Source organism: Streptomyces sp. BRA346 (assembly GCF_052851135.1).
This window is the reverse complement of sequence record NZ_JAIWIH010000024.1, coordinates 1-57,262: the sequence shown is the minus strand read 5'-3', so window position 1 is coordinate 57,262 and position 57,262 is coordinate 1. Positions and strand designations below refer to the sequence as shown.

The 57,262-nt window shown below is 70.1% G+C and carries 50 protein-coding genes and 6 pseudogenes (1 of these 56 cut by a window edge); 27 read left to right on the top strand and 29 right to left on the bottom strand.

Features of this window, described 5'->3' with window-relative positions:
• A protein-coding gene (locus LCH29_RS26920) for an NAD(P)/FAD-dependent oxidoreductase (protein WP_446464306.1) crosses the window boundary here: on the bottom strand, positions 1–501 show its start. Its footprint begins 894 nt before the window's first position; the window shows 501 of its 1,395 coding nt (coding positions 1–501); it begins with the start codon at positions 499–501; its stop codon lies beyond the left edge, outside the window.
• Positions 491–736, bottom strand: coding sequence for a ferredoxin (locus LCH29_RS26915; RefSeq protein ID WP_446464305.1), 246 nt, complete (start codon positions 734–736; stop codon positions 491–493). The genes LCH29_RS26920 and LCH29_RS26915 overlap by 11 nt, the downstream gene beginning before the upstream one ends.
• 336 nt (positions 737–1,072) lie before the next feature.
• On the opposite strand from LCH29_RS26915, the gene LCH29_RS26910 reads away from it, so the two are divergent.
• The 10 genes from LCH29_RS26910 to LCH29_RS26865 all read left to right on the top strand — a co-directional run bounded on the left by LCH29_RS26910 (position 1,073) and on the right by LCH29_RS26865 (position 14,860).
• Positions 1,073–2,323 (top strand): acyltransferase family protein, encoded by a 1,251-nt coding sequence (locus LCH29_RS26910; RefSeq protein ID WP_446464304.1) that lies wholly within the window; start codon positions 1,073–1,075, stop codon positions 2,321–2,323.
• Positions 2,324–2,521: 198 nt separating this feature from the next.
• On the top strand, positions 2,522–4,744 hold the full coding sequence (locus LCH29_RS26905) for a family 2 encapsulin nanocompartment cargo protein terpene cyclase (protein WP_446464303.1): 2,223 nt from the start codon (positions 2,522–2,524) through the stop codon (positions 4,742–4,744).
• Between the two features lie 132 nt (positions 4,745–4,876).
• Complete coding sequence (locus tag LCH29_RS26900; RefSeq protein WP_446464302.1) at positions 4,877–5,125, top strand: hypothetical protein; 249 nt, start codon at positions 4,877–4,879, stop codon at positions 5,123–5,125.
• Positions 5,122–6,615, top strand: coding sequence for a sodium:solute symporter family protein (locus tag LCH29_RS26895; RefSeq protein ID WP_446464301.1), 1,494 nt, complete (start codon positions 5,122–5,124; stop codon positions 6,613–6,615). Before LCH29_RS26900 ends, LCH29_RS26895 begins: the two co-directional genes overlap by 4 nt.
• 966 nt (positions 6,616–7,581) lie before the next feature.
• Positions 7,582–9,030 (top strand): amidase, encoded by a 1,449-nt coding sequence (locus LCH29_RS26890; protein WP_446464300.1) that lies wholly within the window; start codon positions 7,582–7,584, stop codon positions 9,028–9,030.
• Positions 9,031–9,140: 110 nt separating this feature from the next.
• Positions 9,141–10,322 (top strand): PucR family transcriptional regulator, encoded by a 1,182-nt coding sequence (locus tag LCH29_RS26885; protein ID WP_446464299.1) that lies wholly within the window; start codon positions 9,141–9,143, stop codon positions 10,320–10,322.
• 567 nt (positions 10,323–10,889) lie between these two features.
• On the top strand, positions 10,890–12,134 hold the full coding sequence (locus LCH29_RS26880) for an NAD(P)/FAD-dependent oxidoreductase (protein WP_446464298.1): 1,245 nt from the start codon (positions 10,890–10,892) through the stop codon (positions 12,132–12,134).
• An 86-nt stretch (positions 12,135–12,220) separates the two neighbouring features.
• Positions 12,221–12,679 carry an SRPBCC family protein gene (locus tag LCH29_RS26875; protein WP_446464297.1) on the top strand — a complete coding sequence of 153 codons (459 nt, stop codon included), beginning with the start codon at positions 12,221–12,223 and terminating at the stop codon, positions 12,677–12,679.
• A gap of 129 nt (positions 12,680–12,808) precedes the next feature.
• Positions 12,809–13,630: an IclR family transcriptional regulator gene (locus LCH29_RS26870; RefSeq protein WP_446464296.1), complete on the top strand. Its 822-nt coding sequence runs from the start codon at positions 12,809–12,811 to the stop codon at positions 13,628–13,630.
• A 108-nt stretch (positions 13,631–13,738) separates the two neighbouring features.
• Positions 13,739–14,860 (top strand): PP2C family protein-serine/threonine phosphatase, encoded by a 1,122-nt coding sequence (locus LCH29_RS26865; protein ID WP_446464295.1) that lies wholly within the window; start codon positions 13,739–13,741, stop codon positions 14,858–14,860.
• 73 nt (positions 14,861–14,933) lie between these two features.
• Here the strand turns inward: LCH29_RS26865 and LCH29_RS26860 are convergent.
• A pseudogene (locus LCH29_RS26860) lies at positions 14,934–15,623 on the bottom strand (LysR substrate-binding domain-containing protein); the annotation flags it as partial.
• Positions 15,624–15,735: 112 nt separating this feature from the next.
• Between LCH29_RS26860 and LCH29_RS26855 the strand changes: the two are divergent.
• Positions 15,736–16,110 (top strand): hypothetical protein, encoded by a 375-nt coding sequence (locus LCH29_RS26855; RefSeq protein WP_446464294.1) that lies wholly within the window; start codon positions 15,736–15,738, stop codon positions 16,108–16,110.
• 185 nt (positions 16,111–16,295) lie between these two features.
• On the opposite strand, the gene LCH29_RS26850 is transcribed toward LCH29_RS26855, so the two are convergent.
• Positions 16,296–16,631, bottom strand: coding sequence for a hypothetical protein (locus LCH29_RS26850; protein WP_446464293.1), 336 nt, complete (start codon positions 16,629–16,631; stop codon positions 16,296–16,298).
• Positions 16,632–16,787: 156 nt separating this feature from the next.
• On the opposite strand from LCH29_RS26850, the gene LCH29_RS26845 reads away from it, so the two are divergent.
• The 5 genes from LCH29_RS26845 (at position 16,788) to LCH29_RS26825 (ending at position 20,860) form a co-directional block, all read left to right on the top strand.
• Complete coding sequence (locus tag LCH29_RS26845; RefSeq protein WP_446464292.1) at positions 16,788–17,105, top strand: hypothetical protein; 318 nt, start codon at positions 16,788–16,790, stop codon at positions 17,103–17,105.
• A 190-nt stretch (positions 17,106–17,295) separates the two neighbouring features.
• Positions 17,296–18,543, top strand: coding sequence for a hypothetical protein (locus tag LCH29_RS26840; RefSeq protein WP_446464291.1), 1,248 nt, complete (start codon positions 17,296–17,298; stop codon positions 18,541–18,543).
• A gap of 156 nt (positions 18,544–18,699) precedes the next feature.
• Entirely contained in the window at positions 18,700–19,149 is a 450-nt protein-coding gene (locus LCH29_RS26835; protein ID WP_446464290.1) for a hypothetical protein, read from the top strand.
• Positions 19,146–20,534 (top strand): hypothetical protein, encoded by a 1,389-nt coding sequence (locus LCH29_RS26830; protein WP_446464289.1) that lies wholly within the window; start codon positions 19,146–19,148, stop codon positions 20,532–20,534. The genes LCH29_RS26835 and LCH29_RS26830 overlap by 4 nt, the downstream gene beginning before the upstream one ends.
• Positions 20,534–20,860, top strand: a complete 327-nt coding sequence (locus LCH29_RS26825; protein WP_446464288.1) for a hypothetical protein — start codon at positions 20,534–20,536, stop codon at positions 20,858–20,860. Before LCH29_RS26830 ends, LCH29_RS26825 begins: the two co-directional genes overlap by 1 nt.
• Positions 20,861–20,922: 62 nt before the next feature.
• Here the strand turns inward: LCH29_RS26825 and LCH29_RS26820 are convergent, their stop codons facing one another.
• Entirely contained in the window at positions 20,923–21,225 is a 303-nt protein-coding gene (locus tag LCH29_RS26820) for a hypothetical protein (protein WP_446464287.1), read from the bottom strand.
• A 272-nt stretch (positions 21,226–21,497) separates the two neighbouring features.
• Here LCH29_RS26820 and LCH29_RS26815 point away from each other — a divergent pair.
• Positions 21,498–21,809 (top strand): annotated as a pseudogene (locus LCH29_RS26815) (ABC transporter permease); the annotation flags it as partial.
• Between the two features lie 46 nt (positions 21,810–21,855).
• Positions 21,856–23,094 (top strand): cytochrome P450, encoded by a 1,239-nt coding sequence (locus LCH29_RS26810; protein WP_446464286.1) that lies wholly within the window; start codon positions 21,856–21,858, stop codon positions 23,092–23,094.
• A 167-nt stretch (positions 23,095–23,261) separates the two neighbouring features.
• Here the strand turns inward: LCH29_RS26810 and LCH29_RS26805 are convergent, their stop codons facing one another.
• The 3 genes from LCH29_RS26805 to LCH29_RS26795 all read right to left on the bottom strand — a co-directional run bounded on the left by LCH29_RS26805 (position 23,262) and on the right by LCH29_RS26795 (position 27,564).
• On the bottom strand, positions 23,262–26,390 hold the full coding sequence (locus LCH29_RS26805; RefSeq protein ID WP_446464285.1) for an ATP-binding protein: 3,129 nt from the start codon (positions 26,388–26,390) through the stop codon (positions 23,262–23,264).
• Between the two features lie 127 nt (positions 26,391–26,517).
• A complete protein-coding gene (locus tag LCH29_RS26800) occupies positions 26,518–26,649 on the bottom strand; it encodes a hypothetical protein (protein ID WP_446464284.1) in 132 nt (43 codons plus the stop codon).
• Between the two features lie 300 nt (positions 26,650–26,949).
• Positions 26,950–27,564: a dihydrofolate reductase family protein gene (locus LCH29_RS26795; protein WP_446464283.1), complete on the bottom strand. Its 615-nt coding sequence runs from the start codon at positions 27,562–27,564 to the stop codon at positions 26,950–26,952.
• A 176-nt stretch (positions 27,565–27,740) separates the two neighbouring features.
• On the opposite strand from LCH29_RS26795, the gene corA reads away from it, so the two are divergent.
• A complete protein-coding gene (gene corA / locus LCH29_RS26790; protein WP_446464282.1) occupies positions 27,741–28,835 on the top strand; it encodes a magnesium/cobalt transporter CorA in 1,095 nt (364 codons plus the stop codon).
• 252 nt (positions 28,836–29,087) lie between these two features.
• Here corA and LCH29_RS26785 read toward each other — a convergent pair whose 3' ends face one another.
• Positions 29,088–29,747 (bottom strand): TetR-like C-terminal domain-containing protein, encoded by a 660-nt coding sequence (locus tag LCH29_RS26785; protein ID WP_446464281.1) that lies wholly within the window; start codon positions 29,745–29,747, stop codon positions 29,088–29,090.
• Between the two features lie 67 nt (positions 29,748–29,814).
• On the opposite strand from LCH29_RS26785, the gene LCH29_RS26780 reads away from it, so the two are divergent.
• Positions 29,815–31,239, top strand: a complete 1,425-nt coding sequence (locus LCH29_RS26780) for an MFS transporter (protein ID WP_446464280.1) — start codon at positions 29,815–29,817, stop codon at positions 31,237–31,239.
• 12 nt (positions 31,240–31,251) lie between these two features.
• Here the strand turns inward: LCH29_RS26780 and LCH29_RS26775 are convergent, their stop codons facing one another.
• The 5 genes from LCH29_RS26775 to LCH29_RS26755 form a co-directional block, all read right to left on the bottom strand.
• Positions 31,252–32,235 (bottom strand): cyclase family protein, encoded by a 984-nt coding sequence (locus LCH29_RS26775; RefSeq protein ID WP_446464279.1) that lies wholly within the window; start codon positions 32,233–32,235, stop codon positions 31,252–31,254.
• 37 nt (positions 32,236–32,272) lie between these two features.
• Entirely contained in the window at positions 32,273–33,022 is a 750-nt protein-coding gene (locus LCH29_RS26770) for an IclR family transcriptional regulator (protein WP_446464278.1), read from the bottom strand.
• 106 nt (positions 33,023–33,128) lie between these two features.
• On the bottom strand, positions 33,129–33,425 hold the full coding sequence (locus tag LCH29_RS26765; RefSeq protein ID WP_446464277.1) for a hypothetical protein: 297 nt from the start codon (positions 33,423–33,425) through the stop codon (positions 33,129–33,131).
• 35 nt (positions 33,426–33,460) lie between these two features.
• Complete coding sequence (locus LCH29_RS26760; protein ID WP_446464276.1) at positions 33,461–34,795, bottom strand: TRAP transporter large permease subunit; 1,335 nt, start codon at positions 34,793–34,795, stop codon at positions 33,461–33,463.
• Positions 34,792–36,369 carry an RraA family protein gene (locus tag LCH29_RS26755; protein ID WP_446464337.1) on the bottom strand — a complete coding sequence of 526 codons (1,578 nt, stop codon included), beginning with the start codon at positions 36,367–36,369 and terminating at the stop codon, positions 34,792–34,794. The genes LCH29_RS26760 and LCH29_RS26755 overlap by 4 nt, the downstream gene beginning before the upstream one ends.
• 147 nt (positions 36,370–36,516) lie before the next feature.
• On the opposite strand from LCH29_RS26755, the pseudogene LCH29_RS26750 reads away from it, so the two are divergent.
• The 3 genes and pseudogenes from LCH29_RS26750 to LCH29_RS26740 all read left to right on the top strand — a co-directional run.
• Positions 36,517–36,792 (top strand): annotated as a pseudogene (locus LCH29_RS26750) (hypothetical protein); the annotation flags it as partial.
• Between the two features lie 5 nt (positions 36,793–36,797).
• Complete coding sequence (locus tag LCH29_RS26745; RefSeq protein WP_446464275.1) at positions 36,798–37,097, top strand: hypothetical protein; 300 nt, start codon at positions 36,798–36,800, stop codon at positions 37,095–37,097.
• Entirely contained in the window at positions 37,046–37,462 is a 417-nt protein-coding gene (locus tag LCH29_RS26740) for an EamA family transporter (protein WP_446464274.1), read from the top strand. Before LCH29_RS26745 ends, LCH29_RS26740 begins: the two co-directional genes overlap by 52 nt.
• Positions 37,463–37,478: 16 nt before the next feature.
• On the opposite strand, the gene LCH29_RS26735 is transcribed toward LCH29_RS26740, so the two are convergent.
• The 5 genes and pseudogenes from LCH29_RS26735 to LCH29_RS26715 all read right to left on the bottom strand — a co-directional run.
• Positions 37,479–38,894, bottom strand: coding sequence for an ATP-binding protein (locus LCH29_RS26735; RefSeq protein WP_446464273.1), 1,416 nt, complete (start codon positions 38,892–38,894; stop codon positions 37,479–37,481).
• A gap of 208 nt (positions 38,895–39,102) precedes the next feature.
• A complete protein-coding gene (locus tag LCH29_RS26730; protein ID WP_446464272.1) occupies positions 39,103–39,444 on the bottom strand; it encodes a hypothetical protein in 342 nt (113 codons plus the stop codon).
• A 118-nt stretch (positions 39,445–39,562) separates the two neighbouring features.
• A complete protein-coding gene (locus LCH29_RS26725; RefSeq protein ID WP_446464271.1) occupies positions 39,563–39,763 on the bottom strand; it encodes a dehydrogenase in 201 nt (66 codons plus the stop codon).
• A gap of 911 nt (positions 39,764–40,674) precedes the next feature.
• Complete coding sequence (locus LCH29_RS26720; RefSeq protein ID WP_446464270.1) at positions 40,675–41,454, bottom strand: TRADD-N-associated membrane domain-containing protein; 780 nt, start codon at positions 41,452–41,454, stop codon at positions 40,675–40,677.
• A gap of 455 nt (positions 41,455–41,909) precedes the next feature.
• Positions 41,910–42,334, bottom strand: a pseudogene (locus tag LCH29_RS26715) (transposase); the annotation flags it as partial.
• A 792-nt stretch (positions 42,335–43,126) separates the two neighbouring features.
• On the opposite strand from LCH29_RS26715, the gene LCH29_RS26710 reads away from it, so the two are divergent.
• The 3 genes and pseudogenes from LCH29_RS26710 to LCH29_RS26700 form a co-directional block, all read left to right on the top strand.
• On the top strand, positions 43,127–44,227 hold the full coding sequence (locus LCH29_RS26710; RefSeq protein WP_446464269.1) for a sigma factor-like helix-turn-helix DNA-binding protein: 1,101 nt from the start codon (positions 43,127–43,129) through the stop codon (positions 44,225–44,227).
• Positions 44,188–44,826, top strand: coding sequence for a hypothetical protein (locus LCH29_RS26705; RefSeq protein ID WP_446464339.1), 639 nt, complete (start codon positions 44,188–44,190; stop codon positions 44,824–44,826). The genes LCH29_RS26710 and LCH29_RS26705 overlap by 40 nt, the downstream gene beginning before the upstream one ends.
• A gap of 116 nt (positions 44,827–44,942) precedes the next feature.
• Positions 44,943–45,416, top strand: a pseudogene (locus LCH29_RS26700) (tyrosine-type recombinase/integrase); the annotation flags it as partial.
• A gap of 543 nt (positions 45,417–45,959) precedes the next feature.
• Here the strand turns inward: LCH29_RS26700 and LCH29_RS26695 are convergent.
• From LCH29_RS26695 to LCH29_RS26685, 3 genes are all read right to left on the bottom strand, one after another.
• Positions 45,960–46,145, bottom strand: a complete 186-nt coding sequence (locus LCH29_RS26695; RefSeq protein ID WP_383157161.1) for a hypothetical protein — start codon at positions 46,143–46,145, stop codon at positions 45,960–45,962.
• Between the two features lie 90 nt (positions 46,146–46,235).
• Positions 46,236–46,835 carry a hypothetical protein gene (locus LCH29_RS26690; RefSeq protein ID WP_383157159.1) on the bottom strand — a complete coding sequence of 200 codons (600 nt, stop codon included), beginning with the start codon at positions 46,833–46,835 and terminating at the stop codon, positions 46,236–46,238.
• Positions 46,836–47,010: 175 nt separating this feature from the next.
• Positions 47,011–48,168, bottom strand: a complete 1,158-nt coding sequence (locus tag LCH29_RS26685; RefSeq protein WP_446464268.1) for a hypothetical protein — start codon at positions 48,166–48,168, stop codon at positions 47,011–47,013.
• 154 nt (positions 48,169–48,322) lie between these two features.
• Here LCH29_RS26685 and LCH29_RS26680 point away from each other — a divergent pair, with 154 nt between their 5' ends.
• Complete coding sequence (locus tag LCH29_RS26680; protein ID WP_446464267.1) at positions 48,323–49,594, top strand: hypothetical protein; 1,272 nt, start codon at positions 48,323–48,325, stop codon at positions 49,592–49,594.
• A gap of 72 nt (positions 49,595–49,666) precedes the next feature.
• Here the strand turns inward: LCH29_RS26680 and LCH29_RS26675 are convergent, their stop codons facing one another.
• The 7 genes and pseudogenes from LCH29_RS26675 to LCH29_RS26645 all read right to left on the bottom strand — a co-directional run.
• A complete protein-coding gene (locus LCH29_RS26675) occupies positions 49,667–51,157 on the bottom strand; it encodes an HNH endonuclease (protein WP_446464266.1) in 1,491 nt (496 codons plus the stop codon).
• A 543-nt stretch (positions 51,158–51,700) separates the two neighbouring features.
• Entirely contained in the window at positions 51,701–52,591 is an 891-nt protein-coding gene (locus tag LCH29_RS26670) for an RNA polymerase sigma factor (protein ID WP_446464265.1), read from the bottom strand.
• 328 nt (positions 52,592–52,919) lie between these two features.
• Positions 52,920–53,063, bottom strand: a complete 144-nt coding sequence (locus tag LCH29_RS26665) for a hypothetical protein (RefSeq protein WP_446464264.1) — start codon at positions 53,061–53,063, stop codon at positions 52,920–52,922.
• Between the two features lie 64 nt (positions 53,064–53,127).
• Positions 53,128–54,486, bottom strand: coding sequence for a hypothetical protein (locus LCH29_RS26660; RefSeq protein WP_446464263.1), 1,359 nt, complete (start codon positions 54,484–54,486; stop codon positions 53,128–53,130).
• A gap of 58 nt (positions 54,487–54,544) precedes the next feature.
• Positions 54,545–55,696, bottom strand: coding sequence for a DUF3800 domain-containing protein (locus LCH29_RS26655; protein WP_446464262.1), 1,152 nt, complete (start codon positions 55,694–55,696; stop codon positions 54,545–54,547).
• 229 nt (positions 55,697–55,925) lie between these two features.
• A complete protein-coding gene (locus tag LCH29_RS26650; RefSeq protein ID WP_446464261.1) occupies positions 55,926–56,654 on the bottom strand; it encodes a hypothetical protein in 729 nt (242 codons plus the stop codon).
• 341 nt (positions 56,655–56,995) lie between these two features.
• Positions 56,996–57,262 (bottom strand): annotated as a pseudogene (locus LCH29_RS26645) (hypothetical protein); the annotation flags it as partial.

The window sequence follows — 57,262 nt, the reverse complement described above, 5'->3', positions numbered from 1 at the left end:
CGAGCCGGTGAAGCCCGCGCCGATCACCAGCACCCGGCGCGGTGCGGCCGACAGACGGCGGTGCAGCGCGGCCGCGTCCTCGCGGGTACGGAGCACGAAGACGCCGTCCAGCTCGGCTTCCAGGGGGTGCGGCCAGGGCCGGGCGCGCACCCCGGTGGTGATCAGGAGCCGGTCGTAGCCGACCTCGTCGCCGTCGGCCAGCCGCACCCGACGGGTCGTCATGTCCAGCCCGGTGGCGGCGACGCCGAGCCGCCACCGCGCGTACACCTCGCGGCGCCGGGGCAGCGCGGTGTGGTCGGCGGGGGACCTGCCCAGCAGTACCTGCTTGGACAGCGGCGGCCGGTCGTACGGCTCGTGGGGCTCGTCGCCGATGATCGTGAGCGACCCGGAGAACCCCTCCTCGCGCAGCGTCTCGGCGGCCCGCAGCCCGGCCAGCGAGGCGCCCACGATCACGATGCGCCCCTCGCGCCGCAGCGTGTGCGGCGCGCCGTCAGCGGACACCGGACAGGTCCTCGTCGTCGGCCGGGCCGTCGATCAGGTCGTCGTCCAGGCCCTCGACCAGGATGGCCTGGACCGGGCAGGCCGCCGCCGCGCGCGCCACGTTCTCCCGCTGGGTGTCGTCCGCGTGCGGAGTGTAGAGCAGCGCCTCCTCACCGTGGAGGGTGAAGACGTCGGGGGCGAGGAACGCGCACTGGGCGTAGCCCTGGCAGCGGTTGAGATCGACGACAAGCCTCATCGGCCCTGCCCTTCGCACGCGTCAGGTCGCCGGGTCACCCCCTCCAGGGGCCAGCATGGGCGAGGCGGCCGGGGCCCGCGCGCACAGCCGGGCCAATGGGGCGACGGGGACGAGTCGCGCTCCGGCTCACGGCGGCGCGACGCGGCGGCGGCTGCGGGGGCGCAGTGTGCCAGTGGGGGCGGGGGCGTGAACCGTCGTTGCGCAAGAGCTGAGTCATTCCGCCCGTGGCCCCGTGGCCGCTACTACCGTGCGTGGAATGTTCCACTCCGCAGCCCTCTCCTCAACCCCACAAAGAGGCGGGATCGCCGCTGTCGGTTCCACGGGGTGGCGTATGTGATGAACCTCTCGTCCTTACGTCGTGCGCAACGCGCCCCCGCCCCCGCACCCGTCCCCCCACCCGACTCCTCGTCCGTCCCCTCGACCTCCGCAGCAGCCCCCAAGCAGCGTGACGCGTTCTTCGACAACGCCAAGTACCTGGCCATCGTGCTGGTCGCGATGGGACATTCCTGGGAACCGCTGCGGGACGGCAGCAGAGCGGCGTCCGCCCTCTACATGTTCGTCTACGCCTTCCACATGCCGGCGTTCATCCTCATCTCCGGCTACTTCTCGCGGAACTTCGACCTCCGGCCGGACCGGCTGAAGCGCCTGCTCACCGGCGTCGCCGTCCCGTACGTGATCTTCGAGTCGGTGTACAGCCTCCTCAAGGGCTGGGCGGGCGACGACCCCTCGTACCCGATCAGCCTGCTCGACCCCTGGTACCTGACCTGGTTCCTGATCGCGCTCTTCGTGTGGCGGGTCACCACCCCGGTGTGGCGGATCGCGCGCCATCCGGTCCCGCTCGCGCTCGCGATCGCCGCGCTCGCCTCGTGCTCGCCCGACATCGGCGACGATCTCGACCTCCAGCGCGTGCTCCAGTTCCTGCCCTTCTTCGTGGCGGGGCTGCACATGCGGCCGGAGCACTTCCGGATGGTGCGGCGGCGGGAGGTGCGGATGGCGGCCCTGCCCGTGGCGGCCGCCGCGCTGGTCTTCGCGTACTGGGCGGCGCCGCGCATGAACGCCGGGTGGTTCTACCACCGGGACAGCGCCCAGGAGATGGGGGCGCCGTGGTGGAGCGGCATCGTGATGACGTTCGCCCTCTTCGGCTGCTCCATGGTGCTCACCGCGTGCTTCTTCGCCTGGGTGCCCGGGCGGACGATGTGGTTCACCGCGCTCGGCGCCGGGACGCTGTACGGGTACCTGCTGCACGGCCTGCTCATAAAGGGCTCCCACTTCGCGGGCTGGTACGAACCGTCCTGGCTGCACACCCCGGCGGGCGCGATCGTGGTCACGGTCATCGCCGCGGTGGTGGTGACCGCGCTGTGCTCCCCGCTCGTGCAGCGGATGTTGCGGTTCGCGATGGAGCCGCGGATGGAGTGGGCCTTCCGGTCCGGGGCGGCCGAAACGGCGGCCACCGGGCCCGGGGCTGCCACGGACCCCGCCGGGTCGGGGTCCGCCGTGGCCGGATCCGGGTCCGGGACCGTCGTGGCGCGGTCCACCGCGACACCACGGGCGGTCGTCCCGGCCCAGGCCACGAGACCGCCGGGCTAGCGTGCGCCCGACCTGCCGTCTCCGGCCCCGCCGCGGCCGTACCGCCGTGGCGGGGCCGGAAACGATCGCACGTTCATGTGACTAATGCGTCTGTCGGATAGGTCGTCAGGGCCCTGGGTAGGGCCGAGCCGACCAGCCCGCGGGGGCCTGCTTCCGGCCGCGCGGGCAACCGTCGTACGGAGAGGTGCCGGCCCGCCAGTGACACAGCCCTTTCAACTCCCCGACTTCTACATGCCGTACCCGGCGCGGCTGAATCCCCACGTCCGGGAGGCGCGGGAGCACTCCACCCGATGGGCCCGCGAGCGGGGAATGCTCGAAGGCTCCGGGATCTGGGAGCAGGAGGATCTCGACGCCCACGACTACGCCCTGCTGTGCGCCTACACCCACCCCGACTGCTCCGCCGCGGAACTGGCCCTGATCACGGACTGGTACGTGTGGGTGTTCTTCTTCGACGACCACTTCCTGGAGCGGTTCAAGCGCTCCCAGGACCGCGCGGGCGGCAAGGCGTACCTGGACCGGCTGCCGCTGTTCATGCCGATGGATCCGGCGGCGGCCGGGATGCCGGAGCCGGAGAACCCGGTCGAGGCGGGGCTGAAGGACCTGTGGGCGCGGACGGTGCCCGCGATGTCGCCGGACTGGCGGGCCCGGTTCCGGGAGTCCACGGAGAACCTGCTCAACGAGTCGCTCTGGGAGCTGTCCAACATCAACGCGGGCCGGACACCCAATCCGGTGGAGTACATCGAGATGCGCCGCAAGGTCGGCGGCGCCCCGTGGTCGGCGGGGCTCGTGGAGCACGCGGTGGGGGCCGAGGTGCCCGCGGTGATCGCGGAGTCGCGGCCGCTGCGCGTGCTGCGGGACGCGTTCGCGGACGCGGTGCACCTGCGCAACGACCTGTTCTCGTACCAGCGGGAGATCGAGGAGGAGGGCGAGCGGAGCAACGGGGTGCTGGTCCTGGAGACGTTCCTCGGCTGCACCACCCAGCAGGCGGCGGACGCCGTCAACGACCTGCTCACCTCGCGGCTCCAGCAGTTCGAGAACACCACGTTCACCGAGCTGGCCCCGCTCTTCGCCGAGCACGGCCTGGACGCGGCGGCTTGCGCGGACGTCATGGCGTACGTCAAGGGGCTCCAGGACTGGCAGTCGGGCGGCCATGAGTGGCACATGCGGTCCAGCCGCTACATGAACGGCGGGGGAGCCGGGAGCGAGCCCGCCTGGTCGCCGTTCTCGGTGAGCGGCCTGGGCGTGTCGGCCGCCGACATACGGCTCACCACCGGCCGGGCGGAGCGGGCCCGGGCGCGCGGTTTCAGCCATGTGCCGCATCAGCGGGTCGGGCCGTCCCGGCTGCCGGACTTCTTCATGCCGTTCACCGCCCGGCTCAGCCCGCATCTGGACCGGGCGCGCCGCAATCTGGTCGAGTGGTCGCACCGGATGGGCATCTTCGGGCCCCAGCCCGGCGTGCCCGACTCGGACGTCTGGAACGAGCGCCGACTGCGCGCCGCCGACCTTCCGCTGTGCGCGGCGGGCATCCACCCCGAGGCGTCCCCCGACGAGCTGGACCTGACGTCGGGCTGGCTCGCCTGGGGGACCTACGCGGACGACTACTACCCGCGGGTCTTCGGCCGGAAGCGGGACCTCACCGGCGCCAAGGCGTGCAACGAGCGGCTCAAGACGTTCATGCCGGTCGACGCGGGCCCCATCCCCGTCCCGGCGGGCGGGCTGGAGCGTGCCCTCGCCGACCTGTGGGAGCGGACCGCAGGGCCGATGGAGGAGGGCGCGCGCCGCGCGTTCCGCCGGACCGTCGACGACATGCTCGACAGCTGGCTGTGGGAGCTGGCCAACCAGGCGCAGCACCGGATCCCCGACCCGGTCGACTACATCGAGATGCGCCGCCACACCTTCGGCTCCGGCCTCACCATGAGCCTGTGCCGACTCGCGTACGGGAGGCGCGTTCCGCCCGAGATCTACGACAGCGGGCCGGTCCGTTCGCTGGAGAGCGCAGCCATGGACTACGCCACGCTGCTCAACGACGTCTTCTCGTACCAGAAGGAGATCGAGTTCGAGGGCGAGGTCCACAACGGCGTCCTGGTCGTGCAGAACTTCTTCGACTGCGACTACCCGACCGGGGTGGCCATCGTGCACGACCTGATGACCTCGCGGATGCGGCAGTTCCAGCACGTCGCGGCCCATGAGTTCCCGGTCCTGTACGAGGACTTCGGGCTGTCGGCGGAGGGCCGGGCGGCCCTGGAGGGCTACGTGTGCGACCTCCAGAACTGGATGACCGGCATCCTGACCTGGCACCGGGAGGTCGCCCGGTACCGGGAGGAGGAGCTGCGGTACGAGGCCGGGGCGCCGCGGGCCCTGTTCGGGCCGACGGGGCTGGGGACGTCGGCCGCGCGGCTTCCGGTGGGCGCGGGCCGGTAGGGGCGTCTTGTCGAGCTCCGCCTTGTCCCCGCGGACAAGGCGGGGCCGCCGCATGTTGGCCGCCGGTGACGATGCCGGACCCGTGGCGGGTCTGTTGAATGCCGCGCAGTCCCCTCGCGCCCTGGAGGTACCGTGTCGCGGCGCAAACTGCTCGTCCTTCTCCCCGTGGTCCCGGCGCTGGCCCTGCTCGCGTCGGTGTGGCTGCCGTTCGTCAACGCCGAGCGGCTGTGGTTCGGCATGCCCTCGCTGTACGTCTGGGTCGGCGGCTGGGTGCTCACGCTCACCCCGGCGCTGGCCGCCGTCGAGTGGGGGCTGTTCCGGCACGATGAGCGCGTGGCGGCGAGTGCGGCGGCGGGTCCGGCAGCGGGTGAGGCACAGTGAGCGTCGTCCTCGCCGTATCGCTGCTGGGCATGTGCGCCCTCGCCCTCTGCGGCTTCCTCGGCCGGACCGGGCGCTCCACCGACCTCGCCGAATGGGCCGTCGGGCGCCGCAACTTCGGCACCGCCGCCATGTGGTTCCTCCAGGCGGGCGAGGTGTTCACCACCTTCAGCTTCCTCGGGGTAGCGGGGGTCGCGTTCACCGGCGGCAACGCCGCCACGTACGCCGTCGTCTACCTGGCGCTCGCCTTCCTGCTGCTCTACTTCGTCCAGCCGAGGCTGTGGCGGCTGGGCAAGGAACGCGGCTACCTCACCCAGGCCGACTACTTCAGCGACCGCTACCGCAGCCCGTTGTTCGGCAAGGTCGTCGCCGTCATCGGGCTGATCTTCCTGCTCCCCTACATCCAGCTCCAGCTCACCGGGCTCGGCATGGTCGTCGGTCTGGTGACCGGCAGTACGGCGTCGGGGCGGCTGAGCATGGTGCTGGCCTCGGTGCTGACGGCCGCCTTCGTGCTGTGGTCCGGCATCCGCGGGCTGAAGAACAGCGCCTACTTCAAGGACGTCCTGACGATCGGCGTCATGGCCGTGCTCGCCGTCGTCGTCCCGCTGACTTACGTCGGCGGCGGCGTGGGCGAGGTGTTCCGGCGGGTCCACGAGGTGCAGCCGCAGATGCTGACCGTGCACGGCGGTGCGCAGGACCAGGTGTGGTGGACGACGAGTGTGCTGGTCTCGGCGATCGCGGGCGGAATGATGGCGACGCCGCACCACTGGCCGCCGCTCATGGCCGCGGGCAGCCCGCGGGCGATCCGTACGAACAACATCTTCATGCCGGTGTACCAGGTCGCGCTGATGATCCCGATCATGGTCGGGCTCACGGGGGTGGTCGCGAAGGTCGACGGCGACGGTGACGGGGTGCTGCTCACCCTCGCCCAGGGCGCCCTGCCGGAGTGGGCCACCGGGCTCGTCGTGGTCGCCGCGGCGGCCTCCGCGATGGTTCCGGCCGGGGCGATGTGCATCGGCATCTCCACCCTGGTCGCCCAGAACCTGCTGCCCCCGGGCCGGGAGTCGGCCCGCATGCGGGTCAACCACAGCGTCGTCGTCCTGGCCATCGGCCTGGCCCTCACCCTCGGCATCCTGCGCCCCGGCCTCCTGGCCGACCTGCAACTCCTCACGGTGAGCGGCTTCATCCAGCTCGTCCCCGGCCTGCTCGCCGTCCTCGGCGCCCGCCGTCTGCTCACGGCGCGGGCCGCCCTGGCGGGGCTCGCGGCGGGCGAGGCCGTGGTGACGTGGCTGACGCTGGCCGAGGTGGATGTGCGGCACGTGAACGCCGGGCTGGTGGGGCTGGGGGTGAACGTGGCGGTGGCGCTGCTGGTGCAGCTGCTGTTCCCCCGCCCCGCCCCTGCCCCTCACCGGGCCTCCGCCGCCCCGGACCCCGGCCCGCGCACGGCCACGGCCACCGCCGCGGGACGGTCCGACGAATCGCCCCGCGGATAGCGCCCACCGTGCCGCGATGAGGTCCACCTGCCACCGGAACGGTCTCCTGCCGCCCGCGCGGGCACCACGCGCCCGCGGCGGCCGGGAGCGCCGTTCGCCCCCGCGCCGCCCAGGGCTTTGCCGCGGCCGAGCCTCGGCCGCTGGCCCCGTCGCCGCCCAGGGCTTTGCCGCGCCCGAGCCTCGGCCGCTGGCCCCGTCGCCGTGCCCTGCGGGTGGCCGTTGTTCCCCACCCCGCCCGTCCCGAACCGGGGGCTCTGCCCCCGGGCCCCGTGGTGGCTGCGCCTCGGCCGCTGGCCGGTGGTGCTCGCGGGCTGGCCCCGGGGCCGCACGGTGGCCGCGCCTCTGCGGCCGCTTGGCGTGCCCAGGCCGAGGCCGGGCCCGACGTCTGGCGCCGCGGCCGTCGCTCCCCGACCCGCCCCTTCCCGAACCGGGGGGCTCTGCCCCCCCCGACCCCGGGCCGTGCGGCGGGCGGTTGCCGCCGCGGCCGTGCCCTGCGGGTGGCTGTTGTTCCCCAGCCCGCCCCGTCCCGAACCGGGGGCTCTGCCCCCGGGCCCCGTGGTGGCTGCGCCTCGGCCGCTGGCCGGTGGTGCTCGCGGGCTGTTGGTCCCGGGGCCGCCCGGTGGCCGCGCCTCTGCGGCCGCTTGGCGTGCCCAGGCCGAGGCCGGGCCCGACGTCTGGCGCCGCGGCCGTCGCTCCCCGACCCGACCCGCTCCGCCCCTTCCCGAACCCGGACGTTTCCCCGTGCGCTGGCGTCGCGGGCCGTCTACGTCCCGGGGCGGAGGGGCTGCCCTCGGGACCCGCCGTGGCCGGGTCTTGGCCGCTGCCCCAAGATGCTGTGGTCGAGGCGGAGCGCACGACGCAACGGCGGCCGCCTTCCGGGCCTCGTCCGGGGTCCAGGGGCGGAGCCCCTGGGTTCGGGAAGGGGCGGGGTGGGGACAATCCGACGAGCTACGAGAGCGAGCAACCGTGACGGACCACGACGACGAGCTGTGCTACAAGACCGCGCGCGAGCTGAACGCCCTGCTGCGGGGGCGTGAGGTGTCGGCGCGGGAGGTGCTCCAAGCACATCTCGAGCGGATCGAGCGGGTCAACCCCGACGTCAACGCCATCGTCACCCTCGTCGCGGACCGCGCGCTCGACGCCGCCGCCGCGGCCGACGAGCGGATCGTGGCGGCAGGGGCGAACGGGGGCGACGGGGTGGGGGTGCTGCACGGGCTGCCCATCGCGCACAAGGACACCCACAACACCGCGGGCATCCGCACCAGCCACGGTTCGCCGCTGGTCGACGGCATACCCGACCAGGACGACCTGATCATCGAGCGCATCCGGGACGCCGGGGCGATCACGCTGGGCAAGACGAACGTGCCCGAGTTCGCCGCCGGTTCGCACACCTTCAACCCGATCTTCGGCGCCACCCACAATCCGTACGCCCTCGACCGCAGCGCGGGCGGCAGCAGCGGGGGCGCGGCCGCCGCGCTGGCCAGCGGCATGGTCCCGATCGCGGACGGCAGCGACACCGGCGGGTCGCTGCGCAATCCGGCCTCGTTCAACAACGTGGTGGGGCTGCGCCCGTCGCCGGGGCGCGTCCCGACCTGGCCCGCGTCGAACGCGTGGACCACGCTCTCGGTCAAGGGCCCGATGGCCCGTACCGTCGCGGACACCGCCCTGCTGCTGTCCGCGATGGCGGGCCCCACCCCGCGGTCGCCGATCGCGCTGGAGGAGCCGGGCGCCCGGTTCGCCCGGCCGCTGGACCGGGATCTGACCGGGCTGCGGGTGGCCTGGTCGCCGGACCTGGGCGGGCTGGTGCCGGTCGAGCCGGAGGTGGCGGCGGTCGTGGAGGCGTCGGCGGGGGTCTTCGAGGACCTCGGGTGCGTGGTGGAGCGGGCGTGCCCGGACCTGTCGGAGGGCGAGGAGGTGTTCCGTACGCAGCGGGCCGCGCTGTTCGAGGTCGCGTTCGGCCCGCTCATGGACCGCCACCCGGAGGGCCTGAAGCGGACGATCCGGGAGAACGCGGAGGCGGGGCGCCGCCTCACCGGGCCCGAGGTGGCCCGGGCGGAGGTGCTGCACACCGCGCTCTTCCACCGCGTCCGCGCCTTCTTCGAGGCTTACGACGTGCTGCTGCTCCCGGTCAGCCAGGTGCCGCCGTTCGACATCGGCATCGAGTACCCGACCGAGGTGGCGGGGGTGGCGATGGGGGACTACCTGGAGTGGATGCGTTCCGCGTACCTGGTCACGTCGACGGGCAGCCCCGCACTGTCCGTCCCGGCGGGGTTCACCCCCGGCGGGCTGCCGGTGGGGCTCCAGATCGTCGGACCGCACCGGGCGGACTTCGCCGTCCTCCAGATCGGCCACGCCTTCGAGCAGGCCACCGGGTACGGGCGGCGCCGCCCGGAGGCGATCGGGGCGATCGGATAGCCAGGCCCGTAACGGCACAACCAGGGACGATCCCCGCGTCAGCGCATCGATACGGCCCGGTCCGGGTAGTGGCCCCCGGAACCGTCGGCGCGCTCATGAGCGGAGGAGCCATGTACGACGACTCCCCGGACGGCCTCCTCGCCCTGGCCAACAGCATCGCCGGGCTCGTCGGCGCGCCGGTCACCATCGAGGACGACGCCTCCGAGTTGATCACCTACTCGCCCGGCCAGGAGTACTCGGACGACGCCCGCGTCGCGACGATCCTCAGCCGCCGGGTGCCCGACCGGTACCGGCCGCTGCTGCGCAACGACCGGCTGGACGTGCGGCTGGCGGGCTCGTCCGTCCCGCTCTACGCGGACTTCCGGGCGTCCGGGGCGCCCGATGTGCTGCCGCGGGCGATCATGCCGATCCGGGTGGACGACCTGTCCGTGGGGTCCATCTGGGCGATCGTGCCGACCGCGCCCTCCCGGGAGCAGCGGGCGGCGCTGGAGGAGGCGGCCGCGCTGGCCGCCCCGGTGCTGGCCCGGCAGATCGCCCGGCGGCGCGGGGAGGAGGCGCGGCGGGCCGCGGCCGTACGCGCCCTGCTGGGCGGCGGGCCGGGGGCGGTCGAGGCCGCCGCCGCACTGCCGCTGGCGCCCGGCCCGCTGGCCGTCGTCGCGCTGCGGCCGGTGGTCGCGGCCCCGTCCGGCGAGCCGCTGCGGCGCGCGCTCGCCGGGCTGGACGGGCTCGCCGGGCCGACGCAGAACACGATCCACGCGGAGGCCGACGGCGCGGGCTACGCCGTGCTGCCGGTACGCGACGAACGGCGGCTGGCGCGCGTCGTCCGCGAACTCCAGGACCGGTCCGGGCTGGTGGCCGGGGTGGGCCGTACCGTCCCCGGCCCCGACGCGCTGGACCGCTCCCGGGCCGACGCCGACCTGGTCGTCCGGCTCCTCACCCGGCTGGGCGGCGCGGGCGGCGCGGCCGCCCACATCCGCGATGTCCACCTCGACGCGCTGCTCATGCAGACGGTGGACCTGGCGGACGAGTCCGGGCACGACCCGCTGGGCGCGATCGCCGAGCTGGAGCGTTACGACCGCGAGCGCGGCACGGAACTGCTCGACAGCCTGGCCCGCTACCTCGCCGCCGGTGAGGACGCCCGGCTGGCCGCCCGCCAGCTGCACATCCACCCCAACACCCTGCGCTACCGCCTGCGGCGCGCACACGAGATCGCGGGCCTCGACCTCACCGACCCGGCCGCCAAGTTCGAAATCCAGCTGCGCCTGCGCCTACGAGCCCTGCGCCTGCCGTAGGTGGCGCCGGGCCCGTACGCGTCCTCCGGCCCGCCGCCGACTTCCGGCGCGGCCCTGGCGGCCGACGCCCCGCGCGGGCATGCTCGCGCCGAGTGGCCACGCGCCGGGGGCGCCCCCCGCCGGGACGGCTCAGACCCCGCCGGGACGGCCCTCCGCCAGGGGCGGCCTCCTGCCGGGACGGCCCTGCCCGCGCCCGGGGGCGGGCTGCATCGGAACAGTCCTCCGCCCGGGGATGCCCCTGCTGAGACGGCGCTGCTCGCGCAGGAGGGGCGGCCCGGCACCGGGGCCCTGCCCGCGCCCGGGGTGGACCCCGCCGGGACGGCCCTCCGCCAGGGGATGCCCCCGCCGGGACGGCCCGGCCTGCGCCCAGGGCGGCCCGGCACCGGGAGGCCGGACCGGCACCACCGCCCGCCCGGCCCGCGCCGGTGGCTTGTGCCGCGCGACAACACCCGCCCCCGCGCAATCGGCCCCCAGGACAGTGCGGCGCGCGCCCCCGCCCGCCCATGATGCGTACGCAGCACGCGACACCGGGGAACCCGGGGAATCCAGGGGAAGGGGAACGCCACCGTGTCCACACCACGCAGCGCCGTCGTCGTCGGTGCCGGAATCGTCGGGCTCGCCACCGCGTGGGCGCTCCAGAGCCGGGGTGTCGAGGTCACGGTGGCCGAGCGGCGGCGGCCGGCGGCCGGGGCGTCGTGGGGGAACGCGGGGTGGCTGACGCCGGCGCTCGCCTTGCCGCTGCCCGAGCCCGCCGCGCTGCGGTACGGGGTGCGCAGCCTGGTCACGCCGACCTCGCCCGTCTACATCCCGCCGCGGGCCGATCCGCGGCTGGCGCGCTTCCTGCTGTCGTTCACCCGGCACTGCACCCCGCGTCGCTGGCGGGTGCTGGCCACCACGTTCGCCGCGCTGAACCGGCACGCGCTCGCCGCGTACGACGAGCTCGCGGCGGGCGGTGTCGAGGAGCCGACCGTCCCGGTGGACCCGATGCTGCTCGCCTTCGGTACGGCGGCCGAGCGGGCGGGGATGGTGGAGGAGCTGGAGCACGCGCGGGCGGCGGGCTACGAGATTCCGTACGAGACGATCGACGGCGACCGTGCCCGCTCCCTGGAGCCGGTGCTCAGCGACGCGGTCGGCGCGGGCATCGCGCTGCACGGGCAGCGGCGGCTGAACCCCGGGAACTTCGTGCGGGCGCTGGCGGACGCGGTGCGGGAGCGCGGCGGGAAGGTCGTGGAGCAGGCCGACGTATCGGGCATCCGCGACCTGGGCACGGGCGTCGCGGTCGGCACGTCGCAGGGCGATCTGCGCGCGGACGTCGCCGTCGTCTCCACCGGGACCTGGCTGAACCGGCTGGTCCGCCCGTTCGGGGTGCGGGTGCCCGTCCAGTCCGGGCGCGGGTACAGCTTCAGCGTGCCCGCCGCGGGCGCACCGGCGCGCCCGACCTATCTGGCCGGGCAGAAGGTGGTGTGCACCCCGCTGGGCGACGGCCGGGTGCGGGTCGCCGGGATGATGGAACTGGCGCCTCCGGAGCGGCCGGTCGATCCGCGCCGCATCCAGGCGATCATCGCCGCGGCCCGTCCGCTGCTGCGGGACGTCGACTGGGACGGCCGCCGGGACGAGTGGGTCGGCTCGCGCCCGTGCACCGCCGACGGGCTGCCGCTGGTCGGCCCGACCGCCTCGCCGCGGGTGTACGTGAACGGCGGCCACGGCATGTGGGGCGTGGCCCTCGGCCCCCTCACCGGACGGCTGCTCGCCGACGCCATCACCACCGGCACCGCCCCCGCCGAACTGGCCGCGCTGCATCCCCTGCGCTGACTGCGCTGACCGCGCTGAGTGCGCTGACGTTTTACGGGCGCGGGCCCGGTTACCCGGTGCGGTGACAGCGTCGAAAGGAGTCACCGATGAGCACCGTGCGGGAGACCGTCGAGGTTGAGGTTCCGCTGCACACGGCCTACAACCAGTGGACGCAGTTCACCGAGTTCCCGCGGTTCATGGAAGGCGTGGACCAGGTGACCCAGGTGGACGACCGACACAACCACTGGTCGACTTCCATTGCCGGTGTGCACCGCGAATTCGACACCGAGATCGTCGATCAGCTCCCCGACGAGCGCATCGCCTGGCGTACGACCTCGGGCGACGTGCAGCAGCAGGGCCTGGTGACCTTCCGGTCCCTGGACGACACCCACACCGAGGTCAACCTGGCCATGGTCTTCGAACCGACCGGCATGGCGGAGAAGGCCGCGGACATGACCGGGACGCTCGACCGCCGGATCAAGGGCGATCTGCACCGGTTCAAGGACTTCATCGAGCACCGGGGCCAGGAAGAGGGCGGCTGGCGCGGCCGGATCAGCCCCGGCTGACCGCCTTCGCTCCGGACCGAGGGCGTCGGCCGACTATCCGGGTCGGCCGACGCCCTCGCGCGTGCCCTGGCGCGTCCCGGCCGCTGAGAGGCCCTTGCCCGGCCGCCGTACCGGGCGCAAGCTGGTCATATGGGTACTCCAGGAGGCCCTACGCTCATCACCTCCGTGCAGCGAGCCTTCCGCCTGATGGAGGCCGTGGGCGCACACGAGGGCGGTGCGCCGGCGAAACAGCTGGCGCGGGAGGCGGGGCTGCCGCTGGCCACCGCGTACCACCTGCTGCGGACCCTCGTCCACGACGGCTATGTGCACCGGCTGCCCGACGGCGGCTTCGTCGTCGGCGACAAGCTGCACACGCTCCAGGTCGGCAGCCGCGGGCAGGCGCTGCTCAACCGGGTGCGGCCGACGCTGGCCGGGCTGCGGGACGAGCTGTCGGCGGCCGCGTATCTGACCTTCTACGAGGACGGCGAGATCCGGGTCGCGGAGATCGTCGACAGCCCCCGGGCGCCCCGGGTGGATCTGTGGGTGGGGTTCGAGGACGCCGGGCACGCCACCGCGCTCGGCAAGTGCGTGCTGCGCGAGCTGGGCGACGAGGCCCGCAGCGACTATCTGTCCCGGCACCCGCTCGTCGACCTCACGCCCCGCACCGTCACCCGCCCCGCCGAGCTGCTGCGGCGGCTGGACGCCTCGGCCGCCGGTGAGCCGGTCATCGACCTGGAGGAGTACGCGCTGGGCACGGTCTGCTTCGCGGTGCCCGTGTACAGCGGGGACCGGCTCGGATCGCTCGGGGTGTCGCTCCAGGCCGGTCGGGCGGGCCTGGCAGGTCGGTCCGGTCGGTCCGGTCGGTCCGGTCAGGCCGGGCAGGGAGACCGGGCCGCGCGGCTGGAGGAGGTACGCGAGCTGCTGCTGCCGACGGCCGACCGCGTGACCAGGAGCCTTTCGCTCACTATCTGAAATTCCGGCCCTTGTCGCTCTCCGCGAAGCGCTGGTTCTCTGGATGAAACGGACATCACGCCGTATCCGAACGAACCCGGCGAGCGAGAGAGAGCAGTCGACCCGGACATGATCCAGGCCCGTACCCATCTGGACCAGCCCTATCCCCCCGCGCCGTTCGCGGCCGGAGTGCCCGTACTCATCCTGGGCGCGGTCGCGGCCATCGCCTTCGTCACCGGAGACGGGACGAGCTGGCTGCCGCTGCTCGCCGTCGGACCCGCGCTGGCCGCCGCCGTGTGCCGCCCGTGGGCGGTGCTGCGGATCGGGTTCCTCGCCGTCGCGCTGGGCGCGGGGCTCGGCGCGTGGCAGGCCGCGCCGGTCCACGGGCAGGCGGTCGTGCTGTCGACGCTCATCGCGGTGACCCTGGCGAGCTGCCTGGCCAGCGTGTTGCGCAGGCGCCGGGAACGGGTGCTGGCCGCGGTCCGCTCGGTCGCCGAGGCCGCGCAGAACGCGCTGCTCCGGCCGGTGCCCGCGAGGGTCGGACAGTTCCAGGTCGCGGTCCGCTACAGCGCTGCCGCGGCGGAGGCCCGGGTGGGCGGCGACCTGTACGCGCTGGTGTCCACCCCGTACGGGGTCCGGCTGATCGTCGGCGATGTGCGCGGCAAGGGGCTGCCCGCCGTGTCCACCGCCGCGCTGGTGCTCGGCGTGTTCCGGGAGGCCGCGTACGACGAACCGGACCTGCTGGACGTCGTCGGCCGCATCGAGCGCAGCCTCGCCCGTAACCTCGCCCCGGACGACTTCGTCACCGCCGTCGTCGCCGGATACCCCGCCGACGGGCGCATGGAGATCGTCAACTGCGGCCACGCGCCGCCGCTGCTGATCGGCCCGGCCGGTGCGGTCGTGCCCGTCGAGCCGGTGCGCCCGGCGCCGCCGCTGGGCCTGGCCTCGCTGGGCGGGGAGGCGCCGAGCCTGGAGGTGGTGCCGTTCGCCGACGGCGACCAGATGCTGCTGTACACCGACGGGGTCATCGAGGCGCGCGACCACGGCAGGGCGTACTTCCCGCTGGCCGAGCGGGTGCCCGGGCACGTCTCCGACGAGCCGTCCCGGACCCTGGCCGGGCTGCACGACGAACTGCTGGCGCACGTCGGCGGGCGGCTGCACGACGACGCGGCGCTCCTGCTGCTGCGCAAGCCCGCCCCGGGCCGGGTGGAACCGGCGGTCGACGCGGCCACCGACACCACGGGCGTCTGAGCGTCCGAGCGGCGGCCCGCTCCAGCCGCGGAGGCCCGCTCCAGCCGAAGTCGGCGATCAGTTCATGGAAGAGATCGTGCACGGCATGGGCGGGCTCCGACAGCGGTTGATGGTCGGACGTACACAGGGAGAGCTTGACCGGGATGGTGGGATTCACGATCCGGCGCACCACCAGGTTCTGCACGTCGAGGATCGCGCGCGCCGCCGACCACGGCAGCACCGTCGCCCCCAGGTCCGCGCCGACCGCGCTGACCAGCGTCAGGACGGACTCGACCTCGCCGATCACCCGCGGCTGGAGTGACGCCTGCTGGAACGCGGCGTCCACGACCTGACGGATGGTGTGGATCCGGCTGGGCAGCAGCAGTTCCACGTCCGCCAGCTCCTCCAGCGGGACGTCCGCGCCCCCGCCCGGCTCCGTCGTCCTGCCCGGCGCCGCGATCAGGAACAGGTCCTCGGTGCGCAGCGGCAGCGCGAGCGCCGCGCCCATGCTGTACGGGGCAAGACCCACCGAGACGCTGCCCGCGGGAGCCCGCCCGGACACGTCGACGGCGGCCTGCGCCAGTTCGACCTGGCGCAGGATGAGCTGGGCGTGCCGGTACAGCGCCCGGCCCGCCTCGGTCGGTGCCACGCCGCGCTTGCTGCGGATCAGCAGCTGCTGTTTGAAGTGCGACTCCAGGTAGGAGAGCTGCTGGCTGAGGGCGGGCTGCGCGATGTGCAGGATGTCGGCCGCGCGCGTGATGCTCCCGGCGTCGACGATCTTCACGAACGAGTAAGGGGTTGGTCATCGACGCCACGGCGCGGCGGCGGCGCAGACCGGGGGCATCTGAGTACCCGGGCTCATGCGCCCCGCCCCGCCTCCGGGTTGGCTGGAGCCCATGGCTGAGAGCACTGTGTGCGAGAACGCGCCGTGTCACGACGTGTGGTGTGACGACGTTCGGTGCGGTGTCGCGCCGCCCGAGCGGGAGCGCGGCCCGGACGACCGGGTCTCCTGGCAGTGGATCGCACCGCTGGTCTCCACGCTCGTCACCCCCTTCCTGGCCTTCTGGGCCCTCGTATTCATCCCCTTGTTCACCCCCGGCTCCGTGGTCTTCCGCTGCGCCCTCGCCCTCCCGCTGGGTCTGCTGATCGCGGCCTGGGCCATACCCCGGCGGCGGCGCCACATCGGCCGCCGCGTGCTCTACGCCGTCCTCGCCCCGGCATCGGTGTTCGTCCTGTACCTGAGCTGCGCCCGGCCGATGCCGAACCCGTGAGGGCGGCCCGCACCCGCCCCGTTGCGCTTCCGGACACGGATTGCGATCATCCGGTTACGGTTCTCGGCGCGATGACCGGGCTCTTCGAGGGGTTCGCTACCAGGCCGTCCTGCCCGGGCTCGGTATCTACGACGGTGCCGATCAGATCCGGCAGAAGCTGCGCCACTGGTCGGCCGACACCCGGCTCACCCCGGACGAGTGGTGGTCGTGTACGTCGCCGGGCACGGCCTCGTCCACGCCGGGACCGGGACTATCTGCTGCGCTGGGACTCGCAGGACGACGACCCGGCCACCACTGCCCTGGCCACCGAAGACCTGGTGCGCACCCTGTGCCAGGGCGAGCTGCGCCATCTGCTGATCGTGCTGGACACCTGCGGTGGCGGCGCGGGCAGCGCGGATGCCGCCGGGCCGGCGCTCCAGCCGATCGCGTACCGGCACGGCGGCGGCGCGGCCTCGACCGGGCTGCGGTTCCTGGCGTTCGGCCCGTGGCCAGCGCGCCGAACTGGCCAGCGGCCTGGTCACGGGCCTGGCCCCGTTCCTGCCCAACGCCGGTTACCGCGAGGAGCTGCCGCCCCTCGGTACCGACCTCGAAGTGCAGCGCAGGGTCGCCGTACGCCGTGCAGCGCGCCCTGAACGCCCTCAGCCACTCGGCCTTCTTCGCCGGGCTCAGCGAGCCTCATGATCGTCAGCGCCCGGCAGGTCCGCCGCTACGTCACTGACCCCGACCTCCGCGCCCGCGTCCAGGACCGCCTCGCCCGCGCCGTGACTGACGGCACCGAGGCCATCGTCGCCCACTCCCTGGGCACCGTCGTCTACGAAACCCTCTGTGCCCAGCCGAGTGGCCCGACCTGCACCTCATCACCCTCGGCTCCCAGCTCGCCATCCTCCGCCTGGTCCTCGACCGCCTCCTGCACCAGCCCCCGGGCCCACGACGTCCGCCCGTACCTGACGGCCCGCGAAACCGGCGCCGCCGTCGCCGAGGCACTGGCCGTGTAGCGCGGCTTCGCGTGGCTCCCGGCACGAAGTGTTCTGACACCGCCACTCGGATACCGCCGTTCCGCCGACAGCCGCCCGGGTGGATTCCGGGCGGCCCGGTGGCGTGGTGCGGACCGGGGCCGGGGGTGGGTTCCTAAGGTCGGGGTCACGGCAATGGGCCGATCGTCCGGAAATCACAGGTGGGTGTGGAATGGGCCGCTTCTCCGTACGGCACCGACTGACCGCGCTGGCAGGAATCCTGACGCTGTGTGCGTACGGGCTCGTCTCCGGCCTCGCTCCGGCGGCCGCCGCGCCGCGGGTCGCGCAGTTGTACGTCTCGGAGTACACCGACAACACGGTGCTGAAGGTCGCCACCGACGGCAGCGGCCAGGCCACCGTGCCCACCATCGGTCTCACCCGTCCCACCGGCCTCGCCCTCGACACCGACGGCAACCTCTATGTGTCCGACACCGGCAACAACCGGGTGGTGACGGTTCCCGCGGACGGCGGTGGGCAGAGCACGCTCCCCACCACCGGGCTCTCCCGCCCGATCGGGCTGGCCATCGACACCGATGACACCGACCACGACGGCGACGATGAAGGCGACGACGACCTCTTCATCGCCGACAGCTTCAACGACCGGGTGGTGGAGATCCCCGCGGACGGCAGCGGGTTGCAGATGACCGTGCCCACCACCGGCCTGGTCCACCCGGACGGCCTGGCGCTCGACGCGCACGGCAACCTCTACATCGCCGACTTCGTCAACGACCGCGTCGTGGTGGTGCCCGTGGACGGCGGGCCGCAGACCACCGTGCCCACGGCGGGGCTCTCCGAGCCCACGGGGCTCGCGTTCGACCACGCCGGGAACCTGTACGTCGCCGACTCGGGCAACGACCGCGTGGTGAAGCTGCCCCGGGGCGGCGGCCCGCAGACGACCGTCCCCGCGACCGGGCTGAACACCCCGCAGGGGCTGGCGGTCGACGCGTACGGCAACCTGTTCGTCGCCGACTTCGGCAACGACCGGGTGGTGGAGGTCCCCGCGGACGGCAGCGGCCAGACCACCGTGCCCATCGCCGGGCTGAGCAGCCCGGTCGGGCTGGCCATCCCACCGTCCCACCCCGTGTCCACCCGCCTCGAGGCGAGCGCAGCCACCGTGGAACGGCACACGTCGCCCGCGTCCCTGCGGGTCAAGGGGCTGTCCGCCACCCTGACCACCGCCGACGGTGACCCGCTGCCCGGGCAGACGGTCCGGTTCACCGACAACACCGGCGCCCGCAAGTTGTGCGCCGCGGTGACGAACAGCCGGGGCCGGGCGCGGTGCGACGCCACCCTCCGCACCGGTTCGCGGGCCCGCTACGACGACCTGCGCCACCACGGCTACCGCGCCACGTACGCGGGCACCGCCCCGTACCTGCCCAGCTCGGCCGCCGCCCACCTGCGCGCCGCACGCCGCACCTGACCCGGCGTATCGGATCAGCCCGCGGCGCGCCGCCCCAGCAGCTCCGGGGCGAGCCCAGGAACGCTCTGTCGCCGTTGTCGAAAGGCCAGAGTTGATTTAGCTCTGGTAAAGTCCTCAGTCACCCGTAAGGGGGAGGTCGACATCATAGGGGGATGAGTGTCGTTCGATGAGGAGTGGGCCCGACTGAAGGCCGATGCACAGAAACGCCGGGCCGACGGCATGCAGCTCAATCAACTGCAAGCCCAGAAGGGCGATGGTCCGGGTGGTGCGCCGGACGGGAAGAAGCTCGACTACAACACGGATTCCATCAACGGTAATGCGAATCTGCTGATTGAAATTGCCGGGCTCCTCCACCAGGGAAGGCCCGATGCTGAGCTGTGCACCATGGCCCGGGAACCCAGGTCGCACGGTGACGTCGCTGCTCAAGTCGAACGCTTCGGCAGGTTCGCCGACGATCAATTCCTGGACGCAATATCCCTGTTCGCCGCCCTCGCCACACGTCTCAAGAGTGTCGGAACCGACTTCGTAACGGTGGAGGACGACAACGCGCGGCGGTTCCTCGACGACGTTCTGAATGGCCAGTACGTGGCGCCGGGGGTGAAATGAGCGAGGAACTGAGTTACCGCAAGGACGTCGAATTTCTGGAGGACTGCAAGCCATCGCTCGTCAAGCGCAACGCCGACGAGTTCAAGCGGCTGCACGACCTGCTGGTGGAAGTGGACGATCCGGCTGAGAGAGCGGAAAAGCGCACCCACTGGCGTAGCGAAAACAGCGTTCACTATGAAGCACGCGTCGCCGAGGCGCGCAAGCTACTGACGCACATTGCTGAGGGGTATGGCAAGGCCAACACCGCCTTGCGTGAATATGCCTATGCTCTGGTGACTGCCAAGAAGCACTACTCCAATGGAAAGGTGAACGAACAGGCGCTTGCCGAGCTGATCGGCACCAAAGGCACCGCGATCACCCGTGAGGCGCAGGAGGCGGAACCCATGCGCCAGTGGGAGGACATGCGGGCGACCACGGGCGTCATGGATTTCTTTGCCGAGGTCACCATGGATGTCGACGACATCAAGGACGAGGCGAACCGGCTCCACAACGCGGCCGGCGGCGACTTTCACCTCGCCAAGACCACGGAGAAGGAAGCCCGTGACCTGTGCGTCCACGGCCTGAAGGCGGCGTACGACCTGCTGCCCGAATACCGGCTGGGCCTGACCGAGCGCGTGGACGTATTCTCGGCCATCGAGGCCATGCGTCAGGAGGCCCGGGAGGCGAGCAGCAACCCTCTCACCAAGCTTCCCGGCAGCGGCCCCAAGCGGGACTACTCCGGTCAGGTTGGGGACGCCATCATCTCGCCGACACTCCGTGACATACGCACTCAGGTGGCCAACCTGCCTGACGCGAAGGACGCCTACTGGGATCCACCGTCCTCGGACCAGGACCGAAAGGAATGGATCGCCGCGAACAAGGAGACCATCCGTGCTGCGGCGAAGAACTCGGGACTGCCCGCGGACATGGTCGCCGGTATCGCCTGGCAGGAGGTCGGCGGCCAGCCTGGCTACATGGACGACGCCGTCGACACCATTCGCGAGCAGTTCGACGTCCCGTTCAGCCCGCTCGCGCCCGAGAACCTGCCGTGGCGGGCCGGCGGAAGCCCCGATGAAACGTCTTTCGGCCCCATCGCGATCCAGGTACGGCGGGGTGCTGAAGTGCTCGGCTACGACCCGGACAACCTCACGGAAGCGCAGCGGGCGACCGTCGAGGAGTCCCTCCAGGATCCGGGGCAGAACATCTTCATCGCGTCCGGGTACCTGGCGCAGCTCAAAGCCGAGAGCAAGTTCGCCGATGTGCCGGCGGACGAGATGACGCCCGCCCAATACCAGGAACTCGCCGCGCGGTACAACGGCGGACCGTACTGGCAGGGAAGTGACGCTCAGGCTTACGGCCGGGGCTTCAACAACGACATCGACCAGGCGAGGGAAGCACTGCGCTGATGCTCGAGGACCGCACCGAAGCCGCCACGTCGGCAGAGGACCAAGGCTGCCTGCGGTGGGTTCTGGCCGTCCCGCTGGTGATTCTTCACCTGATCGCGGCCTTCTTCTGCTACACGGCGCTGACCATCGAGCCGTCGGGCAGCTGGGACGACGACGCACGTGCCGGAATCGTCCTGGCGTGCGTGCTCACCCTCGGGGCGAGCGCTCTTGCCGCGCTGATCACGGTGATGCCGTCGGTACGGCGCGTCATGGGGCCGTGGTGGCTGGCACCGCCGCTGGTGCTCGGGGCAGTCGCGGCGGTGCGGTGGGGGCTGTTGGGGGCGTAATGGCCCCTACGGGACCCTGGCGTCAGGTCAACCGGAGTGGCCCGTCACGCGGCCGATCCACGTCATGAGTCCGCCGCGTCCTCGTTGGCGCCGTGTCCGGCGTCCCAGTACATGAGGGCGTCGACGTCGTCGACCAGGTTGTCCAGGCCCGCGGCGAGGTTGCCGACGACGGTGAGCGAGGTGTCGGTGTCCTTGGTGCCGACGCGGATCCACCAATGCTTCGCCCGGCCCGGGTTCCGCTGCTCGATGAAGAACATGGGGTTCATCAGGTCGAGCGTGCGGGGCAGCCCGCCACCGCTGCCACCGCCGGGCGGGGTCATCGGGGAACCGCCGACCCCGGTGGCGTCCCCCACGGACGGCGGCATGTAGCCGCCCACCGCGTTGGCGAAGAGGATCGGCGCGCGGTCGCGTCGACCGCCGCGCCGTCGATCTCGACGGGCACGCTGACGTTGAGGCACTGGTACGTCGCGTCCACCGGGTTCGTGACGTACGTGATGGCCTTGTAGAAGTGGTACGTCACGGCCGTGTCGCCGGTGTCCGTGGCGACGGTCGTCGTCAGGACCGTGTAGGCGTCCTTGTCGAAGACCAGCGCGTCCGAGGGCTTCCGCGAGCGGGCGGCGACGGCGAGGCCTGCTGCGCGCTCACCTGGCTCGCGGTCGGCATGGGCCTCGCCAGCCCGACGCCGGAGGCCGCCAGCAACGCCGTACTGCCGCTGTCGTTCCTGCTGCCCTTCGTCAGCAGCGCGTTCGTGCCGGTCGACGCGATGCCCGGCTGGATCCGGTGGTTCGCCGAGTACCAGCCCTTCACCACCGTGGTCGAGACCCTGCGCGGGCTCCTCACCGGCACGGAGATCGGCCACAACGGCTGGCTGTCCGTCGCCTGGTGCCTCGTCATCACCCTGCTCGGCTACGTCTGGTCGCAGCGCCGTTTCGCCCGCGACCCCCGCTGAACCCCTCCCACTCCACCCGCCGACTCCACCAGGAAGCGAGACCGCCATGTCCGAGAACGCCGTCCACCTCACCCCCGAGCAGGTCGAGGACCCCGTACGCGGCTACGCCGACCTCCGTACCCGCGACGAACTCCCGCACGCCGTCCTCCCCGGCCTCACCACCCCCGTCCGGCTGGTCACCCGGTACGCCGACGTCAAGGCCGCCCTCACCGAGCCGCGGCTGATCCGCGACCGCACCCGGATCCCGGCAGACACCGACGCGGCCGAAGCCTCCGACGCGCAGGACGAGTTGCTGGAGGCGGCATCCGCCGGGCTCCCCGCCGAGTACGTGAAGTACTTCTCCGGACACCTCGCCCTCTTCGACGGCGAGGAGCACGCCCACCGCCGCGCCCCGCTGACCCGCGCGTTCACCGCCCGCCGCATCACGGCGCTGCGCGCCTTCGTCGAGCGGACCGCGGACGCCCTGGTCGCCGAGGCCGAGGCGAACGGAGGTACGGACCTCCTCGGCGCCTTCGCCTACCCCCTGGCCACCCAGGTCATCTGCGAGCTGATCGGCGTCGAGGAGCGCGACCGCGACCAGGTCTGCTCCTGGATGCGGGACTTCGCCTTCGGCGACGGCAGCCGGGCCGGGGAGGCGCTCGTCGCGCTGGTCGAATACGCCAAGGAGCTGATCGCCCGCCGCCGGGCCGAACCCACCGAGGACCTGATCTCCGCCCTCCTCGACGGGGACCAGCTCACCGAGGACGACCTGATCGGCATCGTCTTCCTGCTCATCAACACCGGCATCACCCCGCCCGCGCTCTTCCTGGCCCACGCCGCCCTCGCCCTGCTCGACCACCCCGAGCAGGCCGCCCGGCTGCACGCCGACCCCGGACTCCTCCCGCGCGCCGTCCCCGAACTCCTCCGGTACGTCTCCATCGTCCGCATCGGCGCCACCCTCTACGCCACCGAGGGCTTCGACTTCGCGGGCACCGCGCTGCGCCGGGGCGAGTCGGTGACGGTCGCCCTGCTCGCCGCCGACCACGACCCGGAGGAGTTCGGCGACGGCGCCGGACAGCTCGACGTCGGCAGGGAGTTCGGCCGCGGCGACGGCCACCTCGCCTTCGGCCACGGCGCCCACTACTGCATCGGCGCCGCCCTCGGCCGCCTCCTCACGAGCGTCGTCCTCGACCGCCTCTTCGTCCGCCGCGCCGACCTGCGCCTCGCCGTGGCCCGCGCCGAGCTGGAGTTCGGCCACTGGCCGGGCGACGGCTTCCACCTCCTGCGCCTGCCGATCCGCCTGTGACCCCGGCCCACCGGCTCCTGGGGCCCTGTCACAGGGGGAGGCACCGGCCCGCGGCTCCCGGGTCACTGGCCCCCGCCACCGGCTCCGGCGCCTCCCCTCAGCCGCGGAGCCTCAGCCGCGGAGCCTCAGCCGCGAAGCCTCAGCCGCGAAGCCTCAGCCGCGAAGCCTCAGCCGCGGAGCCTCAGCAACGCGACCGCCGCGCCCGGGAGTCCGTCCCGGCCCAGGGCGGCGTACGTCGACACCGCGTCGTCGTACGCCGCCCCGTCGGCCTTCTGCGCCGCGTGCCGCGAACGGGGCGACGCCATCGTCGGCTGGAAACTCCGTAGGCACCGGAACCGCTCGGCCAGCGCGATCAGCCGCACGCCCGTACCCGCTCGCCCCGCCGCGAGGTCGGCGTAGCCCAGGGCCAGCAGCACCACGCCGCAGATCGGGATGTCCACCGCCACGGCCCGGTTGAGCAGCGCCACGATCCGCTCCGTGAGCGCCGCCGCGGACCCGGACACCAGGTCGAGGCGGCCGTGCTGGGAGTGGGCCGCGACCGAGACGGCCTGGATCTCCAGTGCCCAGGGCTCCAGCAGCGGATCGCCGTCGCTCTCCAGGGTGCTCGTGGCCCGCCGCCACAACGCCAGCCCCCGCTCCGTCTCGCCCCGCGCGAGGGCGATCTCGGCGCGCGCCCCGAGGTCGGGGGTCAGCAGGTCGACGGCCTCCTCCGGCCGGTGCAGCACCGCCTGCTCCAGCCAGCGTTCGGCCGCTTCGAGGTCGCCGGTCTGGAGGTTGGCCAGCACCATGCCCCAGCGCAGGCCCATCATGTCGTTCCAGTCGCCCAGTTCGTCCATGATCCGCATGGCCTCCGCCATGTGGATCAGCGCCTCCGCGCCGCGCTCGGCGTGCAGGCACAGTTCGCTCAGCCGCGAATGCCCCATGACGGACAGCCACGGCACGCGCCGTCCCTCGAACGCGGCGAGCATCCGCCGGGCGGCAGCCATGGCCCGTTCCGGCTCGTTCTCGCTCTCCCACAGATAGCCCGCCACCCCCTCCGCGACCCCCGCCACCAGCGGCTCGTCGCTCGCGCACAGCCGCTCCAGGGCCGTACGGTCCGGACCCACCACCTCCGGTATTCGGCTGAGCACCGTGGCGAGCGCGCCGATCAGGGTCCCGGGCGCGCCCGGGGGCAGTCGGCGCAGGACGGCGAGGAAGCGCGGCGCGCTCGTGCCCCCGCCGAGGAACGCGTTGACCGCGACCAGGGTCGCGAGCGTGCGGACCGGCTCGACGCCGTCGGGCTCCGGCCGGTAGTGGGACAGCAGCGGACCGGTGTCCTCGGCCAGCGCGAACAGCCGGGTGTAGTGGGCCTCGGTGGCCCACAGCGTGCCCAGGGCGGCCGCGGCCGCCACGACCGTCGGCATGTGGCGCGCGTCCAGGCCGATGCGCAGCGCCCGCACCAGGTTGTCCTGCTCGGCCCGTGTGCGGTGCCAGGCGGCGATGGCGTCCGGGCCGAAGGGCGCGTCGTGGTACGTCGTGCCGAAGTACCGGGCCCAGGCGAGGAAACACCCCGTGACCTGCTCGTCCTCGCCCGCCGCCGTGCGGTGCGCCGCGCTGAACTCCCGTACGGTCTCCAGCATCCGGAACCGGGCGCCCGCCGGGGTGTCCGTCACCTTCAGCAGCGACTGCCCGACGAGATCCTCCAGGATCTCCAGCGCGTCGTGACCGACGAGGTGCTCCGCCGCGTCGGCCGTGAAACCGCCCGGGAACACGGACAGCGCCCGCAGGGCCGCCTGCCCGTCCGGGGCGAGCAGGTTCCAGCTCCAGTCGACCACCGCGTGCAGCGCGCGGTGCCGCTGCGGCGCGTCCCGCGTCCCGCCCCGCAGCAGCGCGAACCGGTCCTCCAGCCGCCGGGCGATCTCCGCCACCGACAGCACCCGCACCCGCGCGGCGGCCAGTTCCACGGCGAGCGGCAGCCCGTCGAGACGGCGGCACAGCGCGGCAACGGCCTCGGCGGGCAGTTCGACGTCCGGCCGCGCGGCCCTGGCCCGCTGCTCGAACAGCTCGACCGTCGTCGAGGGGTCCAACTCCGGGAGCAGATAGACCGATTCGGCGGCGATGTCCAGCGGGGTACGGCTCGTGGTGAGCACCCGCAGCTCGCGGGTCGCCGCCACCAGCGCCCGTACGACCTCGGCGACCCCGCCCACCACCTGCTCGCAGTTGTCGAGCACCAGCAGCACCGGGCCCGCCCCGAGCGCCGCGACGAGCCCGCCCAGCACCTCGGCGGAGGGCGCGCCGCCCGCGCCGCCCACCGCGGGGGCAGCGGCACCCACCGCGGAGGCGATCTCGCCCGCCACGTCCTCGTCCCTCGTCACGCCCGCCAGCGGCACCAGATGCACCACCCGCTGCTCGGCCGCCCGCGCCACCGCCGCCGCCAGCCGGGTCTTGCCGAGCCCGCCGGGCCCGACGATCGACGTGACCCGCGAGGAACGCAGCAAGCCCGCCACGGCCGCGATGTCCCCGTCCCGGCCGAGCAGCGCGTTCGGCTCGTGCGGCACCCCGCGCCGCACGACGGGCGCCTCGCCCCGTAACAACTCCTCGTGCAGGGCCCGCAGTCCCGGCCCCGGGTCGGTGCCCAGCTCGTCGCGCAGCCGCCGCCGGTAGCGCTCGTACGTGGCCAGGGCCGCGGCCGTGCCCGCGGTCGCCGCCTCGCACCGCACCAGCTCGAGCCACAGCTCCTCGTCCCGCGGGAACTCCCGCACCAGCTCCGCCAACGGCCCGGCCGCCGCCTCCCGGCCGCCGGTCCGGGCCAGCCCCAGGGCCCGGCCCCGTCTCAGCGCCCGGTGCGCCGCCGCCCGCTCGGCCCGCAGCGCCGCGACCGGATCGCCGAGCACCGCGTCCGCGTCCCGGCCGCCGTCCCCGCCCCCGCCGCCGTCCCAGAGGGCGAGCCCTTCCTCCGCCTCGGCGAGCGCCCCGGCATGGTCCCCGGCCCGAGCCTTCTCCGCGCAGGCGGCGGCGTGCAGCAGAACGGCCGAGGCGTCCACCCGCTCCTCGGCGAGCCCCAGCCGATACCCGCTGGGCGTGCTCACCACCACCTCGGCCCCGAGCCGCGACCGCAGCCGCGAGACCAGGATCTGCACCGCCTTGACCGGATTCTCCGGCTGCCCGTCCGGCCACAACCCGTCGACCAGCCGCCCGGTGCTGCACCCGGCGCGCAGGTCGGAGGCGAGCAGCGCGAGCAGCCCCCGGAGCCGCGGGGCGGTGATCTCCTCCCCGCGATACGAAACCGTCGACAGGACGGTCAGCTCGATGGTCACCCGCGCAGATTAGCGAGCGGTGCGCGGACGTTTCGGCTGTCCGGTCGATCGTGCGGGAGAAGAGCTCCGGCCAGCCCTGTCGATCCCGTGGATCCCTCGTCCCGGCGGTTGGCGTGCGATCCGGTCGTCAGACGCCCGTCGGCCCGCCGGGCCGGACCGGAATGGAGCGCACCATGACCACGTCGTCCTCGATCCGGAACGCGATCGCCCTGCCGAAGCGGACCTGGACGGCGTGGAGCACCCCTACGACGAGCAGCACAACACCTACTGGCTCGACGAACCCTTCACCTGCACCAGGCGCGCCGCCCCCGCGTAACGAGGGGTCCACGGTCCTCGGTCAGCTCCTCCGCTTGCCCTTCCTCTTCTGCGGCTTGCTCCAGTCACCCCGGTGCAGTTGGCAGCGGGAGTAGCCGACCATCGCGGGCTTCTGGCACGGCCTCCCATGCCGTCTCGGGTGAAGCGTCACCGGGCCGGGGTACGGTCCACACCGGCCGGGGACACATGCGGCCGAATCCGGGCCATCCGAGACCGGATCCATGGCATGGACCGCTGCCGACTGCTACTGCTCGCCCTGCGGCAGGTGCGCCTTGGCGTCGTCGTACGTGGCGTCGCCGGTCGACTCGGCCAGCGCGTAGACCAGGTGCAGCACCCCGGTGCTGAAGGTCTTGGACGACAGCAGCCGCAGCGGAATCGTGGTCTCTCCCTCGTCGAACAGCCGCATGCCCCTGCGCACGGCGATCGGGTGCACCAGCAGGTGCAGCTCGTCCAGCAGCCCGTGCGCCAGCAGCTGCCGTACGACCGACACCGAGCCGCTCATCGCGATGTCCTTGCCCGGTTCTCCCTTGAGCGCGGTGACGGCGTCGACCACGTCGCCCTTGAGCTGCTCGGTGTTCCGCCAGCTGAACGACAGCTCCTGGCGCGACACGACGATCTTGCGGGCATCGCCGAGCTTCTTCGCGAAGTCGGCGTCCTCACCCCCGGCCGCCTCCCGCTCCGGCCACGCCCCGGCGAAGCTGTCGTACGTCTTGCGGCCCAGGAGGAGCGTGTCGGTCACGCCGAAGGTCGCGTCGACGGCGGCGCCCATCTCGTCGTTGAAGTAGGGGAAGTGCCACTGGTCGGGGGCTTCCACGACCCCGTCGAGCGAGATGAACAGGCTGGCAATGATCTTCCTCATGATGCCCCTCCACGAGCGGTACGGATGACCCTTCCTCCTCTCGGACCGCGGTCACCGCACAAACTCATCGGCGGCGGCCGGGGTGAAAAGGGAGCCGGGTCGTACGCTGTGGGCGCAGTCGGTGCGAAACCCCCGACGGGGTAGGCGTCGGCCGTAGCTCAGCCGAAGGAGTTCCCATGTCGATGGTCGGCAACCTCCGGAAAGTGGCGCGCCTGGCCCGGCGCCGCCGCCGCGTCGATCTCAACCACCCGGCCCGCTCGCCGCTCGGCACGTCGGTGGTGAACTGCGTGGCGTACGTCGACGGGAAGCGCCAGCCCGGCGACTGCCCGGTCGAGGAGGCGATCGCGCGGGTGCGCCGGGCGGGGCGCGGCTTCGTGTGGATCGGGCTGCACGAACCCACCGAGCAGGAGTTCTCCGGGATCGCGGAGCTGTTCGCGCTCCACCCGCTGGCGGTCGAGGACGCGGTCCATGCCCATCAGCGGCCGAAGCTGGAGACCTACGACGACACGCTGTTCACCGTCTTCAAGACGGTCCGGTACGTCGATCACGACGAGCTGACCACGACGAGTGAGGTCGTGGACACCGGCGAGGTCATGGTCTTCACCGGTCCCGATTTCGTCATCACGGTACGGCACGGCCGCCACGGATCGCTCGGCCCGCTGCGGGAGGAGCTGGAGGCCGAGCCGGACCAGCTGGCCAAGGGCCCCTCCGCGGTGCTGCACGCCATAGCCGACCACGTGGTCGAGGACTACCTCGCGGTCGCCGACGCGGTCCAGGACGATATCGAGCTGGTCGAGACGGAGGTCTTCGCCCGCGAGCCCGCGGTCCGGGCCGACCCGGGCCGGGTCTACCAGCTCAAGCGGGAGCTGCTGGAGCTCAAGCGCGCGGTGGCGCCCCTGGACCGCCCGATGGAACGGCTCTCCGCGCAGCGCCTCCCCGCGGTCGACGCCGACATCCAGACGTACTTCCGGGACGTCGCCGACCACCTGGCCCGGGTCACCGACCAGATCGCCGCCTTCGACGACCTGCTGAACTCCATACTCCAGGCCCATCTCGCCCAGGTGACCGTCGCCCAGAACGAGGACATGCGCAAGATCACGGCCTGGGCGGCGATCATCGCCGTCCCCACCATGGTGTGCGGCGTCTACGGCATGAACTTCGACCACATGCCCGAGCTGCGCTGGCGCTTCGGCTACCCGCTGGTGATCGTCGTCATCGCCACCGCCTGTTTCGCCATGCACCGGGGCTTCCGCCGCAACGGCTGGCTCTAGGGGGTGTCCGCAAAGTCCCGCCGGGCCCGCGACGCCTGGCACGCTCCCCCAGCTACCGCTGGGAGGTGCCCCCTCTCGCTGCGTTGTCGGGCGCGTCCGAGTAGGCCCGCCCCCGGACTCCGTCCGGGAGGTGCCCCCCACGAGGACGACCCTCCGCCTTGCGATCGTACGCGCCCCCGGCTACCGCCGGGAGGTGCCCCCTGACGCCGCGGGCTGATCCGACGCGACTTTGCGGACACCCCCTAGCCGTCATCACCCGTCGTGGCGCTGCCGGTAGTGCTCGCGCCAGCGCGGTGTCGCCGCGCCGTCGAGGACGGTCATCACCACGTCGTGCGCCAGCCGGTCGTCGATCGGCATGTGGCCGAACAGCACCCGGTGGTAGGTGGTGGCGGCCAGCAGGTCGAGCAGCAGGTCGAGGTCGGCGTCCGCGCGCAGGTCGCCGCGTTCGATGCCGCGGAGCAGCGCCGCCCTGGTGGTGGCGCGCCGGGGGTGGAAGAGCGTGTCGGCGAAGACCCGGTCCAGTTCGGGGTCCCCGGCCAGGTCCGCGATCAGCGCGGGCAGCGTCCGGCGGCCGAAGGCGCCCCCGAAGGCCTGTCCGATGGTCTCGATGCCGAGGATCAGGTCGCAGTGGGTGCACCCCGTGTCGGGGGTGGGGGCGGTGCCCATGATCTCGCCGAGGGCCGTGATGACCAGCAGTTGCCGTGACGCCCAGCGGCGCCGGATGGCGGGTTTGGTGGTCCCGGCCCGGGCGGCGACGCCCTCCAGGGTGAGGCCGGGGTAGCCGACCTCGGCGAGCAGTTCCCGGGTGGCGCTCAGGATCGCGGTGTCGAGCCGTGCGTCGCGCGGCCGCCCTGCCGCCCTGGCCTCGGTGCGGGCCTCGGTGCGGGCGGGGGTGTTCCCGGGGTTTGCCATGGCGGCCAGTATAGGTAGCATGCAGTTTCGTTCCGTTCCGTATCGTAATGAAATTGGGGGGAGTTCCATGTCACCACGGCAGGAACTGGCCGACGAAGAAGCCGCCCATGCCCCGGGGGCCGTGGGGCAGGGCGTCTTCCAGGCCCCGTACACGGCCTTGACCTGGGGAATCGTCCTCTCGGTCGGCCTGGTGGCCTTCGAGTCGATGGGTGTGGCCACCGTGCTCCCGAAGATCGCCGGTGCGCTGGGCGGCCTCGACGCCTACGGCTGGGGCTTCTCCGCCCTGATGCTCGCCAACGTGATCGGCACCGTCGCCGCCGGACGCTCCGCCGACCGCCGCGGCCCGGCCCGGCCGCTCGGCATCGGCCTGGCCGTCTTCGCGGCGGGCTGCGCCCTGGCCGGGGCCGCGCCGAACTGGCCGGTCTTCCTCGCCGGGCGCTTCGTCCAGGGCCTCGGCGTCGGCGCCGTGATGGCCCTGGCGTACACCGTCATCGGCCTGCACTACCCGGAACACCTCAGGGCGCGGATGTTCGCGCTGGTCTCCGGCGCCTGGACCGTCCCCTCGCTCGCCGGACCGGCCGCCGCCGGACTCATCGCCGAACACGTCCACTGGCGCGGCGTGTTCGTCCTGCTCCTGCCGCTGATCCTGCTCGCCTGGGCCATGGCGGTGCCCCCGCTGGCGCGCCGCGGCCACCCGGACCCGCCCGCCGCCGACGCGCCGCGTGACGCCTGGTGGCGCGGCCCGGTGGCGCGCGGGGTCCTGGTCAGCGCGGGCACCGCGGTGCTGCTCGGCGGCCTCCAGTTCACGAACCTCGCCGTCCTGCTGCCGCTCGCGCTGCTCGGCAGCGTGGCCGCGGTGCTGGGCCTGCGCACCGTACTGCCGACCGGTACGTTGCGCGGGCGGCGCGGCGTACCGACCGGAGTGCTGATCCGCTTCCTGCTGTGCGGCGCCTACTTCGGCAGCGAGGCCTTCCTGCCCCTCGGCCTCACCGAGCTGCGCGGGCTGAGCACCACCGAGGCCGGTCTCGGCCTGTCCGCCGGGGCCATCGCCTGGGTGCTCGGCGCGGCCTGGCAGGGCCGGGCGGACGACCGCTGGAGCGGGCGTTCCCGCGCGCTGCCGATCGCCATCGGCTGCGCGATCCTGGCCGCGGGCGTCGGCGTCATCGCCGCCGGAATCCTGATCGACTCGGTCCCGGCCCCGGTCGCCGTGGTCGGCTGGGCGGTCGGCGGCATCGGCATGGGCATCGCGTTCAACGCCGCCACCACCGACGCCATGGAGCAGGCGCCCGCCGACCGGCAGGGCGAGGCCAGCGGCGCGCTGCAACTCGCCCAGACCCTGGCCACCGCCGTCCTCACCGGCCTCGGCGGCGCGGCCATCGCCCTGGCCCACGCCCACGCCGCGGCCACCGCCACCGCCCTGACGGCCACCTTCGCCCTCACCACGGCCCTGGCCGTCCTCGGCGTGGCGATCGCCCACCGCATCAGGGCCTGAGAATTCCCCGGGTCAGCGAAGAGCGGTGGCGTTGGCGGGGGAGCCGACGCCACCGGTGAGGTTCAGGGGCTTGACGGTCAGCAGGCTGGTCCAGCGGCCCGTGGCCCGGCAGTCGGCCGCCAGGTCGGTCAGGTTCCACAACTCGCCCAGGGGAAGGCCGAGTTTGGCTATCAGCTCCTGGTGCATCATGCCGTCGTCCTCGGGCGCGCTCTCGTGGAAGTCGCTCCCGGGCGCCACGGGCAGGACCTCGACGGCGAAGGTGTCCGTGGCCAGCAGCGCGATGCGGTGGTCCCAGCACCAGGCGGCGACGTCCCGGGACTGGACGAATCCGGTGGCGCCCCGCGCGTCGCGGGCCGCGGCCCGTTCGCCGGGTTCGGCGGTGAGGTACCAGTGGGCCCAGCCGGTGTGGACGAGGAGCAGATCGCCGGGTTCGACGCGGCAGCCCTGGGCCTCGAGCGCCGCGTCGAGCAGCTCGGGGCCGAGGGCGGGACCGGCCGCGTGGTCGAGCGGTGTGCCGCGGCCGCGGAGGAGGCCGTCGAGGTCGACGAGGAGCGCGCGGCCGACGATCGGGGTCTCGGCCCACAACTGCACCCCGAGGCGCGGGCTCCGCGGTGCGATCGCGTGATCGGGTACGGCGTTGTAGAAGCCGTGCCCGGACGCGCGGCGGTGGCGCAGGCCGTCGATCTGGGTGCTCGCCTGGAGGAAGAACTCGTCCAGTACGTCGTCGCGGGCCTGGTCGTGTTTGGCGGTGATGCGGTGGCGGGGGATGCCGCGGGCCCGGGACATGGGCGGGTCGAAGGCGTCGAGGGCGTAGTCGAGGTTGACGGCACGGCCGTCCCGGACCTCGCGGGCCGCCCGCCGGATCTGCTCGGGGCCCGCGAAGTTGGCCATGCCGCGTTCGGGCTGGTCGGGGAAGAGGTGCCAACTGGAGCCGGGCGGGGCGTCGGTGCGCCGCAGCAACGCGTCGTAGGTGAGGGAGGGCAAGGAGTGGGACAACGGGAGAGGCGCTTTCTGCTCGAGCCCTTCAGGCTGTTCAAGGACAGCGGGCGGCGATGGCACCGGCCGCCCGGCGCACTTCGGTGATGACGCGCGGGTGGTCGGCGGTGGGCAGATCACTGCTGGGGGCGGCGACGCTGAGCGCGCCGAGCACCTGTTCACCGCGGCGGATGGCGGCGCTGACGGCGGTGACGTCCAGCGCGCGTTCGCTCAGGGAGACGGCGTGGCCGTCCTCCTTGGTGCGCCGGAGCTCGTCGCGCAGGTCGTCGGCGCTGACGCGTTCGCCGGAGATCCGGGTGAAGGGGGTGACGCTGTCGACGTAGGCGTCGCGTTCCTCCTCGGGCAGCCAGGCGGCCAGGGACTTCCCGGCGCCCAGGTGCAGGGGGAGCTTCTCGCCGATGGGCAGTTGGTAACGGAGCGGATTGAGGCCCTCGACGCGGGCGATCGGCACCCGGGTGAGGCCGACGCGTACGTACAGGGTGGACGTCATGCCGGTCGTGGCGGCCAGTTCCTGGAGCACGGGCAGGGCGACCTGGCTGAGCCGGTTGTTGACCAGGAAGGCGTGGGCGGTGGCCACGGACGCAGGGCCCGCGACATAGCCGGGCTCCTCCTTGACGGCGTAACCGCGGTCGATGAGGACGTTCAGGATGCGCTGAGCGGTGGCCACGTGGAGCTCGGCGCGGCGCGCGATCTCGCTCAGACGCAGCGGGTGGCGGGCGTCCTCCAGGACGGACAGCACGTCGAAGGCTCGGTCGACCGAGCGCATCGGAGAGGCGGGGGTGGCCATGGGGTGGCTCCTGGGTGGTCTGCTCGACTGCGGAATTTCCTGATAAGTGTTATCAGCATGCGAGCAGCGGCGTGGTGCGCACAAGATCCACCCGGAGCGGTGCGTCCTACTCCGGCCGCGGTGCGGCCTCGGCGGCCTCGGTGGGCCGGGGCTCGGGCGTGGCAGCCGGGACCGGTTCCGGGGCCGGGTCGCCGGGGCGGGTGTACGACAGGACGTAGGCGAGCAGGCCGGTGATACCGGCGGTGATGAACGTCGGGGGCCCGGCGGTGGCGGCGACATCGCTCACCCAGGAGGCGTCGCCGAGAACCACTCCCAGCGTCTGGCCCATGACGATGCAGAGGCCGCCGATCAGGAAGCCGAGGACGCCGAGGCGGAAGAGGATTTTGATCAGGTGGGTGGGCATGGCACGACCTCGTATGGCTGGTGCGAAGGGGTGGATCAGACGGGCAGGGCGCCGGTGGCCACCGCGGCGCCGATCAGCAGGATCGGCAGGCAGTAGTAGCCGACGAGAGGGGCGAAGGTGCGGGCCGGGTTGACTCCGGCGATGCCGCTAGCCACGTAGATCGGGGCTCCCGAGGGCGGCGAGGCGCCCTCGGTGGAGGCGAAGATCAGGACGGCGACGCAGGCGGTGGCGGCCGGTACTCCGGCCTCGGCCAGGGACGAGACGGCGACCGGGCCGATGGCGGCCATGGTGGCGCTGGCGGTGAGCGGGATGGCCACGGCGACGACGATCACCCCCACGATCAGGGTCATGGCCCACTTCGGTGCGTGCAGCTGCGTCAGCACGTCGGTGAGTTGCTGCGGCAGGCCCAGCTCGCCGAGGACGTTCGAGGCGGAGAACGCGGCCACGATCGTGACGCCGATGACCCCGAACTGCGGTGCCGCCCCTTCCAGCAGGTGCCACCACCCGCGGGCGGCGCGGGGCAGCTGGCGGCGGCCCAGGAACAGCACGATCCCGATGAGCAGGACCGGTATCCAGGTGATCAGGCTGATCGCGTCCGACATCTTCGTACCGACGTAACGGCCCAGCTCGCCGCCGGTCGGTCCGCGGGTCAGCAGCAACGGAACGACCATCCCGACGAACAGGAACAGACTGGTCCACCCCGCGCCCAGGCTGACCCGGAGCGGCAGCAGGTCGGCACGGTCCATGGGCTGGATCTTGTGGCGGCGGACCATCCAGAACGCCGCCAGCAGGCGGTAGCCCAGACACCACAGCCCGCCCATGAACAGCGGCAACACGATGTCGTCCTGGGAGACCAGCGCCGCCACCCCTGCCGAGCCCATCAGGATGAACATGGTGGAGCTGAACGGGAAGGTGACACCCATGCCCGCGCCACCGGCGGCCACGGTGGCGGCGAGTTCACCGCTGACCTTGGAGCGCTTCATCCACGGGATGGTCACCGAGCCGACGGCGGCGGTGACGGCCGCTCCCACGTGGGCAATGGCGCCGAAGATGCCCGCGGCGACGGTCGAGGTGTACACCGGCCCGCCCCGCAGCCGTCCGAGCAGGGAGTTGAGGATGTTCAGCAACTGATCCAGGACCGGCGTACGGCTCAGCAGGTAGCTCATGAACACGAACGCCAGGGCGGCGAACGTGACCTCCTGCATCGCCTCGGCGAATCCGCCCCACATGACGTGGCCGATGTCGCCGCCCGCGAACAGGCCGGTCACCAGGAAGCCGACGAGGAGGGCTTCGCCGATGTTCCTCTTCAGCACGGCGTTCCAGACGATGATGGCCGCCATGTAGCAGACCAGGGCCCATATCGCGATCATGCCGCTTCTCCTGCCGGTCCGTCCGTGGCCGGTGTGGCTGTGGTGGATGTGGCCTTGGCGGGTGTGCTCGTGGCTGATGCGCCCGCGGTCGGTGTGTCTGTGGCTGATGCGGTCATGGCCCGTCCGGCCTCTTTGGCCTGTCCGGCCTCTTTGGCCTGTCCGGCCTCTTTGGCCTGTCCGGCCTCTTCGGCTCGTTCGGCTCCTTTGGCCTGTCCGGCCCGGATGCTGCTGCGGCGGCGCGCCTCGTCGGCCTCGATCGCACGCGCCGCGACCAGGGTCGACTCTGCCTCCTCGGCGGGGAGGACGGCGACCCCGTCGCCGTCCGCGACGACCAGGTCACCCGGCCTGCACACCGCGCCCCCCACGGCGACGGCGACGTTCACCCTGCCGGGGCCGTCCTTGTAGGGCCCGGCAGGCGTGACCGCGCGCGCCCACACCGGGAAGCCGATCTCCTCGAGGACCTCCACGTCGCGGGCGGCACCGTCGAGCACCATCCCGACCACTCCGCGGGCCAGGGCGCGTTCGGCGATCAGCTCGCCGATCAGGGCGCGCTGTGTGTCGCCCTGCCCGTCGACCACGATCAGATCGCCGGGTCCGGCGATCCGCAGCGCCTCGTGGATGGCCTGGTTGTCCCCGGCCCGCGTCAGCACGGTCACCGCCCGGCCCACCGCGCGGGCACCGGTCCACAGCGGGCCGATGCCGGAGTCGAGCAGCCCCAGCCGGTCGCGTGCGTCACCGATGTTGGCGGTCGGCAGCCCCTCGTAGGCCGCCAGCAGCTCCTCGGTCACCAGCGGCACGGCGCGCAGTCCGTCCGGGCGGGCGGCGAGGGCGTGCAGCCTGCTGATGTCGTGCGCCAACGCCGCGTCCAAGCCGAGCTCCGTCATCAGCCCGGCCGCGGCGGCCACCTCACCGGCCCGCCGCAGCCCATGCTTGAACGTTCCTGCATAGAGCCTTTCCAACGTGGCGTCGCCGTCGGCCAGCTCCTGCGCGATCTGCTCGCGTACCCACCGCTCGTCCCCGGCGGCCCGGCCCGCCTCCACCGTCTGCACGATGACCGCGCCCAGCCCCTTCATGAAGAGGCTGCGCAGCAGCTTGCGCGCCGACGCCGCCCCCGGCTCCCCACCCAGGTCCTCCACCGGCGCGCCCAGCGCCCCGAAGTGCTCCGCCACCGCCGAGGCCCCGCGGCCGCTGGCCACCAGAGCCGTACGGTGGCGGTACGTGGGCACCGAACCGATCACGGACACGTCCGCGAAGACCGCCCGCCCGCCCTCGGTGACGATGCCGTCGATCCTCTGCTTGAGGTCCGGCGCCCCGGCGTTCATGTCCGCGAAGACGACACCGCCCCGCAGATGCGGCGCGGCCTCCGCCGCCACCCCCGCAGCCGCCGCGGCCCCCGTCAGCCCCAGCACAAGATCGGCCCCAGCGACGGCCTCCGCCACGCTGCCCGCCCGGCCGACACCGGCCGGCGTCGGCACGTCGCCGGGGTCATACCCCACGACGGACCAGCCGTTTTCCGCGAACCCCGTGGCGTACAGCGCCCCGGCCTCGCCCAGCCCAAGGATCCCTACCCGCATCGACACCCTCGCTTTTCTCGTACAGTGATAATTTTTCTCACGTGAGGTGGGGAGGATCGTGCCCACGCCTGAACCCCACGTCAAGGGGTGGGACCGCACGGGATGTTCTGCGATGGCTGCGACGGCGGGCAGGGCTAGGGTTCAGCTGTGACCGGCTCAGCGGAGCGCCCCGTGCTGTTCCTCGACATCGACGGACCGCTCATCCCACTGGGAGGGCCGTCCAATCGGCCTCGTAGGGCCCACGCTGTCCGCCCCGAAGGGCCCTCCGCTCCGGAGAACCCGCTGCTGGAGCGCCTGGACCCGACCGTCGGGCCGCGCCTGGTGGCGCTGGGGTGCGACATGGTGTGGGCCTCGACCTGGATGGACGATGCGAACGAGGTGGTCGCTCCACGGATCGGGCTGCCGCGGTTGCCCCGCTGGCCTCGGCCGTGATCGAGCGCATCGCGGACCGCCACCGCCTCACCCGCCGCTGGATGTTCGGCGCCGCCCTCGGCCTGGCGGGCACCGTCATGCTGTGCGCGGCGGAGGCCGCGCGGGCACACGATGACCCCGGAACGGCCTCCGCGGGCGCCACCCTGCTCGGCGTGCTGCTGGGCCTGATCGCCGGTGTGACCTACGCCCTCTACTCCTGGGCGGCCCACCGCCTGATCAACCGCGGGGTCCCTTCTCGTGCGCGATGGACACGATCTTCGGCCTGGGCGGGTTGCTACTCGTACCCGTCCTCCTGACCACCGGCGCCCCGCTCACCAGTTCCTGGCCGAACGCGGCCGTCGGCGCGTACATGGCGCTGGTCCCCATGTTCGTCGGTTACGTCCTCTTCGGCTGGGGCCTGGCGCACGTCGCCGCCAGCACGGCGACCACGCTCTCCCTGCTCGAACCAGCCGTAGCGGCCGTCCTCGCCGTGCTGGTCGTAGGCGAACGCCTCCCCGCCTCCGGCTGGACCGGCATCGCCCTCGTCGTCGCCTGCCTGGCGGTCCTCACCGCCCCGACACGACCCGCCGCCCGGCGGCCACGACAGCAGGAACCCGCTGCAACACCGGTGCCCGGGGCCACAGCACGCCCCGCGGCGCCCACCCCCGAACAAGGCCGCTGAGCGACGCCCGGTGGACTCACCGCCAAGCGCTGAGCAGTTCCTCGGGGCCGTACGCCGCCTGAAGGCCGGAACAACCGACCCCGCTGCGGGAGACCGCCACGAGCGGTACCGGCTCGTCGGTGATCGCTGCCCGGTGCTTCTGTAGTGCGGCCAGGTCGTGGCTGTCGAACGCGGAGTTCTCCAGCCACTTGACCGAGCCGAGGAAGAGCAACTGTTTGGCCACCGGCTGCCGGTCGGCGCCCACCAGGTCGATTTCGATGTCGTTGCTGCGGGTCCAGTAGCCGCCGATCGCCGGGGCGGCGGGCACGGACCCGTCCGGCAGGAGGCGGGCGAGGGATTCCCGGACCAGGGGCTCGATCGCGCGGCCACGCCAGCTCGTCCACCGCTCCTTGATCCGGCTCAGCGTGAGATCTCCCCGCATCCGCTCGATCTCCGCCATGTGCGGATCCAGAAACGCGAGCCAGAAGCGCAGGTAGGGGTCGGCCACCCGGTAGCGGCGTTCCTTCGACGGCCTCAGTGAGAGCGGCAGCTCGGCGGCCACGACCCGTTTCTCGGTCAGGACGTCAGTGGCCCGGGTGAGAGTGGTGTGAGCGATGCCACCGGCCGCGCGAGCGATGTTGGTGAAGGTTCGCTCCCCCGATCCGATGGCCCGCAGGACCTCCCTGCTCATCGCCTGCGGTGGAAACTCCGCGGCCAGTGAGCGCTCGGCGGAGACCAGCAGTGCCGAGATCGGGTTGTCCAGCGAGTGGCGGAGGAACTCCCAGACATCCGCTCCGGCCCGCCACTCGGCGCAGATCAGGGGGAGGCCCCCCGTGATTAGAGCGGCGTCGAACGCGGCTGCCGGTGACAGGTCGAGCATCTCGCCGATGTCGGCCGGGTTCAGCGGGCCCACGATCATTTCCCGGCCCCGCTGATGAAAGGGGCGGTCGTAGTCGTTCAGCGCCTCCATCATCGACAGATCGGACCCGACCAGGAGGAGAAGAACCGGCTTGCGGCTGAGCAGCCGGTCCCACGCCCGCTGGAGCATGCCCTCGAAGGCGTCGATGCGGTGCATGAGATACGGAACCTCGTCGATGACGACCACGCTGGGAGAGTCGTCGGGCAGGATCTCCGCAAGCAGCCTGAGCGCCGCGTTCCACTGATCGGGGGTCTCCTCGTGGAACAACCCCCGCTCCGGCAGGGTGGACCTGGCGACGGCGTCGAGCAGCTCCGTCAGCTCATCCTCCGCCGTGCCGCCCGCCGCGGTGAAGAAGAGGTACGGCGTCTCGGCGCGCCGGAGGAACTCCTCGACGAGGCTGGACTTGCCCACCCGCCGCCTTCCCCGCATGAGGATGCACTGCCCCGGTTTCCCCGACCCGGCGGCGTCCTGAACCGTCTGCAAGGCGTCGCGGAGCACGTTCAGCTCGCGATCCCGCCCGATGAAACGACGCACGGCAAGCCTCCCGGTAGCGATAGTCTCGCTGGAGATACTATCGCTAGCGATAGTAATGTGCTCGGCGTTGTGCAGGTGGCACCAGGCTTCGAGGCAGAGCGGTCGAGCATGAGGTGGCTGAGAGTGCGTATGGTCCGGCTCCCCGAGGTGGCGACGGCATCAACGGCATGGGCGAGCTGACGGACTCGTTGTACGGCAGGCGCTTCGCTCACCCCGCGAGGATCTCCTCGGTGTCCGTGGCGATGGGCACTCCGCCGCTGAACGGCGCGGGTTCGGGCGTCGTCGGCGGGGCGGCCAGCAGTTGGGCGGCCAAGGCGTCGGGGTCGATAGCGGCGGGTGCCTTCGCCGTACCCGTGGCAGCGTCCCGGCCGCCATCCCTCGTCCCGATGCCGCGCGGAGTCGGCACGGGAGCGGCGGCCCGCCGAGGCCGGGCCTTTTCGATGCACACGGTGCCGTCGGCCGTCTCCGCGACAGGGGCGTATCCCTCGCCCCGGAGCACGGCGAGAGTCGTGTCGACCGGGCTGCGGCTGATCAGCACCGTCGGCGCCAACTGCCGCAGTTCGAGCCCGCGAGTCTGCGGTGGGCGGTGAGTTCGGCCAGGAGGGCGGACTCGTCGCTGTGGAGGACGCAGGCGGCAGGAGCGATGCGTACGCCTACGGTCGTTGAAGTCAGCGGAACAGCCCGGGCACCGGGCAGACCTCCAGTGGCTCTTCAGGCCGACCTGCCCAGCGCCACCAGACATGCCGATCGGCACACCTCCACAGCATTCGGCAGGTTTGCCGGTCGTCGCCTTCACGCCTGGAGAGCACGAAGCCGCCGCACTTCATGGGCTGACTGCACTCAGGACAGGCCAGGGCGTCGTGGGTCATGTGGCGCATCCTAATGGAGTGACCAATTCGTCCCGAACTCTCGGCTGGGTGGAGTGGCCTGATTGGTTGGCCATCGAGGGCTTCTGACTGGTTCGCTGTGCTCGCGGTGGTTGCTGTAGCTGTACTCCACTGCTGTCTCCGGTGCCATGACGCGTTGCTGGTCATGGCGGCACTGACGATGGTGCGTCAGACCGTTAATTTCGCGCGCTACACGCTCCTCATTTGCAATCTTTCGCCCTTTCCGTCTTTCCGTGCCAGTTATCGATACCACTCAGCGTGTTTTGGTGAGCGAGATAAAGAGTCTCTCTGTAGGCGGCGAACGCCACGTATGTCGAAACGCATGCCGTGAATAGCGTGAGAAATGCTGCTACTCCTGCGAGGAGAGTTCCCCATGCGCTCAGCCGTGAGTGGCGTTCGGTAGCGTAGGTGGGATCGCCCGGTTCCCTTGCACAGCACTAGTCATGTTCTCCCCCTTCCGCCACTTACCCGGCGGGCTCAGCTGACAATCTCGAACGCTCCTCCGGGTAACGGTCCTAGGTGGGTCGGGCATGAGGACGTGCCTTTCGTTGGCACCGTCCCGCTGTCATGGCCGGGGCGCCCCACTTCCCCACGCGACCTCCCTTCCGCGCTCGCCACGCCGTACGTGGAGCTCCAGGAACCGTGGATCGGTTTTCGCCGTGGCAAGAAAGGCGTCCGCTGGATCTGCCGAGTGCGGGCATGTACACGTTAATGTCCTGGGATCACGGGGTGGTCGACATGGATCGCGTCGCTGACCGCAAACGAGCGACCGCTACTTACCGCCCTATCTGCTGCGCATATGGTGGGGGTCCCAGTCCCGGGGATGTCGCCCGGCATGCGCACAGGCGTGCCGCTGATCGACTATGGCGGGCGATGCAGGAGGGGTTCTCGGATCAGCCTTTCCGCTTTGACCACCAGTGTGGCGTTTTCTCGGCGGAAGGCGCAGTACCGTTCTCAGTGTCGTCCGTGAGGAGCACTTCTCGGGATTGATCTCGACCCACTTCACCGTCGTAGGCATTCTGCGCTGCAGACAAAACTCCCTGAACTACCTCAGTGACAAGTTCGTCACGTCGGCCGTCTTCCAGCCTGAAGGTAAGGCGCTCAGCGGATAGGACGTAGCTAGTTACTAGTGGTTGTCGGAAATAGTAGTTCAGTTGGTCCATAGCCCGATCTTCGGACTGAGAGAAAGTTCGGCTTATGTAGGCTGACAGTAGGCTCCCCACCAAGGCAAGGGCGCCTATTACGATCTTCGAAGTCTCGCTTCCGGACCGAATAGCTACTATTGCCCCCGCAACTAGGACCGTGTACCCAATCGCAATAGCCCATCGACTATTTCGAGAGGCCAGTCTTGCCTGTTTCGTGGCGATTTCGTGATAGACCTGCATCTGGGCTCGATTTAGTGTGATGAGATTCTGCAGACCTGGCTCTTCAAGGATCCTATGAGATTCGTCGCCATCCTCTTCGCGCGCGCTGGTCGGAACGAAAGTTACCTGGGCATATCTGTAGACGTAGCGCGCTCCTGCGGCCAGGGCAAATGAAAGCAAAACCCCGACTATGGCAAGCGTGACAGCGATTCTCCATCCAGCGTTGAAGAGGACGGACAGGAGTGCCCCGCAAATAGCCATGATGAAAATGACCCAGGCGGCACACAGAAGTGCATTCTTGCGCTCCACTGCGGTATTTCGCTCATTTGAAGATAGCCATTGTTTCCATTGCGATTCTCGCCACCGCAACGGATATTCCGTCGAAGTTGCATCTTCTGGCTGCAGGCTGCCTATCACGTATCGGCGGGCAGAGGGCAGGTCAAGGTAATTATATGTGGAGTCCGGCATGAGAGCTCCCGAATTTATCGGGCGACTGAAAGGGGGTCGCGGTTCCAAATGCGTTGCTCGGAGTTCAAAATTCGTCTACTGGAAACTTTCGCGACGCTTGAGTTCTATTTCTTAGGTTATCACCGTCGCGTAGCGGCGCCACTCGAATGCTCTCAATAAGGCGTTTAGCTGGCGGCTGGCAGAGCTTGGGTCTAAAATCTGCCCCGCTGTAATGCTGATGCCTCAGAGTAATCAGATCGCGAGGAGAATCACCGAGGTCGATGGAGGGCTTTGAGCTGGAGTTTCATATGACCGAGTCAAGCTGCCTGTGCGGCTGGTGGGTCGGGGGTGAAGACTCGGTTGTCGCGGAGGAGTGCCCAGAACACGCCTGCTCGGCGTCGTGACAGGGCGATGATGGCTTGGACGTGCTTGCAGCCTTCGCTGCGCTTTTTGAGGTAGAAGTCCCGGTGGGGCCGTCGCGGATGATGCTGGTCTGCGCGGAGAGGTAGAACACTCTGCGCAGGCGGCGGCTGTAGCGCTTGGAGCGGTGCAGGTTGCCGGTGCGGCGTCCGGAATCACGTGGAACGGGCACCAGTCTGGCCGCCGAGGCCGTATGGCCGGCGTCAGTGTAGGAGGTCAGATCGCCTGCGGCGACTACGAATTCGGCCCCGAGGATCGGGCCCATGCCGGGCAGGGACTCGATGATCTCCGCCTGTGGGTAGCTGCGGAACGTATCGCGTACGTTGCCAAACGACCACCAGACAGCCGGTCGTGGTCGCGATGGCCCACGGCGCGAGCGTCCGCGGCGGCACGGTCTACGCCTGCCCCGACTGCGCGCCCACGTTCCCGCAGCAGCGCGATCCGTTCGACGGGACGATCCTCGCCCACCGCGATACGCAGCCGGGCTCCGCAGGTCCCGATCGAGGGAAAGTGAGACGGAGAACGCCGAGTGAAGGCACTGGCGGACCATACGAGATTCGAACTCGTGAGGGGTGGCCCCCAACACGCTTTCCAAATGTTCGTCTGGGGGTTCGAGACGGCCCAGGGGTATTCTGACCTGCAGCGGAGCGAGGTGTCGGACGGCGCTGAGCGGGGGTGAACGAGGCCAGAACTGAGACCAAGCATGGGCCGGTTGTTACTGGTTAGTGCGGCTTTGACGGCGCCTTGTTGGCGCCTTGCCTGTGTGCTGTCAAGTCTTCCAGGGCGGTAGTGCTGGTGGCGCCCTTCCTGCCGCTTGCAGTCCGCTGTGCCTGGCATTTGGAACCTATTGCATCAAAAGTTCCGTATCAGCGGTTTCACGATCGATGCTGCTGCTTGGTCCACTACAGTCGTGTTTTATCGGTCACCGACGTTTTCCTGACGCTGTGTCCAGCGACGGTCTCTGCCGTACCGTCCGCTCACACGTGGCACGTGCATGATGGGCGCTGATCTTCCATTCACCCGAGGGGCTGTCGTACCCCGGAGATAGCCTCCAAGGGACGTTTTGAGCGGTCGAAGCGGCGTGCGTGCGCCGTTCGCTGGAGGGGTTGGCGCCATGAGGCGGTCGAACGAAGACCGTGATCGGGAGATGTGCAGGCAGTACGCGGCTGGTCGTACCTTGCAGGAAATTGGGGAGACGTTCGGTGTCTCCGGGGAGCGGGTACGTCAGATCGTCAGCAACTGGAGCGATGCCGTCTCGGCATCGGATGCTCGCAGTGCTCGGCGTGAGGCACGAGCCGAGCAACTGACCAGCCAAGTCAACAAATTTCTGACGGTACATCGAGAGGGCATTGCCAAGCTGGCGGAGGCGGGAGCGAGCCGTAGCGATGTCGAAGCACGCTTTGCTCTCCTGTTCCCTGAGGTCGACGCGGTAGTGGTGCGTGAAGCGATCGCCAGCGCCAAGGTGCTCTTCGACGTGGATGTCCAGGAGTTCGCGTTTTCGACTACCGCGATCGAGGCCGCCGTTTGGTACGCGCTCGCCCGAGAGCAGGGGCTGACGGGTGACCGGCACGGAGCGGCGCGGGATATGGATCTCGATGATATGGAGGAGACGGGTCAGGCCCTCCTGCGGGCCGGAGTTGAGCCGATGGCAGTCGCGGAGATCCTCGGCCTGATCCACGCCGCTCAGGAACTTGTACGGTCCGGGGCAGAGGTCGGCATATCCGCGGCGCGTTACAACGCGCGACGGGAGTCCGTGCTGGAAGAACTCGGCATGGAGTCTCAAAAGGGTGCCAGGCCGTGGCCGCCCACGAGTCAGACCGTCATGAAGCGGTTGGGGGCTGGGTCCTGGGCAAAGGCACAGGTCGCTCTCGACCTCACCCCCGATTCCCGGGGGCGGCCCGAGGGCTGCTGCTGTTCGAACCCCGGGACTATCCTGCGGCCGTCGCGGACTTCCTCCGCGACGCCCAGTCCGCTGGCGGTCCAGCCACCTTCGAGGGGTACGCCTCTTGGGTTGAGGCAGAAGAGCGCTCCGGTCGCAGGCGTCCGTCCGCAGAGTCCGTACGCCTCTACTACCGGGGGTGGACCCCTGCGAAGCGGGCTGCGATCGCCGACGGTGCCGCGATTCCCGCCCCCAGGACAAGAGAGCGGGCTGGCACCCCACAGGCGGCGACAGCGTTGCACCACGCCCAGCAGGAGATCGAACGGCTCCTCGTAGCCTTGGGCGAGCTGCGACCTGCGGACCGGTCCACCCACTTGGAGCGGTTCATCAAGTCGTTTATGCAGGAGTTCGAATTTCGGCGCCGGGGCTGGATCCGAGCGGTCGTGGCGGTGGACGGGTCGGCTGTCAGGCGACGGCTCGCCGATCCCGCGCTCCGCGCGAAACACCGGACGGCTCTGACCCAGCGCCCGCCTGCAGTCAGCGATGTCCTGACCGACATGTACCTCGACAAGCTCGGAGGGGGTGACCCGCGCGTCACCGATGGCTGGGCGAGGGCCGATGTACAGGCGGAGCTCGACTCTGTGGGGGACGGGGCGATCCTGCGGTTCACCGTGCTGAAGGAGGCGAGGAACTACCTCGTGCACGGCTCCAAGGAGGCGCATAGGAGGCTTGAAGCGGCCTTGGAGGGGCTGGCTGCCGTGGACTCTGCGTTCGAGCTGAAGCAGTCGCTGACAGCTCGAATTCTTCTCACCTGGCTGTTGTCGAACGAGCAGCGGCGGCTGCGGCTGCTGCTCAATTGCGTGCCGGAACTTTGGCGGGCCATGGTCGTTGGAGAGACGCTGCTCGCAGCGCGCCCTAGCATCACGCTTTCATGAGGTGGGCCGTCCGGCTGGTGATCACATAAGCAATCGAGGCGACCACACTGGCTCTGGCCGCAGCTGCTCAACGGATGCGGCGCGGCCGACCGGCGCGCCCGGGCCGGGTGTAGACGCGGCGTGGGACCAAGAACACCAAATCCAGGGCTGGGCGCCGGACGGCGCCCTTGCCTGGCTCGCTGGTCACGATGCTCCGTGCCCACGCGAAAGCGCAGAATCAGGAGCGCGCGGCCGCGGGGAACCTCTGAGGCGAGTCGCCCTAGGTGTTCACCAAGCCGCTTGGTGGCCCGCTGAGCCCGAACACGGACTATCACGACTGGAAGCGGCTGCTGGAGGACGCGCGGGTTCGGGACGCTCGGCTTCACGACGCCCGGCACACGGCCGCCGCCGTGCTCATGCTGCTCGGTGTCCCGGATCGCGTCATTGATCAGATCATGGGGTGGGAGCCGGGTACCTCCGCTCGTATGCGGGCGAGGTATCTGCACGTGCCGGACGCCATGCTCAAGGACGTGGCCCGGAAGATCGCCATCGCCATCTGGGCACCGCCGGAAACACCGCCTGTGGACAAAAACCAGGACAACGAGGGCTGAGAGAACGTCGAAGGGCCCCACCGCGAGCGGTGGGGCCCTTCGACATCGTGCCCGGTGAAGGCACTGGCGGAGGATACGAGATTCGAACTCGTGAGGGGTTGCCCCCAACACGCTTTCCAACTGTTCGTCTGGGCGTCCGGCGAGGGCCGGCGGTGTTCTGACCTGCGATGGAGCGGTTCGCTGGACAGGCGGCGGACGGCTCCGGACGGGGGTGAATGCAACCAAAACTGCAACCAGAGCGGTGGCCACCGGGCTGATCTACCCCGTAGAGGCCGTTTTTGATCTGCATGTGAGGGCCCGTTGATGCGGCCCTCACACAGTCTCGGAATCATCGCTGATCAGGGGCCGGTCAGCCCGTCACGGGACTGTGAGCCAGCTCCAGCCCGAGTTGCACCGGCCGGTGACGAGTCAGCACCAATGCGGCCACAGCACCTGCGTCACGCCCGCTGACCTGGGTGCACAGCCACAGGGCGTGGCAGAGCCGACCCTCCAGAAGCGAGGGCCGGCTCCAGGGACCGACGGGTCACCAGCCAGGGAAGGTGATCAGCGCCGCCACCTTTCCCATACCCACGCGATCGCGGCCACCGTGGCGCAGCCGATCACCTGCTCCGCCTGGGTGCCAACGCCAGCTGAATAGCCAGCGGCATAGCCGACAGCGACAGCAGCCACGAACAGCTCAAGCCTCGGCGGTCGCTCGCCTTCGGCCAGCAGCACGCGCATACTGGACATGGTTCTACTCCTCACTCGATGGATGGGGACCATCCGCCGGAGCCCGTAGATCTGTGGAAGGTGACACGGGATCCGGCGGAAGCATGTGGGCTATCGCTCGTCACTGTCTCCCTGCGGCGCGGGCAGCTCTGCTGAGATTTCGGAGCTGATCAATTCCGCAAGCCTCACGGTCATTCGCTGACGCTGTTGGTCGGACAAGCTGCGATAGGCGCGCCAGGCTAGATCAACAGGTGAGCTTGGGCGACGGTCCATGGCCATCCAGGCCATGATGAGCGACCTCTCGGTAGGGGACAGGCTCTGCAGCCGCTCCCAGACTGAATCCGGATCGGGTGCCTGGACGATCCTTTCCAGCGGTCTCAGCGTCGGCAGCACGTCAACGTTGGCTCGCTCAGGCACACGGGCAGCCCGGCGTACACCCGGTTCCCAAACGGGGTGACCAGCCTTCACGAACCGGCACTCGTTGGCCCCCAACAGTGCGTCGTCGCGATTGGTGGCGATGGACCAGCCGTACTCTCGAAGATCTCGCATCCGGCGGTCGATCTGCGCGACACCGGGAAACGCCTCCCTTAGATCCCTCTTCGTGAACACGTTTCCTTCGCCGACCACCGTGACGAGCCACAGCGCGGCCCGGACCATCGACCCCATATTGAGCTCAGAGTCGTTCCAAGCGGGCAGATCAGCCTTTCTCATCAGTCACCTCCTCCAGCCTCTCTACGACTATACCGGTTTCCGGCGTAGTTCGGCGCGAGTAGGCGAAGTTCGGCGGGATTGGGCGCTGTACGCTGGGCGGGCCCGCTTCGGTCGGCACGGCGATCGCGTCCGGCCCCCTCATCAGCGTGGACCTCGCCTGCCGCCGAATCCCGGCTCAACCAACACTGTCGGACGGTCCCCGGCTCTCCATGAGCTGTTGGATGGCAGCCAGGATCCCTTCCACAGCACCGGGTTCGGCTGCCAGGGCGGTCAGAGGGACCGACGGCCAGCCCTTGTATCCCTTCTCCCGCTGCACCTCCAGCTTCTTCTGCAGCTCGGGAACGGCCGGCAGAGACTCCGCGAACGCCGCCGTCGCGTCGAGGTCGAGGTGATGGGTGATCGATCCGAAGCTGAAGGCGAGCTCCTCCTTGGCGGGGCTGTCGTACAGGGACAGCGTCCAGAGCGGCACCTGGCGGCCAGCGACTGGGTAGTAGACGGACATGCTCGGGTACTTGGCCGTACCGCCCTCCGGCCGTCCCCTGGCAGCCGCGTGATCGAGTAGTGCGGTCGCGATACGCCTCGTTTCCGGGGCGAGGCGAGTCCTTATCACCGCGTCCATGTCGTCCCGGGTGGTTCGCTGCGTGGTGCGGCGGCCGGACGGGGACTTCGCTGCCGTGGCGACCTCGCCGTGGACGCGCGGGACGAGGACGCGGAGGTCACCTTCGCCTCGGTACTGAGTCAGCTCGACCGCGTACACGTCGGTCTGCCGCATCTGCCGGTTCAGGAACTCGACGATCGCCCTCAGCTCCAGCGGGATCCGGTCCGCGACGAACAGCAGCCGCATCTGCCCTGTGGCCAGTCGCTCTTCGACCGTCGTCCAGAACTCCTCCCGGGAGCGGTCCCCGAGCAATTCCCCGTACGCCTCCTCCAGCAGTCGGCCGTCTGCGACACAGGTCTCCTCGAAGGAGCGCTGAAGCAGCGCTGCGGGCCAGTAACGTGCTCCGTTCGCCGCGTAGTCCAACATCTGGCCCACCACCTCGCGCCGGAGCCGGGTGTCGCTTGCCCGCTTGACCTCCACCAGCGTCGGCACCCCGTCGGCGTCGACGAAGAGATGGTCCAGCCAGTAGGCTGGACTGCTCTCCACACTCGTCGAAACACCCATCTCTCGCGCTACCAGCACCAGCCGCAACGGCCGGCCATCGGCCAGAGAGCCGAAATCCAGCACCCGCGGGTGGCGCGCGAGGAGCTCCTGGAACTCCGCCTCGGTCTCGAATGCGGCCGGCTCCAGAGCTTGCAGATCGCTCCCCAGGACGAATACCGACTGATCAGTCACCTGTTACCCCACCCCTGTGCTCCCGAGACTGTGGTCAGCGATCGTTTGCCCGTCTATTGATACCGCTGCAGGGCCGTGTCAAAGGGCTCGCCCCCGCCATATTCCCCTGGTGTGCGCCCTGTTGAGTGTCAGTAGCCGTTCCTATCGTGGAGGAATGGCGAATGGGGTGTGGCACACCGGATATGGCATAGAGATCAATCTGTCGTTACCCGATCTCGGGCATCCGGGCCGTCCGGAGCTGCTCGGCGAGATCACCGCGCGCGTCACCGACCGAGATCCGCAACTGCTCGAGTGCTTGGCACACCACGAGGGGCGGGAGTGCCAGTCGGAGACAGGCGGGAAGTCTCCGTGGATGTTCATCCGTCGAGGCAGGGTGGGGGGCCGAAGGCCCCTGGTCGCCTCTCACCTGCCGGTCACACACAAGCCGACCCCGACGGAGAGTGCACAGCACAAGGCCACGAAGGAACGGGTCGTCGAAACCGCCATGCGGTACGGGCTGGATTCCGAGGCCGAGGTTCCCGTAGCCAACCGGCGGAGCGTCACCGACGCGGTCGTCGCCGGGCCCAGCGGCCTACGGATCGGCTGGGAGATCCAGTACCACCACCTCAGCCCCAGCAGCGTGCACCGCCGCTCGGCCAACGCTGTGGAGCACGGCATCACACCCCTCTGGGTGGCGAAGGACCGGGCAGCCTCCCTGATCGACCGAGCGCCGTGGGCACGCGTCGACGACATGCCGTGGAAGGACATCGCGGATGGCAAAGAGATGGTGATCCGTGGCGGGTACCGTCACCTTCAGGTCTGGAAGTGCGTACCGAGCAGCGACCGCCACTGCCTCGTCAGTGAGGGCGCCGGTCACTGTGGCGCGATTCACGCCGACTGGTTCGTGCCCGCGCTGTGCGTGCCTGAGAAGAGGCCAGTCCACATCGAAGACCTGGTTTTGCAGAGCGCCACGGGGGAGAGCGTCCCGGTCTACGTGCCCAGCCGCGGCAACGGCCGGGCCGGTCGGCACATGTGGGTATCGCAGGACGATCGCACGCTGTGGGAGGAGATCGTCGGTGAACGGACGCCTCTTCCCCCAGCCTCGGCCGAAGAGGACGACGATGTGATCACCTTCGCCGAGCAGGAGATCGACCGCACTTGCCGGGCAGGAGAAGAAGGCTGGTTCGTCAGCGACGCCCGGCCCATTCGCGACCTAGGCCAGCCGACTGGCGGCTTCACCCTGCCCCGCATGCCCGTACAGGGCTCTCATGATCCGATGCGGATCACCCCAGTCGAGCGGGCCGCCGCCTCCGCCGCGCTGAGATGCCCGATGTGGGAGCTGGGGCCATGCGCCGGGTGCAGCCAGCTGATGCGCAGGTACGGGCGGTACGCGGCGATGTATTGCAGCGTGTGCCGCACGGTCCTCAACGGCCGCCAGAGACTCTGACGGCTGGGCTGGCACTGGTCGGCAGCAGTCATGTCTTTGCTCTAAGCGACATAGCTCGGTGCGCGGTGATCGCTACTTGTCAGCCCAGCGGGAGCGGTGCTGCCGGACGTACTCAAGGCGGATTCGGTGCTGAACATGAACCGTCAGAGGGCCGAGATCATTGCCTGTGGCCGCGTCGACGATGCGGAGTGCATCAGTGAGGAAGCGGGCACCCATGTCGAAGCGGACGTGACAATTCGGACAGAGGCAGAGCACGTTTTCGACTCGGTCGGGACCGTTGTGGGGCGCGCCAAGTGCCTGTATGTGCGCAGCTTCGCTGTAGGCGAAGAGCGGCGCCGGTAGTTCGATCATCGTTCCGCAGAACTGGCAGGTGTTGTTGTACAACGCTTTGACCTGGCGTGTGACCCGGGAATCTCGGTCTGGGGCCTGTACTACTGCAGTTCTCCGCGGGACAGGTATATCGGGGAAGTCCGGGGCGGCGCCCTCCGCGTGCCACGAAGGCTCTACGCGAACGTCGGCCGAGCCCACGTCGGTCGGCGCGGCCACGCTGGTCTTGGCAAGGGGATCCTCAAGCAGAGTGCTGTCCGTATGGGCGAGGTCGGCGACATCGCGAATGGAGCGCCACACCAGGGACCACGCTGCGTCGATCATGTCCGGCTCGATGACGGGTGACGTCTCTGCGGCGGCGAGTGCCGCTGCCACCCGAAGGGTGTGCTCCCCCACCCGGATCGTGAAGGCGGCGTCCCTTGGGGCCGGGCTGTCTAGCAGTGTCGAGTCCTCAAGAGCTCTGACCTTGTCCCACTTCTCTGCTGCGGCTCGCCCCAACTTCACTTCTCGTTGGCTTCCGATCGCCCATGCATACGCGTCGACCAGCTCGGGAGCGGGGCCGGTCTGGGCAGGGCGACCGTCGCGGGGAAGACCGCGGAGCTTGAACGGGAGGAAGCGGGAGTAGAAGGCGTCATCCCCTGGTGCGTACGGGCGCTGCTTCCATCCCACATCCGAGATTCCCCAGAGGACTCCCACCATGGGCGGTATACGGTCCAGCTCCCGCTGGGCAGGGGTCTGCTTCTTCGCGTCAACCCTCAAGAAGTTGCTGCCGTCCCACGCCTGACGCAACGCGTGGTTGAGCTCACTCTGGAGTCGCTGCTTGCCGACCGGAGTCCATCGGAACGGAGAACTTTCAAGCAACGTGCTCCGTGGCGCGGAGGTGTGCAGGGAGGGATAGCGGCGTGCTGATTCCACCGCGCTGAAGAGGTGGGCCGCGCTGTTGACTGGGTGGCGCCCCGCCAGCGATGTGAAGGAGTCCCGCACGCGCAGTGCACGTACCACGGTCTGCGCCATCCCTTCAGACGGATTCCAGCTGTCTCCGACAAACGCAGTCCACACCAGCGTCGGACGCACCCCCGGTAGGTACGAGCGAACCTTCACGGTGGGCGCGATTGCTGTTGACCATACCGAGATGGTTGCCGCATACATCTCTTCGGCGTGCAGATCGTCTGACGGGCTCAGCTGACGGGCGAACTCCCCGATCGGGCCGTGCAGGATGACTTTGTCAGCGGACACCGTCTCTCCTCTGTGACTGGGGCTGCGCGGCCTCGCTGGCAGCCGGCTCCGCAACGATCTCGTGCGGACGGTGCGCCGATCATGGTAACTGCAACCACGAACGTCGAAGGGCCCCACCGCGAGGGGTGGGGCCCTTCGACGTTCGTGCCCGGTGAAGGCACTGGCGGAGGATACGAGATTCGAACTCGTGAGGGGTTGCCCCCAACACGCCTTCCAGTTCTTCGTCTGGGGGTCCGGCGGGGGACGGGGGTGTTCTGACCTGGGGTCGAGGGAGTGATGGCGGCGCTCTTGGACGGCGCCGGACGGGGGCGAATGAGACCAGAACTACCTGCTCAGGGCTTTCTTCGGCGTCGCGCTGGGCCAACGGATGGGCGTCCGCAAGCTGGGTAGCCTACTTGCCATGGCCTGTACGCAAGCGTGTGCTCACCCGTGGGGGCGGCCGGGCCTGGTTGCGGGATGACGCGGGTCTTGTGCGCCATGCCACTGCTGAGGGAGTGTACGAGGAGACCTCGGCGAGCTGAATGGCTCAACAGCAGGTTCGGCTTATTCGTCCGGCAGGTACACGCGGGTTCGCGCGTACCCGTATGTGTCATCGGGACCTCGACCTTGCCGTCGTATGTCCCGTTCCGAGCCCAGCCTCCACCACCACTGACCAAGCTCTTGCTGAAGGCGCCTCGTCACTGATTGTCGCGCGAACGTTCCGGTCTCATCGAATCCCCGTCGACGCTTGCGCCATGCCCAAAAAGCCCAGATGGTAAGGCCAGTGGCAAGGAGTAAGGCGCCCGCCAGGTACACCACCCCATCGGCCGAGAACGCTTGCGGATCCCTTTCTCTCTCACTGCCCGCAGCTGACACTTCTTTAAGGGCTCGCCCGCCGCCGAGCACCAGCACCGTGGCAATCGCGACAAGGAACGCGACGAGATTGGCGCGGAGTGCCACCACGGCCCGCAGCACATGGGTGGCGATGGTGCCAGGTCTCTTGCCCATGAACTCGGCCGTTTCGGCCTGCGTATAGTCCATCGCTTTGGTCGCCCACACTGCAGTGCGTTGCTGCGGCGGAAGGTCGTGCAATGCCTTGTACACAGCCATGCGGTTGGCGACCAGTCCGCTGAAATCGGCGACGTGGACTTCCCTACTCACCTGTCCTTGTGCACCACCCGCTGCGGCCGACTTCCCTTGCACACGGTTGTCACGCCCTGCAGCCCTTACGTCGTTGCGGATCACCGCGTACAGATATGCGCGGGGCTCGCGGACGCTCTCAGGGGCGCGAAGGACCTTGGCGAACGCCGTCTGCACGACGTCCTCAGCGCCGACGACGGAGTCGGGGACTCCTTCCTCGGCCAGCAGTCGACGGGCGAGCCCGGTCATCTCCGCATGGTGATCCCGGTACACGGTGTCCAAGGCCGACACCGGATCCTGTGCCTGCTCAGCCACGGCCCCTCCCCTGCCTCTTGCCCGGCCCCTCACCGTGCTGCTCGCTTTCCTCCCCGCGCCGCGCTCGGACCAAGGCCGCCCTGCCCTGGGCCCGATTGCGGTAGGTAACACTGTCCACCCAGTCCTTCACGCTCGGGGCCAGAAGAACAGCGATGGACATCAACGTGCCGGCAACCTCCACCGGACAACCTCCTTCGATCAGCGGCTCCCGCTTCCCGCGCTTTCGGGGCATGGGCCGTACATCTCTGAAGAGGTGCGGCAGGCTCATCCTCATGACATACCGCCGCGAATTGTTGTGAGGCGCCCGCCTGATCTTGCTGCCGTCAGATCAGATGGCCTGGGCGGTGGTGCACAACTCGACATCGCGGTCGGAGAGGTTCTGGCGCAGCCGGTAGGCGCAGTCAACGGCGTCAGCGAGGTCCACTGCGGAGACGACGCCATGACGTACCACCTGGGCTGACTTGGAGTTCACGCGGACATTGGGTTGATGATGAGGCGCTGAGATCGGTGCCCGCAGGCCCTGCATTTCGCGTACTTCAGGCCAGGCCCCCCTTCGGCCGCTCACGTAGATCGGGTTTCGCGTCCGGCGCGTTGGGGTCCGGCTTCAACCATCCCTTGAGGTCGGGATAAGGGATGAACCGGTCGGGCTCCCAGCAGTACAGCCGCCACTGGCCCGGCAGCAGCGACGAGACAGGGTCTCCTTGCGGGTCTTCATAGAGCCACCGAAAGGTTGCCGGGACTGCCTGACCGTCAGGCTGATCGGCCAGGTGGACCTCGACCTCGACGAGGCAGGAGGCCGGCGCGATGTGGTCGACGGTCAAGACCGTGAAGGCTGATAGTGGTCGGTCCTTGTACAGCATCCTCACTTCGCGGGGCATGGCAGCGCCGTGCTTGTCGCGGATGGGTTGTGAGATCCATTGGGCCATCCGCCCGTAGTTGCACTGTGCCCAGGCCGTCAGGAACTGCTCGGTGGCCGAGGCAGGGGCCTCCTGGCTGAAGCCCGCGTCGCCTGAGCTGACGCGGTGTGGCTTCCAGACGTCATTGGCCTTTTGGTGCCTACTAAGTTCGGACAGTGAGTGCCATAGCTGCCTCATGGTCGGCCGGGGTGGCGGCGGGGTCTTCTCCTTGAGTGTGGCGTTGGCCCAGTCGACGACCGCGAACAGACGGTTCCAGGCTTTGGTCGCCACTATGATGTTGTCGTAATTGAGGAGGCTGCCGTGGACGATGCCGTTGCGGTACAGCTCGTAGACGGGGTCCTCGTTGGTGGCGCTTTTCCCTTTGATGAACGTCTTGTGCGCGTTGGCCAGGCCCATGTGGTGTCCGACGACGCTGTCCCATGCATGAAGGTCCTCGGCTTGCCGCGCGTGCAGGCCCCTGCGTACGGTCTCGAATTCGTTGACGAAGCCGTCCATGACGCTGAGCAGCAGGTGAATGCAGGCGTAGTAGCGGCCGGCGGCGTAGTCCTCGTGAGCTTTGAGGATTAGATGCCGCCGCTTGCGTAGGGCTGGCAGTTTATTGATCACTTGCAGGCGGAAGGCGAGCGCGTCCTGGTCGGTGTACAGGGCGATGAACGCCTCTTCCGCAGCCTCGGGACCCCCCTCGGATATGAGCAGCTCGGCGATGACGTCGACGGGGAGGTTCTCGTGGAAGATCCAATTCCTGGGCCCCAGCACCTGGTAGAACACATCCACGGTTTCGCACAGGTGTTGCAGTCGGCGCTCGATGACCACAAGGTCCGGGCGCTGATCACGGGGGATCAGGAACCGAAGCGCCCGAGCCTGCCGCAACTGCTGATGCAGCTGGCGAACCGACGGCAGATCCTGCGCAGAGGCGTATCCGCCGATGCCGTGCGCCGCGCTGGACGTGTCATCTGAATCTGCCGATCTGTTTTCCATCCTGTCAGGGTATGTACTGGTACCGCATGGGGCCACCAGATTGTGGCGCACCGGGAATCTAGGGGATGAGGAGACTGTCGGGCAGGAATATTTGTCGCACTGCCAGATCCAGGTCCTCTTGGGATTCGGGGTCGCTATCGCTGTGACGGGTAGATGCCAGGCCGGCCCCGCTGACGAGGTCAGCCAGTTGCAGCGACGGGTGGCTGGCGGATTGGCCGCGCACCAGCTCACCGCGCAGGGCGTGCCCGTCGCGCTGGTGCCATGTAGTGATCATGGCGGCGATCGCCTTGTCGAGGACGTCGAACTTCTCGTCCGTGAGGAGTCGCTGCTCGTCTGCCAGGATGTCGAGGCGCCCAAAGCGTGCGGATGCGGAGCTCACCAACGCGGCGAGGGCGGGGATGATCGGGTCCATCGCGTCATCGTCCAGGCCCGCAACTGCGCTGGGGACGCCTGCGGCGGCTTGGCTGCGCTCCGCGGCGAATTCCTCGGCATAGACGCGGGTGTGTTTCGCCAGGAATTCGAAGACGTCGGCGAGATGGCGTACAGCCGGGTTCTTCTTGCGGCGAGAGTAGGATGCCGCCTCACGGTAGATACGGTAGAGTTCGTCGGCGCTGATTTTGTCGCCGCGGCGATTTTTCTTGGAGAAGAACATCGCGGTAGTGGCTAGCAGCACATCGAAGTGGTCGGCGCCCACAGCTTTCGGTCCCCAGGTGGCGAGGTCAATCGCGATTTTACGGACGATCCCGTTGCTTACGACATCGATGCCGAGGGCGTGGTAGCGCTCCTCGATGAGAAGGTCGACCAATTTCGTAGCGATCATGTACCGCTTGTCAACGACATAGAGTATGGTTCGGCCAGCTAGGGCGCCGGACGGCGACAGGAGTTCCGCGAGTATGTCGCGCTTCCAGGCGTCGCCCAGCTTGCTGAAGGACCGTTGGAATTTAATCTCCGGTGCCTGCACCCGAGCTCGGGTGCGGATGTCTTGGAGGATTTCAGCGGCCTCTGCGTCATCGATGGCGATGCCACCGAGGACGAAGTAGCGGTGCTCACGCCCATAGAGCTGATCTCCATCATTGCCAGCCTCGTCGATGGCGAACCAGCGGCTGCGGCCGGGCTGGTCGCTGGTAAAGGCAGGATGGTTTCGGCGGCTGTAGCTCGCTCCCGGAAGCCCGGTACCGGAGTTGGGCGTGCGCGTGTTTGGGTCTGGCATGAGCGAAATGATCGGTGACGTGGGCCTGTAGCGGCAACGCCTAGGAATCATCTCCATGCCGCGTCGAGCCGTGGAGGGGACCGGGCTTGGCCCCGTGCATGTGGATGTGTCGATGCGGGTATGCGGAACGTCTGCGTGGGGTCAGGTGCCTCTGAGCTGGCGGGGGAGGGACCGGTAGACCTGTTGCCGACGCATACATATGCAGCCTGCCGCAGAGACAGTACGCTAATCAACTATCGGAGTGGTTTTCGGTTCCTCCGAGTTTCCCGGCGAGTTCGTCGACTTGCTGTTCCGTCTTCGCCGCGGCCTTGCGCTGTCGCTCCAGTTTCGCCTTGGCTTTCCGAAGTTCGGCGTCCAAGCGTTCCCGCCGGACCTCGCCCTTGGGATCTTCCGTGGGGCCGATGTGTACGGCCTCGACTACGCCCCGCCGCTGCCCGCAGGCCGGGCACCGTGCTACGGGTATCGAGTAGTGCTGGTGATCACGGTGTTGGGTCCTACGGACGGTGTGGTCGCAAGTGAGTATGAGGTCCCAGTCGTCCAGTTCCCGCTTGTCGGTCTTGTGGGAGAGTAGCTCAGCGATCACTTCCCTCTGCTTCTCGCTTATGGGAGGGGGCGGGCAGCAGTGGCCGCAGTGCTGCGTGCGCGATCCGCTCATCGTCCAGCGTACGGCGCGGCACTCGCCGTGACGCTCCTTGTACCGAGCCTCTTCCGCGTCGTGCTCGGCCTGTTCTTCGGACGTCATCCGCAGTAGCGGCGGTAGGTTGCCACGGCCGTCGAGAATCGGCTCGCCGCAGCCGCGGCAAGGATGGCCTGCTTCGAACTCCTCGCGGCTCAGGTACGTGCCTTCCCGCTCCCACTCCTCGTCCTTTTCCTCCCGGCGCCGGTCGTCCTCCTCTGCTTCCAGCGCTGCGCTGCGGGCCCTGGCTCGGGCTCGCTGCTGCCGCTGCTCCTCTGTCATTTTGCCCACGGGCCACCTCCGGGTCATTGATTGCGACCCAGTGTGAGAGCGATGGCACTCAGGCTGAAGGTCGAAGCAGATCTGAGATCCTCGTTGTGGCCGCCTTGGTCGAGTCTGACCAGATTCCGTACGGCGGTGACCGGTTCGGATGAGCGGTTTGTCTAGTTGCGCAGGTAGTGCTTCTGATGGCCACGACCCTGGGGCGATCCCGCAGGGAACTGATGCCCAGCAGCCGGTGCCGAGGCTATGCACAGGACGCTGCGTCGTTGCTGACCAATCTCGTTGGGCTGCCGTCCACGGCCCAGTCTTGCGTGTGGAGAACTGACGGTGCCCGTGTTCAGCTACGCCAGCGACATCTGCACAGCGTCAACCAGCAACGTCGCTCGCACATCGTTGGGACCTCCGATGATGTTGTTCATCGCGTAGCCGAAGGCGTTCCCGTGCTCGGGATCGGCGACACCGAGTGAGCCGCCTCGGCCGATGTGGGAGGAGGCGCTCGGGCTGATCACGGGGGGTGCCTCTATGTCTTCCGTCAAGACACCCCTGTCGGTTTTGGGGTGGTTCGGGGTTGCTGGGGTTATGCGGCGAGTTCGAGGTCCCTCGGTGTC

Bases quoted from the DNA above. Each gene is read 5' to 3' on its own strand.
- LCH29_RS26830 (WP_446464289.1), top strand. From the start codon at position 19,146: ATGAGCGAGGAACTGAGTTACCGCAAGGACGTCGAATTTCTGGAGGAC.
- LCH29_RS26785 (WP_446464281.1), bottom strand. From the start codon at position 29,747: ATGGCAAACCCCGGGAACACCCCCGCCCGCACCGAGGCCCGCACCGAG.
- LCH29_RS26870 (WP_446464296.1), top strand. From the start codon at position 12,809: ATGGGTACTCCAGGAGGCCCTACGCTCATCACCTCCGTGCAGCGAGCC.
- LCH29_RS26660 (WP_446464263.1), bottom strand. From the start codon at position 54,486: ATGGAAAACAGATCGGCAGATTCAGATGACACGTCCAGCGCGGCGCAC.
- LCH29_RS26710 (WP_446464269.1), top strand. From the start codon at position 43,127: ATGAGGCGGTCGAACGAAGACCGTGATCGGGAGATGTGCAGGCAGTAC.
- LCH29_RS26845 (WP_446464292.1), top strand. From the start codon at position 16,788: ATGATCGTCAGCGCCCGGCAGGTCCGCCGCTACGTCACTGACCCCGAC.
- LCH29_RS26810 (WP_446464286.1), top strand. From the start codon at position 21,856: ATGTCCGAGAACGCCGTCCACCTCACCCCCGAGCAGGTCGAGGACCCC.
- LCH29_RS26680 (WP_446464267.1), top strand. From the start codon at position 48,323: ATGGCGAATGGGGTGTGGCACACCGGATATGGCATAGAGATCAATCTG.
- LCH29_RS26725 (WP_446464271.1), bottom strand. From the start codon at position 39,763: ATGACCCACGACGCCCTGGCCTGTCCTGAGTGCAGTCAGCCCATGAAG.
- LCH29_RS26690 (WP_383157159.1), bottom strand. From the start codon at position 46,835: ATGAGAAAGGCTGATCTGCCCGCTTGGAACGACTCTGAGCTCAATATG.
- LCH29_RS26875 (WP_446464297.1), top strand. From the start codon at position 12,221: ATGAGCACCGTGCGGGAGACCGTCGAGGTTGAGGTTCCGCTGCACACG.
- LCH29_RS26840 (WP_446464291.1), top strand. From the start codon at position 17,296: ATGGGCCGCTTCTCCGTACGGCACCGACTGACCGCGCTGGCAGGAATC.
- LCH29_RS26820 (WP_446464287.1), bottom strand. From the start codon at position 21,225: ATGCCGCCGTCCGTGGGGGACGCCACCGGGGTCGGCGGTTCCCCGATG.
- LCH29_RS26760 (WP_446464276.1), bottom strand. From the start codon at position 34,795: ATGATCGCGATATGGGCCCTGGTCTGCTACATGGCGGCCATCATCGTC.
- LCH29_RS26825 (WP_446464288.1), top strand. From the start codon at position 20,534: ATGCTCGAGGACCGCACCGAAGCCGCCACGTCGGCAGAGGACCAAGGC.
- LCH29_RS26740 (WP_446464274.1), top strand. From the start codon at position 37,046: ATGGACACGATCTTCGGCCTGGGCGGGTTGCTACTCGTACCCGTCCTC.
- LCH29_RS26755 (WP_446464337.1), bottom strand. From the start codon at position 36,369: ATGCGGGTAGGGATCCTTGGGCTGGGCGAGGCCGGGGCGCTGTACGCC.
- LCH29_RS26915 (WP_446464305.1), bottom strand. From the start codon at position 736: ATGAGGCTTGTCGTCGATCTCAACCGCTGCCAGGGCTACGCCCAGTGC.
- LCH29_RS26910 (WP_446464304.1), top strand. From the start codon at position 1,073: ATGAACCTCTCGTCCTTACGTCGTGCGCAACGCGCCCCCGCCCCCGCA.
- LCH29_RS26865 (WP_446464295.1), top strand. From the start codon at position 13,739: ATGATCCAGGCCCGTACCCATCTGGACCAGCCCTATCCCCCCGCGCCG.
- corA (WP_446464282.1), top strand. From the start codon at position 27,741: ATGTCGATGGTCGGCAACCTCCGGAAAGTGGCGCGCCTGGCCCGGCGC.
- LCH29_RS26795 (WP_446464283.1), bottom strand. From the start codon at position 27,564: ATGAGGAAGATCATTGCCAGCCTGTTCATCTCGCTCGACGGGGTCGTG.
- LCH29_RS26885 (WP_446464299.1), top strand. From the start codon at position 9,141: ATGTACGACGACTCCCCGGACGGCCTCCTCGCCCTGGCCAACAGCATC.
- LCH29_RS26650 (WP_446464261.1), bottom strand. From the start codon at position 56,654: ATGACAGAGGAGCAGCGGCAGCAGCGAGCCCGAGCCAGGGCCCGCAGC.
- LCH29_RS26770 (WP_446464278.1), bottom strand. From the start codon at position 33,022: ATGGCCACCCCCGCCTCTCCGATGCGCTCGGTCGACCGAGCCTTCGAC.
- LCH29_RS26780 (WP_446464280.1), top strand. From the start codon at position 29,815: ATGTCACCACGGCAGGAACTGGCCGACGAAGAAGCCGCCCATGCCCCG.
- LCH29_RS26695 (WP_383157161.1), bottom strand. From the start codon at position 46,145: ATGTCCAGTATGCGCGTGCTGCTGGCCGAAGGCGAGCGACCGCCGAGG.
- LCH29_RS26855 (WP_446464294.1), top strand. From the start codon at position 15,736: ATGGCTGAGAGCACTGTGTGCGAGAACGCGCCGTGTCACGACGTGTGG.
- LCH29_RS26765 (WP_446464277.1), bottom strand. From the start codon at position 33,425: ATGCCCACCCACCTGATCAAAATCCTCTTCCGCCTCGGCGTCCTCGGC.
- LCH29_RS26655 (WP_446464262.1), bottom strand. From the start codon at position 55,696: ATGCCAGACCCAAACACGCGCACGCCCAACTCCGGTACCGGGCTTCCG.